57 protein-coding genes (2 of these 57 only partly in view) are annotated in these 54477 nt (G+C 68.2%); 32 read left to right on the top strand and 25 right to left on the bottom strand.

Translation table 11 applies throughout. The features are described from left to right. The 4 genes in view from ASE28_RS12800 to ASE28_RS12785 are tightly spaced (at most 43 nt apart) and all read right to left on the bottom strand, a layout consistent with a single transcriptional unit that may run on beyond the window. A protein-coding gene (locus ASE28_RS12800) for an ABC transporter substrate-binding protein (RefSeq protein ID WP_057267291.1) crosses the window boundary here: on the bottom strand, nucleotides 1–1001 show its 5' portion. The gene continues 190 nt to the left of window position 1, outside the view; 1001 of the gene's 1191 nt are visible here — the first part of the coding sequence; its start codon is at nucleotides 999–1001; its stop codon lies beyond the left edge, outside the window. 43 nt (nucleotides 1002–1044) lie between these two features. After that, entirely contained in the window at nucleotides 1045–2082 is a 1038-nt protein-coding gene (locus ASE28_RS12795) for a branched-chain amino acid ABC transporter permease (RefSeq protein ID WP_057266859.1), read from the bottom strand. Beyond that, a complete protein-coding gene (locus ASE28_RS12790; RefSeq protein WP_057266858.1) occupies nucleotides 2082–2963 on the bottom strand; it encodes a branched-chain amino acid ABC transporter permease in 882 nt (293 codons plus the stop codon). Before ASE28_RS12790 ends, ASE28_RS12795 begins: the two co-directional genes overlap by 1 nt. Next, the gene (locus ASE28_RS12785) at nucleotides 2960–3826 is read right to left on the bottom strand and encodes an ABC transporter ATP-binding protein (protein WP_057266857.1); all 867 of its coding nucleotides are present in this window, start codon (nucleotides 3824–3826) and stop codon (nucleotides 2960–2962) included. Before ASE28_RS12785 ends, ASE28_RS12790 begins: the two co-directional genes overlap by 4 nt. 150 nt (nucleotides 3827–3976) lie before the next feature. Between ASE28_RS12785 and ASE28_RS12780 the strand changes: the two genes are divergently transcribed. Further along, a complete protein-coding gene (locus ASE28_RS12780) occupies nucleotides 3977–4717 on the top strand; it encodes a TetR/AcrR family transcriptional regulator (protein ID WP_057266856.1) in 741 nt (246 codons plus the stop codon). Here ASE28_RS12780 and cueR read toward each other — a convergent pair. The 3 genes from cueR to ASE28_RS12765 all read right to left on the bottom strand — a co-directional run bounded on the left by cueR (nucleotide 4714) and on the right by ASE28_RS12765 (nucleotide 6586). Then, nucleotides 4714–5175 carry a Cu(I)-responsive transcriptional regulator gene (gene cueR, locus ASE28_RS12775; RefSeq protein WP_057266855.1) on the bottom strand — a complete coding sequence of 154 codons (462 nt, stop codon included), beginning with the start codon at nucleotides 5173–5175 and terminating at the stop codon, nucleotides 4714–4716. The two genes, ASE28_RS12780 and cueR, sit on opposite strands and share 4 nt — an antisense overlap. Beyond that, entirely contained in the window at nucleotides 5172–5390 is a 219-nt protein-coding gene (locus tag ASE28_RS12770; protein ID WP_057200418.1) for a heavy-metal-associated domain-containing protein, read from the bottom strand. Before ASE28_RS12770 ends, cueR begins: the two co-directional genes overlap by 4 nt. A gap of 107 nt (nucleotides 5391–5497) precedes the next feature. Continuing rightward, nucleotides 5498–6586 (bottom strand): flavodoxin family protein, encoded by a 1089-nt coding sequence (locus ASE28_RS12765; protein ID WP_057266854.1) that lies wholly within the window; start codon nucleotides 6584–6586, stop codon nucleotides 5498–5500. Nucleotides 6587–6695: 109 nt separating this feature from the next. Between ASE28_RS12765 and ASE28_RS12760 the strand changes: the two genes are divergently transcribed. From ASE28_RS12760 to ASE28_RS12750, 3 genes are all read left to right on the top strand, one after another. Further along, nucleotides 6696–8933, top strand: a complete 2238-nt coding sequence (locus ASE28_RS12760) for a cation-translocating P-type ATPase (RefSeq protein WP_057266853.1) — start codon at nucleotides 6696–6698, stop codon at nucleotides 8931–8933. A 149-nt stretch (nucleotides 8934–9082) separates the two neighbouring features. Continuing rightward, nucleotides 9083–10756, top strand: coding sequence for a methyl-accepting chemotaxis protein (locus tag ASE28_RS12755; RefSeq protein ID WP_057200415.1), 1674 nt, complete (start codon nucleotides 9083–9085; stop codon nucleotides 10754–10756). Between the two features lie 150 nt (nucleotides 10757–10906). After that, the gene (locus tag ASE28_RS12750; protein ID WP_057266852.1) at nucleotides 10907–11485 is read left to right on the top strand and encodes a hemerythrin domain-containing protein; all 579 of its coding nucleotides are present in this window, start codon (nucleotides 10907–10909) and stop codon (nucleotides 11483–11485) included. A 145-nt stretch (nucleotides 11486–11630) separates the two neighbouring features. Here ASE28_RS12750 and ASE28_RS12745 read toward each other — a convergent pair whose 3' ends face one another. Continuing rightward, nucleotides 11631–12761, bottom strand: a complete 1131-nt coding sequence (locus ASE28_RS12745) for an alkene reductase (RefSeq protein WP_057266851.1) — start codon at nucleotides 12759–12761, stop codon at nucleotides 11631–11633. Nucleotides 12762–12955: 194 nt separating this feature from the next. On the opposite strand from ASE28_RS12745, the gene ASE28_RS12740 reads away from it, so the two are divergent. After that, a complete protein-coding gene (locus tag ASE28_RS12740; protein ID WP_057267290.1) occupies nucleotides 12956–14176 on the top strand; it encodes a YbfB/YjiJ family MFS transporter in 1221 nt (406 codons plus the stop codon). Nucleotides 14177–14204: 28 nt separating this feature from the next. On the opposite strand, the gene gstA is transcribed toward ASE28_RS12740, so the two are convergent. Then, nucleotides 14205–14813, bottom strand: coding sequence for a glutathione transferase GstA (gene gstA, locus ASE28_RS12735; RefSeq protein WP_057200413.1), 609 nt, complete (start codon nucleotides 14811–14813; stop codon nucleotides 14205–14207). Between the two features lie 107 nt (nucleotides 14814–14920). After that, a complete protein-coding gene (locus ASE28_RS12730; RefSeq protein WP_057200412.1) occupies nucleotides 14921–15691 on the bottom strand; it encodes a class II aldolase/adducin family protein in 771 nt (256 codons plus the stop codon). 236 nt (nucleotides 15692–15927) lie between these two features. Between ASE28_RS12730 and ASE28_RS12725 the strand changes: the two genes are divergently transcribed. Further along, entirely contained in the window at nucleotides 15928–16797 is an 870-nt protein-coding gene (locus tag ASE28_RS12725; RefSeq protein ID WP_057266850.1) for an ABC transporter substrate-binding protein, read from the top strand. Between the two features lie 60 nt (nucleotides 16798–16857). Here the strand turns inward: ASE28_RS12725 and ASE28_RS12720 are convergent, their stop codons facing one another. Beyond that, complete coding sequence (locus ASE28_RS12720) at nucleotides 16858–18000, bottom strand: GlxA family transcriptional regulator (protein WP_057266849.1); 1143 nt, start codon at nucleotides 17998–18000, stop codon at nucleotides 16858–16860. Nucleotides 18001–18153: 153 nt separating this feature from the next. On the opposite strand from ASE28_RS12720, the gene ASE28_RS12715 reads away from it, so the two are divergent. From ASE28_RS12715 to ASE28_RS12695, 5 genes are read left to right on the top strand one after another with little or no spacing between them, the layout of a single operon-like run. Beyond that, complete coding sequence (locus ASE28_RS12715; RefSeq protein ID WP_057266848.1) at nucleotides 18154–18924, top strand: amino acid ABC transporter ATP-binding protein; 771 nt, start codon at nucleotides 18154–18156, stop codon at nucleotides 18922–18924. A 2-nt stretch (nucleotides 18925–18926) separates the two neighbouring features. Beyond that, a complete protein-coding gene (locus tag ASE28_RS12710; RefSeq protein ID WP_057266847.1) occupies nucleotides 18927–19586 on the top strand; it encodes an amino acid ABC transporter permease in 660 nt (219 codons plus the stop codon). Continuing rightward, nucleotides 19583–20269 carry an amino acid ABC transporter permease gene (locus tag ASE28_RS12705; RefSeq protein WP_057266846.1) on the top strand — a complete coding sequence of 229 codons (687 nt, stop codon included), beginning with the start codon at nucleotides 19583–19585 and terminating at the stop codon, nucleotides 20267–20269. Before ASE28_RS12710 ends, ASE28_RS12705 begins: the two co-directional genes overlap by 4 nt. A gap of 14 nt (nucleotides 20270–20283) precedes the next feature. Further along, nucleotides 20284–21687: an amidase gene (locus ASE28_RS12700; protein ID WP_235516113.1), complete on the top strand. Its 1404-nt coding sequence runs from the start codon at nucleotides 20284–20286 to the stop codon at nucleotides 21685–21687. 10 nt (nucleotides 21688–21697) lie between these two features. Beyond that, the gene (locus ASE28_RS12695; RefSeq protein ID WP_057266844.1) at nucleotides 21698–22579 is read left to right on the top strand and encodes an amino acid ABC transporter substrate-binding protein; all 882 of its coding nucleotides are present in this window, start codon (nucleotides 21698–21700) and stop codon (nucleotides 22577–22579) included. Nucleotides 22580–22631: 52 nt separating this feature from the next. Here ASE28_RS12695 and ASE28_RS12690 read toward each other — a convergent pair whose 3' ends face one another. The 6 genes from ASE28_RS12690 to ASE28_RS12665 all read right to left on the bottom strand — a co-directional run bounded on the left by ASE28_RS12690 (nucleotide 22632) and on the right by ASE28_RS12665 (nucleotide 28735). Then, on the bottom strand, nucleotides 22632–23864 hold the full coding sequence (locus ASE28_RS12690; RefSeq protein WP_057200403.1) for a GAF domain-containing sensor histidine kinase: 1233 nt from the start codon (nucleotides 23862–23864) through the stop codon (nucleotides 22632–22634). 127 nt (nucleotides 23865–23991) lie between these two features. After that, the gene (locus ASE28_RS12685) at nucleotides 23992–24450 is read right to left on the bottom strand and encodes a carboxymuconolactone decarboxylase family protein (RefSeq protein WP_057266843.1); all 459 of its coding nucleotides are present in this window, start codon (nucleotides 24448–24450) and stop codon (nucleotides 23992–23994) included. A 125-nt stretch (nucleotides 24451–24575) separates the two neighbouring features. Further along, complete coding sequence (locus ASE28_RS12680; protein ID WP_057266842.1) at nucleotides 24576–25475, bottom strand: RNA polymerase sigma-70 factor; 900 nt, start codon at nucleotides 25473–25475, stop codon at nucleotides 24576–24578. An 80-nt stretch (nucleotides 25476–25555) separates the two neighbouring features. Further along, entirely contained in the window at nucleotides 25556–26281 is a 726-nt protein-coding gene (locus tag ASE28_RS12675) for an aldolase (protein WP_057266841.1), read from the bottom strand. Between the two features lie 32 nt (nucleotides 26282–26313). Next, complete coding sequence (locus ASE28_RS12670) at nucleotides 26314–27549, bottom strand: diaminopropionate ammonia-lyase (RefSeq protein WP_057266840.1); 1236 nt, start codon at nucleotides 27547–27549, stop codon at nucleotides 26314–26316. Nucleotides 27550–27562: 13 nt separating this feature from the next. Further along, nucleotides 27563–28735, bottom strand: a complete 1173-nt coding sequence (locus tag ASE28_RS12665) for a M20 aminoacylase family protein (protein WP_057266839.1) — start codon at nucleotides 28733–28735, stop codon at nucleotides 27563–27565. Nucleotides 28736–28893: 158 nt separating this feature from the next. Between ASE28_RS12665 and ASE28_RS12660 the strand changes: the two genes are divergently transcribed. Further along, on the top strand, nucleotides 28894–29394 hold the full coding sequence (locus tag ASE28_RS12660; RefSeq protein ID WP_057266838.1) for an Lrp/AsnC family transcriptional regulator: 501 nt from the start codon (nucleotides 28894–28896) through the stop codon (nucleotides 29392–29394). Here the strand turns inward: ASE28_RS12660 and ASE28_RS12655 are convergent, their stop codons facing one another. Continuing rightward, a complete protein-coding gene (locus tag ASE28_RS12655) occupies nucleotides 29395–29655 on the bottom strand; it encodes a YkgJ family cysteine cluster protein (protein WP_057200397.1) in 261 nt (86 codons plus the stop codon). Nucleotides 29656–29678: 23 nt separating this feature from the next. Beyond that, nucleotides 29679–30269: an NADPH-dependent FMN reductase gene (locus ASE28_RS12650; RefSeq protein WP_057266837.1), complete on the bottom strand. Its 591-nt coding sequence runs from the start codon at nucleotides 30267–30269 to the stop codon at nucleotides 29679–29681. Between the two features lie 373 nt (nucleotides 30270–30642). Between ASE28_RS12650 and mnmG the strand changes: the two genes are divergently transcribed. The 14 genes from mnmG to ASE28_RS12580 all read left to right on the top strand — a co-directional run bounded on the left by mnmG (nucleotide 30643) and on the right by ASE28_RS12580 (nucleotide 43652). Beyond that, the gene (mnmG, locus tag ASE28_RS12645) at nucleotides 30643–32616 is read left to right on the top strand and encodes a tRNA uridine-5-carboxymethylaminomethyl(34) synthesis enzyme MnmG (protein ID WP_057266836.1); all 1974 of its coding nucleotides are present in this window, start codon (nucleotides 30643–30645) and stop codon (nucleotides 32614–32616) included. Continuing rightward, nucleotides 32594–33373, top strand: coding sequence for a hypothetical protein (locus ASE28_RS12640; protein ID WP_157421958.1), 780 nt, complete (start codon nucleotides 32594–32596; stop codon nucleotides 33371–33373). The genes mnmG and ASE28_RS12640 overlap by 23 nt, the downstream gene beginning before the upstream one ends. A gap of 96 nt (nucleotides 33374–33469) precedes the next feature. Beyond that, entirely contained in the window at nucleotides 33470–34147 is a 678-nt protein-coding gene (gene rsmG, locus ASE28_RS12635) for a 16S rRNA (guanine(527)-N(7))-methyltransferase RsmG (protein ID WP_057267289.1), read from the top strand. 122 nt (nucleotides 34148–34269) lie between these two features. Beyond that, a complete protein-coding gene (locus ASE28_RS12630) occupies nucleotides 34270–34884 on the top strand; it encodes a LysE family transporter (RefSeq protein ID WP_057200393.1) in 615 nt (204 codons plus the stop codon). 16 nt (nucleotides 34885–34900) lie between these two features. Beyond that, complete coding sequence (locus ASE28_RS12625; protein WP_057200392.1) at nucleotides 34901–35701, top strand: ParA family protein; 801 nt, start codon at nucleotides 34901–34903, stop codon at nucleotides 35699–35701. Nucleotides 35702–35736: 35 nt separating this feature from the next. Then, the gene (locus tag ASE28_RS12620; RefSeq protein ID WP_369818164.1) at nucleotides 35737–36306 is read left to right on the top strand and encodes an RBBP9/YdeN family alpha/beta hydrolase; all 570 of its coding nucleotides are present in this window, start codon (nucleotides 35737–35739) and stop codon (nucleotides 36304–36306) included. 6 nt (nucleotides 36307–36312) lie between these two features. Next, nucleotides 36313–36609: a cupin domain-containing protein gene (locus tag ASE28_RS12615; protein WP_057200391.1), complete on the top strand. Its 297-nt coding sequence runs from the start codon at nucleotides 36313–36315 to the stop codon at nucleotides 36607–36609. A gap of 57 nt (nucleotides 36610–36666) precedes the next feature. Then, a complete protein-coding gene (locus ASE28_RS12610; protein WP_057266834.1) occupies nucleotides 36667–37584 on the top strand; it encodes a ParB/RepB/Spo0J family partition protein in 918 nt (305 codons plus the stop codon). Nucleotides 37585–38007: 423 nt separating this feature from the next. Next, entirely contained in the window at nucleotides 38008–38760 is a 753-nt protein-coding gene (locus tag ASE28_RS12605) for a hypothetical protein (protein ID WP_057200389.1), read from the top strand. A gap of 321 nt (nucleotides 38761–39081) precedes the next feature. After that, nucleotides 39082–40626 (top strand): COG3014 family protein, encoded by a 1545-nt coding sequence (locus ASE28_RS12600; RefSeq protein ID WP_057266833.1) that lies wholly within the window; start codon nucleotides 39082–39084, stop codon nucleotides 40624–40626. Between the two features lie 31 nt (nucleotides 40627–40657). After that, entirely contained in the window at nucleotides 40658–41056 is a 399-nt protein-coding gene (locus ASE28_RS12595) for a YcfL family protein (RefSeq protein WP_057200387.1), read from the top strand. 29 nt (nucleotides 41057–41085) lie between these two features. Beyond that, nucleotides 41086–41703, top strand: a complete 618-nt coding sequence (gene lpoB / locus ASE28_RS12590; protein ID WP_057200386.1) for a penicillin-binding protein activator LpoB — start codon at nucleotides 41086–41088, stop codon at nucleotides 41701–41703. A 28-nt stretch (nucleotides 41704–41731) separates the two neighbouring features. After that, a complete protein-coding gene (locus ASE28_RS12585; protein WP_057200385.1) occupies nucleotides 41732–42667 on the top strand; it encodes a hypothetical protein in 936 nt (311 codons plus the stop codon). A gap of 34 nt (nucleotides 42668–42701) precedes the next feature. Then, complete coding sequence (locus ASE28_RS12580) at nucleotides 42702–43652, top strand: alpha/beta hydrolase (RefSeq protein ID WP_235516112.1); 951 nt, start codon at nucleotides 42702–42704, stop codon at nucleotides 43650–43652. A gap of 7 nt (nucleotides 43653–43659) precedes the next feature. Here the strand turns inward: ASE28_RS12580 and ASE28_RS12575 are convergent, their stop codons facing one another. From ASE28_RS12575 to ASE28_RS12565, 3 genes are all read right to left on the bottom strand, one after another. Continuing rightward, nucleotides 43660–45084, bottom strand: coding sequence for a hypothetical protein (locus ASE28_RS12575; protein ID WP_057266831.1), 1425 nt, complete (start codon nucleotides 45082–45084; stop codon nucleotides 43660–43662). 93 nt (nucleotides 45085–45177) lie between these two features. Then, nucleotides 45178–45810: a flavin reductase family protein gene (locus tag ASE28_RS12570; RefSeq protein ID WP_057266830.1), complete on the bottom strand. Its 633-nt coding sequence runs from the start codon at nucleotides 45808–45810 to the stop codon at nucleotides 45178–45180. A gap of 339 nt (nucleotides 45811–46149) precedes the next feature. Beyond that, nucleotides 46150–47157, bottom strand: coding sequence for a LacI family DNA-binding transcriptional regulator (locus ASE28_RS12565; RefSeq protein ID WP_200963939.1), 1008 nt, complete (start codon nucleotides 47155–47157; stop codon nucleotides 46150–46152). Between the two features lie 315 nt (nucleotides 47158–47472). On the opposite strand from ASE28_RS12565, the gene ASE28_RS12560 reads away from it, so the two are divergent. The 4 genes from ASE28_RS12560 (at nucleotide 47473) to ASE28_RS12545 (ending at nucleotide 51033) form a co-directional block, all read left to right on the top strand. Beyond that, nucleotides 47473–48480 (top strand): sugar ABC transporter substrate-binding protein, encoded by a 1008-nt coding sequence (locus tag ASE28_RS12560; protein ID WP_057266829.1) that lies wholly within the window; start codon nucleotides 47473–47475, stop codon nucleotides 48478–48480. A 145-nt stretch (nucleotides 48481–48625) separates the two neighbouring features. Next, nucleotides 48626–49585 carry an ABC transporter permease gene (locus tag ASE28_RS12555; RefSeq protein WP_057266828.1) on the top strand — a complete coding sequence of 320 codons (960 nt, stop codon included), beginning with the start codon at nucleotides 48626–48628 and terminating at the stop codon, nucleotides 49583–49585. Further along, nucleotides 49585–50376, top strand: coding sequence for an ATP-binding cassette domain-containing protein (locus tag ASE28_RS12550; RefSeq protein WP_057266827.1), 792 nt, complete (start codon nucleotides 49585–49587; stop codon nucleotides 50374–50376). The genes ASE28_RS12555 and ASE28_RS12550 overlap by 1 nt, the downstream gene beginning before the upstream one ends. Nucleotides 50377–50391: 15 nt before the next feature. After that, the gene (locus ASE28_RS12545; RefSeq protein ID WP_057200378.1) at nucleotides 50392–51033 is read left to right on the top strand and encodes a nucleoside/nucleotide kinase family protein; all 642 of its coding nucleotides are present in this window, start codon (nucleotides 50392–50394) and stop codon (nucleotides 51031–51033) included. Between the two features lie 21 nt (nucleotides 51034–51054). Here ASE28_RS12545 and ASE28_RS12540 read toward each other — a convergent pair whose 3' ends face one another. Next, nucleotides 51055–51972, bottom strand: coding sequence for a LysR substrate-binding domain-containing protein (locus tag ASE28_RS12540; RefSeq protein ID WP_057266826.1), 918 nt, complete (start codon nucleotides 51970–51972; stop codon nucleotides 51055–51057). 141 nt (nucleotides 51973–52113) lie between these two features. On the opposite strand from ASE28_RS12540, the gene ASE28_RS12535 reads away from it, so the two are divergent. Together ASE28_RS12535 and ASE28_RS12530 are read left to right on the top strand one after the other, a co-directional pair. Continuing rightward, nucleotides 52114–52521, top strand: coding sequence for a tautomerase family protein (locus ASE28_RS12535; protein WP_057200376.1), 408 nt, complete (start codon nucleotides 52114–52116; stop codon nucleotides 52519–52521). Nucleotides 52522–52537: 16 nt separating this feature from the next. Then, nucleotides 52538–52975, top strand: coding sequence for a hypothetical protein (locus ASE28_RS12530; protein WP_057200375.1), 438 nt, complete (start codon nucleotides 52538–52540; stop codon nucleotides 52973–52975). 45 nt (nucleotides 52976–53020) lie between these two features. Here ASE28_RS12530 and ASE28_RS12525 read toward each other — a convergent pair whose 3' ends face one another. Then, nucleotides 53021–53614 (bottom strand): DUF4124 domain-containing protein, encoded by a 594-nt coding sequence (locus ASE28_RS12525; protein WP_057266825.1) that lies wholly within the window; start codon nucleotides 53612–53614, stop codon nucleotides 53021–53023. Between the two features lie 141 nt (nucleotides 53615–53755). Next, nucleotides 53756–54477, bottom strand: partial view of a helix-turn-helix domain-containing protein gene (locus ASE28_RS12520; protein WP_057266824.1) — the 3' portion only. Its footprint extends 115 nt past the window's final position; 722 of the gene's 837 nt are visible here — the last part of the coding sequence; the start codon falls outside the window, past its right edge — the gene reads right to left on this strand; it ends in the stop codon at nucleotides 53756–53758.

The following is a 54477-nucleotide window of genomic DNA, read 5'->3' as shown; positions in this document are numbered from 1 at the left end:
AGGCAGCGCTTGGCCGATTCGGTGAACAGCATGGCGGCGAGAAAGCCCTGGATGTAGGCCGTGCTCTGGTACTCGGGGCGCAGCGCGCGGATCTTCTCCAGCATGGGCGCCTTCTCGGTATCGTAGTAGTAGCGGTAGGGCATCACGCCCATGAAGCCGTCGGCGGCCTCGCCCATCTTCATCACGGTGGAGCTGTCCATGGTCCAGAAGGTGCCCATCCACTTGCTGGTCATGCCCTGCTGCTTGCCCTGGGTGATGAACTCGGGGATGGGGGCCAGGATGTAGCCGTGGAAGATGGTGTAGTCGGGCGCTGCGCGGCGCAGCTTGATGACCTCGCCGGAGACGTCCACGCTGCCGGCGGGCGTCATGATCTTGACGGGCACGGACAAGCCGAGTGCCTTGGCAGCGGCTTCGCTCTTGTCGATGGGGTCGCGGCCGAATTCGGAGTCGGAGTACACGAAGGCCACCTTGGCACCGGGCTTTTCCTTGGCGATGTGCTTGAGCAGGATGCCGAACATCTCGGTGTAGTCAGGGCCGACGAGGAACTGGTTGGGGTACTTGGCCGGGTCGTTGAGTTCGGACGCGAAGGAGGCGCCGGCCATCAGTGTGCTGCCCGCGCGGTCGAGCTCGGGGTTGATGGTCTTGGCAAAGCCGGTGGAGTCGCCGTAGTAGAGATTCACCTTGTTCTGGCTGGTGATCTTCTTGTAGGCCGCCACCGAGACGTCGACCTTGTAGCCTGTGTCCTCGGGCACGTACTTGAGCTTGCGGCCCTTGATGCCGCCCGCGTCGTTGACCATCTTCACGTAGTCGCCGATGCCGGCATTGATGCCCACGCCCGCGAACGCGAACACGCCCGTGAGCGGGATGGAGCCGCCGATCACGATGTCTTCGCCGCTGGCCTGTGCGGTGGCGGTGAGCGGTGCGGCCAGCGTGGCGCCTGCGGCGAGCAGCAGGGTGCGGCGGCGCTGGGATGCGAGGGATGTGGTGGTGGTCGTGGGCATGGTGCTTGTCTCCTTCATGGTTTTATAGGCTGCAGCGGCTCTCTCAATTGCGGAACGGCCACAGATGGAAAAAGCGGCGAATGCGCCGCCACACTTCTGCGAGCCCCTGCGGCTCGAACACCAGAAATCCGATGATCAGCAGGCCGAAGATCACGGTGCGCACGGGCGACAGGAACACCGTGAGCTCGTTGCCGCCCGGCAGCAAATCAACCACCAGCTTGAGCAGCTCGGGCACCATGGTCATGAACACCGCGCCCAGGATGCCGCCCAGGATGGAGCCCATGCCGCCGACGATGATGGCCGCCAGGAAGAAAATGGACATGAGCAGCGGAAAGCTCTCGGGCGTGACCACGCGAAAGAAGTACGCCCACAGCCCGCCGGCCACGCCCGCGTAGAACGAGGACAGGCCGAACGACAGCAGCTTGTAGTGCAAGAGCGGTATGCCCAGCACCTCGGCCGAGATGTCGCGGTCGCGGATGGCGATGAAGGCGCGGCCCACGCGCGTGCGAAACAGGTTGGCCGCGCCCAGCAGCATGAGCACGGTGACCGGCACGATCACCCAGTACAGGCGGAACGAGGTATCGAGCGGCAGGCCGAAGAGTTTGGCCGGCGGCACGCTCAGGCCGCCGGTGCCGCCCGTGAACTTCCAGTTGGCGAAGATGAAGTGCGCGATGAACGATGCGGCGATGGTGGCGATGGCCAGGTACAGGCCCTTGACGCGCAGCGAGGGAATGCCCACGATGATGCCGCCCAGCATGGCCACGAAGCCGCCAGCCAGCAGGTTCAGGAGGAAGGGCGTGCCCGCGCGTGTCTCCAGAACGGCCACGGTGTAGGCCCCCAGGCCCATGAAGGCGGCCTGCCCCAGGCTCACCAGCCCCGTGTAGCCCGTGAGGATGTTCAGCCCCGTGGCGCTGGCGACGTTGATGCTGACCAGGCAGGCCAGGTAGAGCCAGTAGTCGCTGGCCATGAAGGGGAACAGCAGCAGCAGCGCGGCGGCCACGGCGAGCCAGACCTTCTGCGTGCGCGAGTCGAACAGCGCTGCGTCTGCAACGTAGGATTCCTTGAGGGTACCGATGCGCATCAGAGTCTCTCTATCTCGTGCGTGCCGAACAGTCCATAGGGCCGCACCAGCAGCACGGCCACGAGCACGATGAAGGTGGCCAGGAGCTTGTATTCGCCGCCCAGGTAGGCGCCGGCCAGGGCCTCGATGAGGCCGATGAGCACGCCGCCGATGAGGGCGCCGAGCGCGCTGTCGAGCCCGCCGACGATGACCACCACCAGCACCGACAGGCCGAACACGCCCATGCTCGACGAGATGCCGCCGATGGAGCCGACGATGATCCCGGAGACTGCGGCGATCATGGCCGAGACCACCCAGGCCAGCGAGAACACGCGCGGCACGTTGATGCCCACCGAGTAGGCGGCGGCCTGGTCGCTGGCCGTGGCGCGCAGGGCCACGCCGCCGCGCCAGAAGCGGAACACCAGCAGCACGGCCGCGATGAAGGCCACCGCGATCACCGCGCCCCAGAACACCTTGGGCGCGAGGAAGGCCTCGCCGATCATGATGGGCTTGGTCGGCATGAACTCGGGCAGGCGGCGCTGGTCGGCCGTCCAGATCATCTCCACCAGGCCCACGAGCACCGAAGCCAGGCCCACGGTGACCATGAACACGGAGATCGGCGGCTCGCCCAGCAGCGGGCGGATCATGGTGCGCTCGATCACCGCGCCCAAGAGGCCCGAGCCGAGCACCGCTGCAGGAATGGCCAGCCACAGCGGCAGCGCGAAGGTGGCGGCGAAGGTGAAGAACAGGTAGGCGCCGACCATGAGCATCTCGCCGATGGCGATGTTGACCACGCGCGTGGCCTTGTAGACCATCACGAAGGCCAGTGCCGCCAGCGCGTACAGGCCACCGCCGGAGATGCCGGTGAGGCTGATTTCGAACAGGTAGGCCCAGTCCATCATGCGACTCCCTGCAGCGGCGTCGCGGCCCCAGCATGCAGCCGGGCACGCAGGTCGCCCACGTCGCCCGAGCCCAGGTAGGCGCGGATGACCTCGGGGTTGGCCTGCACTTCGGCCGGCGTGCCTTGGGCGATGACCTGCCCGAAGTTGAGCACCACCACGTGGTCCGACAGGTCCATGACCATGCCCATGTCGTGCTCGACCATGAGCACGGTGACGCCCCATTCGGCGCGCACGTCGAGGATGAAGCGCGCCATGTCCTCGGTCTCCTCGCGGTTCATGCCGGCCACGGGCTCGTCGAGCATCAGGATCTCGGGCTGCATGGCCAGGGCGCGGGCCATCTCCACGCGCTTTTGCAGGCCGTAGGGCAGGGCCGATACGGGGGCGTGGCGGATGTGGTCGATCTCCAGGAAGTCGATGATGCGCTCCTCGATGTCGGCACGCAGCGCGGCCTCTTCACGGCGCGCGCGGCCCACGTAGAACAGCGCGTCGAGCACGTTGGTCTTGAGGTGCGCGTGGCGCCCGAGCTTGATGTTGTCGAGCACCGTCATGCCGCGAAACAGCGCGATGTTCTGGAAGCTGCGCCCCAGGCCCAGCCGGGCACGCTGCGGGGCCGGCACCCGCGTGATGTCCTGGCCCTTGAAGCGAATGGCGCCGCTGCCCGGGCGGTAGAAGCCCGAGATGGTGTTGAACAGCGAGGTCTTGCCCGCACCGTTGGGCCCGATGACGGCAGTGATGGAGCCGGCCTGCACGCCAAAGCCCACGCCGGTGAGCGCCTTGACCCCGCCAAAGGCCAGCGTGACGCCATCGACCTGCAGCAGGGGTGGCGCGCTGGCGGGGGGAATGCCGGGTGGGTGTGTCTCCATTGGCTTTCTAATGCGGGTTTGTGCTGACCAGAAAATGCCTGCAGGCCTGCAGAAATTTCCTACTTGTGCGTAAACTGTTTACTCACGAGTAGATTCTGGAAGGCCCTGCGCCAAACCAGCATCCGTACTTTCCCGAGGAACCAGCCTGCCATGCCCAGCCCCACCGTGTCGCCCCCCCGCAGTGCCGAGCGCCCGCCTGCGTCGCCCTGGGCGCCCGCGTCTCACCGCGAACAGCAGCGCGAGGCCAAGCGCAATGCCGTGCTGCAGGCCGCCGCGCAGCTGTTCAACGAACGCGGCTTTCATGCCACCTCGCTCGACGACATCGCCGCGCGGCTGAACGTCACCAAGCCCACGCTGTACTACTACGTGAAGAACAAGGACGAGATCCTGCTGCAGTGCGTGAGCAAGGGCCTGCAGATGATGCTCGAGGGCATCGATGCCTCGCGCGCGGCTGGCGGCAAGGCCGTCGACCAGCTCATGACCTGCATGCAGGTCTATGCGCGCATCGTCACAGAGGATTTCGGCAAGTGCCTGATCCGTGTGGGCGACGAGCAGCTGCCGCCCGAGAGCCGCGCCGAACTACGCCGCCACAAATCCGCCATCGACCGGGAGTTCCGACGCCTGGTGGCCGAGGGCGTGCAGGAGGGCTCGCTGGAGCCGTGCGATCCGAAGATGACGGCCTTCGTGATCGCCGGGGCGCTGAGCTGGATCGGCCGCTGGTACCAGCCCGGCGGCGAGTACACGGCCGAGCAGGTGGCCGAGCAGTGCATAGCGACGCTGTGCCAGGGGGTGTTGCGGCGCGCCGATGGCGCGGTGGTGGCCAAGGCGCCTGCCAAGCGGGTGCGCAAGGTGGCACCGGCTGCAGCAGCGGCACCGCGCAAGCGCGCCTAGTGCCTGGGGGGAGCTGGCTCCCCCGCCAGGTCATCCAGGATCGGGCAGTCCGGCCGCTCATCCCCATGGCAGCACGACACCAGCGTTTGCAGGCTGCGCTGCATGGCCTGCATGGCGGCGATGCGCTCGTTCAGGTCCTCGATGTGGGCCTGGGCGATGCGCTTGACCTGACTGCTGGCGCGGCTGCGGTCCTGCCACAGGGCGAGCAGGCCGGCGATCTCTTCCATCGAAAAGCCCAGGTCGCGTGCGCGGCGGATGAAGCGCAGGCCATGGACGTCGGCTGCGGTGTACTGGCGGTAGCCGCTGTCGGTGCGCGCCACGCCGGCCACCAGGCCCAGGGACTCGTAGTGGCGCACCATGCGTGCCGAGACACCGGCACGGCGCGCGGCCTCGCCGATGGACACGGGCCAGGCGAGCGCGCGGGGCGCGCCGCCGGCTGGCTGCACGGCGGCCTTCATGGCGCGACGCTGTAGCCTTCTTCGGCGATGGCTGCGGCCAGCGCTTCGCGCGCGGCGCTGCTGTGCTCGACATGCACATTGCCGCTGGCGCGGTCGATGCGCACGTTGGCGGCCGGGTCCACACCCTGCACGGCCTGGGTCACGGCGCGCTCGCAGTGGCCGCAGGTCATGCCCTGGACCTGGAAGTCATGGCTGGTGGTTGTGGATGGCTGCATGTGAAGACTCCTTGCTGGTTGGCTGATTGCATTGAACAGCCTGGAGCGTAAACCTTCACATGGTGGCAAGGTCAAGGCCTTGCTGCAAGACCTTGGGGAGGGGCGGCTTACTTCGGTCGGGCGCGGCGCACGCCGGCATCGGGGCGCGAGAGGGTGCCCGCGCGCAGTTCGCCCACCGCCACCGCCAGGGCCTGGGCGGCGCCGCGGATCTCGGCCTGCATGGCGGCATCCCGGTCCAGCACCTCGTGGCTTTGGGCGTAGCTTTCGTAGTAGCCGATGTAGCGGTCCAGGCGCGCGGCGGGGCCGGCGTCGATGAAGCCCATCCAGTCGAGCCAGTCCGACAGGCCGCGGCGCGTCATCTCGATGCCGGCCACGTCGCCATGCACGGCCAGGGCGTAGGCGCGGCCTTCGAGGTGCTTGGGGTAGCCCCAGCCGGCCAGCTCCAGCGCCTTGGCCTCGGCGGATTTCTTGCCGTGGGTGCTGGTCGGGTCGGGGTTGCCGCCGTCGGCACAGACCAGGCGGTCGATCATGAGCTTGAGCGGGCTGGGCGACTGGTACCAGTACACGGGGGTGATGATCATCACGCCGTGCGCAGCGGTCCAGCGCTCGTAGATCTCGTTCATCCAGTCGCCGGTCTGGCGCATGGCGTGGTTGGGGTAGCAGCTGCACGGGAAATGGCACAGCGGCATGGCCGTGGAGACACAGCCCTTGCAGGGGTGGATGTGGCGCCCGTAGTCGGAGGTGACGCGGCTCAGGTCGAGCAGGTCGATCTCGATGTGCTCGGCCGCCAGCACGTCGCGCGCCATGTTGAGCATGCGCCAGCTCTTGGAGATCTCGCCGGGGCAGGTGCCGTCGTTGCGCGCGGAGCCGCAGACCAGCAGCACGCGCGAGGGGCTGGCCGGGTCGGCCCAGCGCGCACGCGCCGCGTCGATGCGCTCCTTGGCCTCCAGCCAGTCGACCGACAGGTCGTAGTCCGGGTCGGCATAGCCGGGGCCGGCCTTGCGCGTGCGCGGCGCCTTGCGGTTGTCGTCGTAGTTGCGCCAGGCGATGGCCTCGATGCGGTCCAGGGCGTCGCCGGCCTCATCCGCAAAGCGCGGGTCCTGGTAGTCGAGCAGGAAGCGTTCGCGGAATTCGGCGCGGTCCAGCGGCTTGGGGGCCTGGCCGGTGCGCGCCCGTGGTGGTGTAGGGCTTGTCATGCACAAAATTCGACCACCGCCGGCAATGCCACCGTATCGGACAAGGCGCCGACTTGATCTGCGGCAAGGGCTTGACCTTGACACCATGGCAAGCTGTAAGGTACCCCTCATGACCAACGACACCACCCCTGACCGGGCCCTTGAGGCCTTGCAACATTTCGACCTGGGCATCGGCGGCATGACCTGCGCCAGCTGCGTGGGCCGCGTGGAGCGTGCGCTGCGCAAGGTGCCGGGGGTGCAGGATGCCTCGGTCAACCTGGCCACGGAGTCCGCCCGCATCGGCGTGGCGGCGCCCGCCGGCAGCGATGCCGCTGCGCTGCAGGCGCAACTGCGCCGCGCCGTGCGCAATGCGGGCTACGAGCCGTTGGCGAAGGACCACGCCGATGCAGCCGAGGACCTGTCGCCCTGGGCCGGCTTTCTGCCGGTGGGCGTGGGCCTGGCGCTGTCGGCACCGCTGGTGCTGCCCATGGTGGCCGATCTCTTCGGCCAGGACTGGATGCTGCCCGCCTGGCTGCAGTTCGCACTGGCCACGCCGGTGCAGTTCATCCTGGGGGCGCGCTTCTACAAAGCGGGCTGGCATGCACTGAAGGTGCTGACGGGCAACATGGATCTGCTGGTGGCGCTGGGCACCAGCGCGGGCTGGGGCCTGTCGGTGTGGCTATGGCTTACTGCACATGCTGGCCATGCGCCGCACCTGTATTTCGAGGCCTCGGCCGTGGTGGTCACGCTGGTGCTGCTGGGCAAGTGGCTGGAGGCGCGCGCCAAGCGCCAGACCACCACCGCCATCCGCGCGCTGCACGCGCTGCGGCCCGACGTGGTGCACCTGCTGGGCAAGGGCGGCGAGGTGGATGTGCCCGTGGCCGAGGTGCTGGTGGGTGACCGCCTGGTGGTGCGCCCGGGCGAGCGCATCCCGGTGGACGGCACGGTACACGAAGGCCACACCCAGGTGGACGAATCCATGCTGACCGGTGAACCCCTGCCCGTGGCGCGCGACGTGGGCGCGCCGCTCACGGGTGGTTCGATCAATGGCGACGGGCGCATCGTGATGGCGGTGGCGGCCGTGGGCGCCGAGACGGTGCTGGCCCACATCATCCGCCTGGTGGAGGATGCGCAGGCCGCCAAGGCGCCGCTGCAGCGGCTGGTGGACAAGGTGTCGGCCGTGTTCGTGCCGGTGGTGCTGGCGATCGCGCTGGCCACCCTGCTGGGCTGGCTGTGGAGCGGTGCGGGCATGGAGGCAGCGCTGATCCACGCCGTGGCGGTGCTGGTGATCGCCTGCCCCTGTGCGCTGGGCCTGGCCACGCCGGCGGCCATCATGGCGGGCACGGGCGTGGCCGCCAAGCACGGCATTTTGATCAAGGATGCGCAGGCGCTGGAGCGTGCGCACCAGGTGGACACGGTGGCCTTCGACAAGACCGGCACGCTGACCGTGGGCCAGCCGCGGCTGACCGCCTTCGAGGTGGTGCCGGGCCTAGTCGAAGGCGCGGTGCTGGCGGCGGTCGCGGCGGTGCAGAGCGGCAGCGAGCACCCGCTGGCGCGCGCCGTGGTGCGCGCGGCGCAGGAGCGCCAGCTGGCCCTGCAGGCCCCAGATGCCGTGCGCGCCGTGCCGGGCCGTGGCACCGAAGGCGAAGTGCAGGGCGCCAGCTACCTCGTGGGCAGCCTGCGCTGGATGCAGGAGCTGGAGGTGGACCTGGGATCGCTGGCCGGCCGTGCCACCGATCTGCAGGCCGAGGGCGCTACCGTCTCTGCGGTGGCCGAGCGCACGGCCCAGGGCCTGGCCTTGCGCGCGCTGCTGGCCTTTGGCGACGAGCCCAAGCCGGGCGCGCGCGAGGCGCTGGCGGCCCTGAAGGCCCGGGGCATCCGCACGGTGATGGTGTCGGGCGACAACCGGGGCGCGGCCGAGGCCATGGGGCGCCGCCTGGGTCTCGACCCGGCGGCGGGCGAGGTCATGGCCGAGGTGCTGCCGGGTGACAAGGCCGTGCGGGTGGCCGCATTGCAACAGGGCGGCCATGTGGTGGCCATGGTGGGCGATGGCGTGAACGACGCGCCGGCCCTGGCCGCTGCCGACGTGGGCATGGCCATGGGCAATGGCACCGACGTGGCCATGCATGCGGCGGGCATCACGCTGATGCGCGGCGACCCCTTGCTGGTGGCGGCAGCGCTCGACATTTCGCACCGCACAGTGATGAAGATCCGCCAGAACCTGTTCTGGGCCTTTGCCTACAACGTGGCCGGCATCCCCTTGGCGGCGCTGGGTTACCTGAGCCCGGTGGTGGCCGGGGCCGCTATGGCGCTCAGCTCGGTGAGCGTGATGGCGAATGCCCTTTTGCTCAAGCGCTGGCGCATGTGATAAACACGTATGGCGCATGGTCACACTTGTCTGGCAAACTGCAACGTTTTGTTGCAGCCCGGCGGACACGGGGGTGGGGAAGGCCCTGCGTCGCAGACGCCTTCCTTGCAGTTCGGCACGGGCACACACATCCATAAGGACGACAGATCATGAATCTCTTCGCGCTCATGCGGCAGTTCACCATTCGATTCCGCATGCTCGGGGCCATTGCCGTGGTGCTGGGCCTGCTGGGCCTTCTCGGGGGTGCCGGCATGCTGGGCATGTTCCGCATCGCTGATCTCAGCGAGGACTTCATGGCCCACTCGTTCACTTCGGTGGGCTACATGGCCGAGTTGCGCGGCGAAATGGGCACCATCCGCCAGCTCGAGAAGGACATGATCATCGGTTACGAAAAGCCCGAGGTCGTGAAGGTGGCACAGGCCAAGTGGCTGGCCAGCCAGGAGAAGGCCAAGAAGATCGCCACCAAGTTCCTCGACGGCCCCGAGGACAGCGACAACCCCGTGGTGCGCGACATCATCAAGCGCCTGGACAGCTACCGCGAGCAGTTCGCCCATGTGGCGCGCCAGCTGGAGGCGGGTGGCTACGACACGGCCACCATCGCCAACCGCATGAGCGGCAAGGCCGTGTCCGAGTTCGACCAGGCCGACAAGCTCATGGTGCAGCTCGATGAGGTGCTGCGCGCCGATGTGGCCAAGGCGGTGGAGCAGCAGAGCAGCGTCACTGCGCAGACCAAGTTGCTGTTCGCGCTGGCCGTGCTGATCACGGTGGTGGTGGTGGTGCCGCTCACGCTGTTGAACATGCAGTCCATCTGCAACCCACTGGCCGAAGCCCGCCGCATGGCGCAGGCGATTGCCGGTGGCGACCTGTCGCAACCCATCAACCCGCAGGGCAAGGACGAGGTGGCCGATCTGCAGCGCGCGCTGCGCGACATGCAGCAGGGCCTGGGCGCGCTGGTGGCGCAGGTGCGCGACGCCAGCGGCAACATCGCCACGGCCAGCCAGGAGATCGCCACGGGCAACCAGGACCTGTCGCAGCGCACGGAGCAGACGGCCAGCAACGCGCAGGAGGCCGTGGCCTCGCTGTCGCAACTGACCTCCACCGTGCAGCAGACGGCATCGTCCTCGCAGATGGCCAATCAGCTGGCGGCATCGGCCTCCAACACCGCCACGCGCGGTGGTTCGGTGGTGCAGCAGGCCGTGGCCAGCATGCAGGAGATCTCGGCATCGAGCCGCAAGATCGGCGACATCATCGGCCTGATCGACTCCATCGCCTTCCAGACCAACATCCTGGCGCTGAATGCCGCCGTGGAAGCCGCCCGTGCGGGCGAGCAGGGCCGCGGCTTTGCCGTGGTGGCCAGCGAAGTGCGCAGCCTGGCCCAGCGCTCGGCCGCTGCGGCCAGCGACATCAAGGCGCTGATCAGCAACAGCGTGACCGCCGTGGACGGCGGCGTGCGCCATGTGGAAGACGCGGGCACGGCGATGAAGGAGATCGTGGCCAGCGTGCAGCGCGTGGGCGACATCATCGGCGAGATCACGGCGGCGGCCACCGAGCAATCGGCCGGCATCGGCCAGGTGAACCAGTCGGTGGGCGAGATCGACCGCATGACGCAGCAGAACGCGGCGCTGGTGGAAGAGTCCGCCGCCGCTGCCGAGTCGCTGCGCGAGCAGGCGGCGCGCCTGTCGGAAGTGGTGCAGCAGTTCCAGCTCGACGAGTCGATGGCCCACAGCGGCCATGGCGGCCACAGCGGCGGCCCCGTGGCCCAGCCCCAGCAGCATGCATCGCTGCGTGCGCCCACGGGCTCGCGCCAGTTGCTGGCTCGCTGACGCCACGCCGTCTTCGGCCCCAGGGCAAGGCCCCGCACGCTTCGGCGAGCGGGGCTTTTTTCATGGGGCGTTCATTGACCTGCGTCAGTTCGGCTTGGGCACAGGCATGGCACCCTTGGAATCTGTTCAATACCCTTTGGGAGCAAGGCCATGCCTCATGCCAGTGTGCGGACCATCCGCGACGAGCACGCTTCGCTGGCAGCGGTGCTGCGCTCGCTGCAGCTGATGCTGGAGCGGGGGCCGACCGATGCGCCGGCCGCGTTCTTCGACGTGATGCGCGCGATGCTTTTCTATATTGATGAATTCCCAGAGAGGCAGCACCACCCCAAGGAATCGCAGTGGCTGTTTCCGCGCGTGGCCGAGCGTGCGCCCGAGGCGGCTGCCGCCATCGCACAGCTCGAGCGCGAGCATGTGGGCGGAGAGGCCGCGGTGAGCGAACTGCAACACCTGCTGTTGGCCTGGGAACTGTTGGGTGACACGCGGCGCAGCGCGTTCGAAGAGGCTCTGCAGCGCTATGTGGCCTTCTACCTGGAGCACATGCGGATCGAAGAGACCGTGGTGCTTCCCGCAGCCCACGCGCACCTGGATGCGCAGGACTGGGCGGCCGTGGATGCGGCGTTTGCCAGCAACATCAATCCCCTGGCGCAGGGCCCGGTCCGCGACGGGGCCTATGACCGCTTGTTCACCCGCATCGTGATGCGGGCCCCCAGTCCGATAGGGCTGGGGTAGCCCCCCTGAGCCGCTTCGCGTCATCCCCCCAAAGGGGGGACGCCCCCGGTGCGGCGGGGCGGCCCTTGCACGGGGGCACTGGCGTGTACAGCGCGCATTGCATGCGCTGCTGAGGCAGGCACCGCCCGAGATCTGACAACGCTTGTTACGCTGCTGTCTCAGCGAGCGTCGGGTAGTCGGTATAGCCCTTCTCGCCGCCGCCGTAGAAGGTGCTCTGGTCCCAGGCGTTGAGCGGGGCCTTGGTGCGCAGGCGCTCGACCAGGTCGGGGTTGGCGATGTAGAGCTTGCCGAAGGCCACGATGTCGGCCGTGCCGTCGGCCACCACTTTCTCGGCCAGGCCGGCGTCGTAGGCGTTGTTGACCATCCAGGCACCCTTGCCGCCGGCTTCGCGGTAGGCCGTCTTGAGGGCGGCGTAGTCGAAGGGGCGGTCCGGCAGTTCGCGCGGGCCGCCGGTAGCGCCTTCGATCACGTGGATGTAGGCCAGGCGCAGCTGGGCGAGCTGGCGGATCACGTAGTCGAACAGGGGCTGCGGGTCTTCGTCCACGATATCGTTGGCCGGCGTGACGGGCGACAGGCGGATGCCGACCTTGCCGCCACCCACGGCATCCACGGCGGCGCGCGTGGCCTCGAGCAGCAGGCGGGCGCGGTTCTCGATGCTGCCGCCGTAGTCGTCGGTGCGCTGGTTGGCGCCGGTCTTGAGGAACTGATCGAGCAGGTAGCCGTTGGCGCCATGGATCTCCACGCCGTCGAAGCCGGCGGTCTCCACCGCGTTGCGGGCGGCGGCCGCGTAGCTGTGCACGATGCCGGGCAGCTCGGATGCGTCGAGCGCGCGCGGCTGCGAGGTGGGGGCGAAGCTGCCCTTGCCGGTGGCGCGGTCGATCAGGTAGGTCTTGGACTTGGCGATGAGGGCCGAGGGCGCCACGGGTGCGCCGCCATCGGGTTGCAGGTCGTTGTGCGAGATGCGGCCCACGTGCCACAGCTGGGTCACGATCTTGCCGCCGGCCTTGTGCACGGCGGTGGTGACCTTCTTCCAGGCATCGAGCTGCTCGGTGCCGTACAGGCCCGGCACGTCGGCATAGCCCTGGCCCTGGTGGCTGATGGCCGTGGCCTCGGTGATCAGCAGGCCGGCGCTGGCGCGCTGCGCGTAGTAGGTGGCCGTGATCTCGGCCGGCACGGCATTGGGTGCGCGGTTGCGCGTGAGCGGTGCCATGGCGATGCGGTTGGCCAGGTGGATGTCACCGACCTGGAGGGGATCGAAAAGAGAGGCTGTGGACATGGAGCGGAGCTTTCGTTCGTGCGGAGGTCGCAAGGACCGGAAATGACGGACAAGCGTATTCGCAATCGGCAAAGGCTGCAGTGGGCTGGCGCAACACAGGGCAAGGGATTTGTGTTACCGCAAGGCCTGGGAGGCTGCGCATGGAGAACAGCGGGCGACAGCACCGTGGACCCTTGCCCGGCACAATGGCCGCCATGAGCCATGACCCGCCCGCGCCTTCCTCCGCCCTGCTGCGCAATGGCCTGTGGCTGGCCGTGGCCCTGTCGATGGGGGCGGCTGTCTCGCTCGGTATCACGCGCTTTGCCTACGCGCTGCTGCTGCCGCCGATGCGCGAGGACCTCTCCTGGTCCTACACGCTGGCCGGGGCCATGAACACCGTGAATGCGCTGGGCTACCTGCTGGGCGCCCTGGCCACGCCGATGTTGCTGCGCCGCTTTTCGCCCGGCACCTTGCTTGTGGCGGGGTCGGTGCTGGCCACCGTGTTCATGGGGCTGTGCGGCTTTTTCGTGGATGCCGTGCCGCTGCTGGTGCAGCGCCTGCTGGCCGGGGTGGCGAGTGCGCTGGTCTTCGTCTGCGGCGGCCTGCTCGCGGCGCGGCTGGGCGCGCAGCAGCCCGGGCGCAGCGGCCTGCTGCTGGGCCTGTACTACGGCGGCACGGGCTGGGGCATCAGCCTGTCGGCGGTGCTGGTGCCGGCGGTGCTGGCCACTGCACCGGGCCCGCACCCCTGGGCCTGGGCGTGGTGGGCACTGGCCCTGGCCTGCGTGGCAGCCACGCTGGTGCTGCTGTGGCCGGCGCGGGCGCTGCAGGCCCTGGCCGCACCGGCCGCTGCCGCAGCTTCCTCGCAGCCGGCAACCGGTGGCATGCGCTGGGCGGCCTTTGCGCCGGCGCTGCTGGGCTATGGCCTGTTCGGTTTGGGCTATATCGGCTATATGACCTTCGTGGTGGCGCTGCTGCGTGAGCAGGGCGCCAGCGGCACGGCCGTGACCTGGTTCTATGCGCTGCTGGGGCTGGCGGTGGTGCTGTCCTCGCGCATCTGGGCGGGCCTCCTGGACCGCAGCCGGGGAGGGCAGGCGCTGGCCCTGCTCAACGGCCTGCTGGGCGTGGCCACGGTGCTGCCGGCGCTGACCTCGGCGTGGCCCGTGGTGCTGGCCTCGGGCCTGCTGTTCGGCGCGGTGTTCCTGTCGGTGGTGGCCTCCACCACGGCGCTGGTGCGGCACAACCTGCCGCAGGCGCTGTGGGCCAGCGGCATCAGCGCCTTCACCATCGTCTTCGCGGCCGGCCAGATCGTCGGGCCCACGGTGGTCGGCTGGATCGCCGATGGCCCCGGCGGGCTGGCGCGCGGGCTGGTGTTCTCGGCCTGCGCGCTGTGGATCGGCGCGGCCGTGGCGTCGCGGCAGAAACCGCTGGAGGCATGACGCGCCAGCGGCGGCCGCTCGGCGCTGCTTACTTGAGCAGGCCTTCGGCCTTCATGGCTTCCTGCACGGCAGGGCGGGCGGCCACGCGGTCGCGGTAGGCGGCCAGGTGGGTGAAGGCCGAGATGTCCACGTTGGTGGGCTTGGCCCAGTTGGTCACGGTGAACAGGTAGCCGTCGGCGACGGTGAACTGTTCGCCCATCAGGTACTGCTTGTCGGCCAGCTGGCCGTCCACCCACTGCAGGCGCTGCAGCAGCTTGTCGCGCGCGATGGTCTTGTATTCCTCGGGCGTGGCGGGGTTGAACAGGGGGCTGAAGCCCTTGTGGATCTCGGTGCCGATGAAGGTCAGCCATTCCTGCAGGCGGTAGCGCTGCAGCGAGCCGTTCTGGGGGGCCAGCATCTTCAGCGGCACCTGGTCGGCGATGTACTGCAGGATGGCCGGGCCTTCGCGCAGGCGCGTGCCGTCGTCCAGCTCCAGCAGGGGTACGTAGCCCAGCGGATTGATGGTGTAGTAGTCGGTGCCGTCCTGCAGCTTGTGGCTCTTGGTGCTGGCCAGCACGGGCGTGAACGCCAGGCCCGCTTCATGCAATGCGATGTGCGGAGACAGGGAGCAGGCGCCAGGAGAGTAGTAGAGTTTCATTGTGGGTCCTCTGGGTTGGATACGGCGGGAACCCCCGATCCTATGCGCTGCTCCCGCTTTTTGCATGACCCGGGCGGTAAAGCCGCCCGGATTGCCCGGGGCAAGTGTCAGCTGTCGTAACCAGGCGCGTCGCGCTGCGCCTTGCGCAACAGCGAGGGCCAGACAAAGGCACCGCCCAGGCCACCGGTCTGCACGCGCATGGCCTGGGCCACGCCACTCACGATCTGCGGGTCCACCGGGTTGAGCTCGCCGCCGGCCTGGGCGTCGATCTGGATGCGGCAGGTGTTCTCGAAGGTGTACATCGACAGGAAGGCGTCGGCAATCGACTTGCCCACCGTGAGCAGCCCGTGGTTGCGCAGCATGAGGAAGTTGGCCTCGCCCAGGTCGGCCTGCAGGCGCGGCTTTTCCTCGTCGCGAAAGGCCACGCCCTCGTAGCCGTGGTAGGCCAGCGAGGCGAGCACGAAGGTGCTCTGCTGGCTGATGGGCAGCACGCCGCATTTCTGCGCGCTCACCGCCACGCCCGCGCGGGTGTGGGTGTGCAGCACGCACTGGGCATCGTGCCGGGCCTCGTGCACGGCGCTGTGGATCACGAAGCCGGCCGGGTTCACGGGGAAGGGCGAGTCGTGCAGCTTGTTGCACTGCATGTCGACCTTGATCAGGCTCGATGCCGTGATCTCGTCGAACATCAGTCCGTAGGGGTTGATCAGGAACTGGTGCTCGGGGCCCGACACCGACTCGGGCAGCTTGGCGCTGATGTGGGTGAACACCAGGTCGCTCCAGCCGTACAGTGCCACCAGGCGGTAGCAGGCGGCCAGGTCGCAGCGCAGCTGCCATTCTTCGGGGCTGACGCTTTCTTGCAGGGAGGGGATGGCGATCATGGGGTGTGTCTCCTGGAGTTGTGGGTATCGGAAGGCCCACTGTAGGCCGCCTGCAGCCCTCGGACTGTCCGGCAGGCTACACAACGGAGCTGTTTCCTGGGGCATTCCCGCGATGTCGCGGGCATTCCATTTCGCCGTGCGCACCTCCAATCGCCACGCGGCAGGCGTCCCTACAGTCGGTTCACCCCATCGCCCGATGGGAGGGAACCACCACCGGACTTCTGGAGATCACCACCATGCCAACACTCAAAATCGCGAGGCTGCTGGCCTCGTTCGCGGCCGCCACCTGTCTGTCCGCCCTGGGGCTTTCGGCCCATGCCCTGGAGACCGTGGACAAGGGCGCCTTCACCATCGCCTTCTCGGGCGACATGCCGGGCACGGGCTACCAGGACGGCCGGATGGTGGGCTACGACGGCGAAATCCTGCAGCGCGTCGCCGAGGCGTTGCAGCTCAAGGTCAAGCCGGCGCTGATGGAGTGGTCGGGCACCATCGCCTCGGTGCAATCGAAGCGCGTGGACGTGATGGCCGGCACCATGGGCTGGACGGAACAGCGCTCGAAGATCATGGCGCTGAGCGACCCCATCCACTACTTCAAGAACGGCATCACGCAGTCCGACAAGACCGACTGGAGCAAGTTGAAGGACCTGGAGGGCAAGAAGGTCGGCACGATCACGGGCTTCTCGTTCATCCCCGAGCTGCGCAAGATCAGTGGCCTGCAGCTGGCGCTGTACGACACCTCGGACGCGGCCGTGCGCGACCTGCTGGCCGGGCGCATCGACGCGGTGATCGGCGACCCGCCGGTGATGCAGTACGCGATCTCGCAGAACCCGCAGTGGAAGATCAAGTTCAACGCCTTCAGCGATGCCTCGCCCGACTACCCGCTGCTCACCGGCCTGGGGCAGGTGGTATTCGGCCTGAACAAGGACAACCCCGAGCTTCTCAAGGCGGTCAACACCGAGATCGCCAAACTCTGGCAGACCTGCGAGCTGCGCAAGATCGGCAAGACCTACGGCCTGATGCAGGACGTCTGGTACATCCCGGTGGGCCAGAACGCCCGGGCCGGCGTGGACCGCCCGGCCGACTGGAAGCTGCCTTCCTGCAAGTGATTTGCTGACATCCTGGCGAGCCGCATGCATGCCCCTGGGCAGGCATGCGGCTTTCTTGCTTCAGGCCTCCACGGTGCCAGCCTGCAGCGCCTTGCGCATGCGCCCCGGCGGCATGCCGTACAGCTGCTGGAAGTGCCGGATGAAGTGCGAGGCATCGGAAAAGCCGCACTCGTAGGCGATGGTGATCACCGGCAGGTCGGTGCTGGTGAGCATCCAGCGCGCGTACTTGAGGCGCGCGTTGCGGTAGAACTCCGACGGCGTGGTGCGTGTCTCGGCCAGGAAGACGCGCTCGAGCTGGCGGCTGCTCGAATCCACCAGCCGCGCGATGACCGCGATCTCCAGCGGCGTGCCGATGTTCTTTTCCATCAGCACGATGGCTTGGCGCAGCTTGTCGTGGTCGGCCGTGCCGTAGCCCAGCGCATGGCGGCGCGCCACGTGGGTGCTGCTGGCGGCGGGGTTCACCGTCATCTGGTGGATGACCTTGGCCGCGCGGTCGGGCCCGCAATGCAGGCGCACCAGCTCGGCCGTGAGTTCCACGATGGAGATGCCGCCCGCGCAGCTGATGCGGTCGCCGTCGAACACGTAGTGGCAGTCCGTGCGGTAGTCCAGGGCCGGGAAGGCGGCCTTCCAGTCCTCCACATGGTAGGGGTGCACGCAGGCCTGGCGCCCGGCCATGAGCCCCGCGTGCGCCAGCGCGAAGGTGCCGGTGCAGATGCCGATCAGCGGCTTGCCCAGCGAGGCAGCGAAGTGCAGGAAGGCCTGGTAGCGCGGGCTCGCGGTGGGGATGGCGGGCAGCAGCCCGCCGATGACGGCGATGTAGTCGTAGTCGCATTCGGACGAGAGCGATTCCTGCACCGGCACGGCCACGCCGCAGCTGGCCTGCACCGATTGCCCCGGCACGCCGAGGATGGTCCACGAGCAGCGGATCTGCCGGCTCTGGTCGCCCACGTCGGCCGCGTGGCGCAGGCCATCGCACAGCCCGGCCAGCGACAGCAGCGGGAACTGCGGCCACAGCAGGATGCCCACGCGCAGCTCGGTGGCTGACGCGTGGGCGGGCCGCTTGCGCGTGGCGGCCGCCCGGGGTGAGGCGTCGAGCCGGCCGATCAGTGCACCAATGTCGCCTGCGTTCTGTGCACTGGCCTGGTGCGCGGCTGCACCAATCTCGTCAGAGAGGGCATCGGGGGGCACTTTGGGTGGGGGCATCGGGTTTTCCCTGCATGTCGCATACGTTCAATATAGCGGCGACCGCCTGCAATGAACAGAGGGTCGGTATTCCTAGCATGGAGGCACTGGGTATCGAGGGGTGCGGCTGCAAGGACCGTGCCGCGGCACCCGCAGTTTTGTCTGGAGAACCATGTGAACCATCCCCTGCTTCAAGTCAGCGGCCTCAGGAAGAGCTACGGCCCGGCCGAAGTGCTCAAGGGCATTTCCTTCGACCTGCAAAAGGGTGAGACGCTGTCGCTGATCGGGCCCAGCGGCTCGGGCAAGTCCACCTGCCTGCGCTGCCTGAACTTCCTGGAAAAGCCCCAGGCCGGCGAGGTGCTGCTCGAGTCGAAGCGCATCGGCCAGTTGCCTGACCGCAAGGGGGGCTGGCGCTTCATGACCGACACCGAACTGGCGCCACAGCGCCGCGAGATCGGCATGGTGTTCCAGCTGTTCTACCTGTGGCCGCACCTCACCGTGCGTGAGAACGTGGCGCTGGCCTCCATCAAGGCCGCCGGCATGCGGCGCGACGAGGCCCATGCGCTGGCCGAGGAGATGCTCGACAAGGTGCACCTGCGCCATAAGGCCGATGCCTACCCCGAGCAGCTCTCGGGCGGGCAGCAGCAGCGCGTGGCGATTGCGCGCACGCTGGCACAGAAGCCCAAGCTGATCCTCTTCGATGAGCCGACCTCGGCGCTGGACCCGGAGCTGGTGGGCGAGGTGCTGGGCGTCATCCGCGAGCTGGCCGAGGAGGGCCGCTCGATGATCCTGGTGACGCACGAGATCCGCTTTGCGCGCGATGTGGCGGACCGCGTGATCTTCATGGACGGTGGCCACATCGTCGAGGAGGGCCCTGCGGCGCAGGTGATCGACCAGCCGCGCAGGGAGCGCACGCGCAGCTTCCTCGGCCAGGTGGGGGCTTGAGCATGCCGGGCACCGACACCCTCACCCTCATCGTTGCCACGCTGGCGCGCGGTGCGCTCACGGCCGCGCAGGTGGCCCTGGGCGCGGGCCTGCTGGCGGCCAGCCTGGGCCTGCTGCTGGCGCTGGCCGTGGTCTTCGTGCGCAACCGCCTGCTGCAGCTGGGCATTGCAGCCTATGTGGAATGGATGCGCAATGTGCCGGCATTGGCGCACCTGTTCGTGCTGTACTTCGGACTGGCTTCGGTGGGCGTGCGGCTGTCGCCGCTGACGGCCGCGGTGGTGGGCCTGGGCCTGGTGGGCGCGGCCGTGCTGTGCGACGTGTTCGCGGCGGGCCTGCGCTGCCTGCATGCCGGCCAGCGCGAGGCGGCCCTGGCCGTGGGGCTGACCCCGGCCCAGGCGCTGCGCAGCGTGCTGCTGCCGCAGATGCTGCGCGTGACGCTGCCCTCGCTGGGCAACTACGCGAGCCAGCTGGTCAAGGACACGTCCATCGCCTCGGCCATCGCGGCGCCCGAGGTGATGTTTTACGCGCGCAACCTGGTCACCTCGACCTTCGAGACGCCGCTGATCTACCTGACCGCCATGCTGCTGTATGCGGCCATGGTGCTGCCCATCAGCTGGGCCTTTGCGCGGCTGGAACGCCGCACGGCAGGGGGTGCGCGATGAACGCCTTTCTCGCGCCCTATGCCGAGTACCTGGCCGAGTGGTGGCCGCGCCTGCTGGAGGCAGCCCAGGTCACGGCCGAGCTCTCGGCCATCGGCTTTGCCATTGCGCTGGTCCTGGGCGCCTTGCTGGTGTGGATGCTGCGCAGCGGCGTGGCGGTGCTGCGCCACGGGGCCAACGGCTTCATCCAACTGCTGCGTGCGGTGCCGCTGCTGGCGTTGCTGCTGGCCATCTACTTCGCGCTGCCGGCGGCCGGCATCACGCTGCCGGGCTACTGGGCGGGGGCCATCGGCCTGGGGGTGCATGGCGCGGCCTATGTGGCCGAGGTCTTGCGCGGCGGGCTCCAATCCGTGCATGGCGGGCAGCGCGAGGCGGGGCTGGCCGCAGGGCTCACGCCGCGTCAGGTGTTCCTGCATGTCACGCTGCCGCAGGCGCTGCGGGTGATGCTGCCGCCGTTGCTCAACAGCTACGTGGCGTTGCTCAAGGACAGCTCGTTGTGTGCGCTGATCGCCACCAACGAGCTGATGCTCACGGCCAAGGCCCTGTCCAGCGAGTATTTCCTGCCGCTGCACATCTTCATCCTGGTGGGGCTGCTGTATTTCGCCATCGCCTTTCCCCTGTCCATGCTGTCGCGGCTTCTGGAGCGCCGCCTGGCCCATGGGCGCCGCACGGTGGGGGCGGCATGAATACCAAGAATTCCATGGCATCCATGACCTATGCGCCGCTGGAGCAACTGGCCCAGGCCATCGCCTGCGGAGAACTGTCGAGCGAGGCGCTGCTCGAATCCCAACTTGCGCGCATCGCGCAGCACGGCGGCCGCCTGCATGCCTTCACCGACGTCTATGCCGACGAGGCCCGTGCCGCCGCGCGCGGGCTTGACCAGATGGCGCGCGCGGGCATCCGCCTGGGCCCGCTGCACGGCGTGACGGTGGCCGTGAAGGACTTGTTCGAGGTCGAGGGCAAGCCGATTGCGGCGGGCTCCAAGGCGCGGCCGCCTCGCACCTCCACCGCCAGCGCGGCCGTGGTGGAACGCCTGCGTGCGGCCGGCGCGGTGGTGATCGGCAAGACGCACACCGTGGAGTTCGCCTTTGGCGGCTGGGGCACCAATGCGGCCGTGGGCACGCCCTGGAACCCCTGGGACCTGCGCACCCACCGCACGCCCGGCGGCAGCAGCAGCGGTTCGGCCGTGGCGCTGGCGGCGGGCCTGTGCACGGCCAGCATCGGCACGGACACGGGCGGGTCGGTGCGTATCCCTGCGGGGCTGTGCGGGGTGGTGGGCCTGAAAACCACGCGCGGGCTGATCAGCCGCCACGGGCTCATCGAGCTGTGCCCCACGCACGACACCGTGGGCCCGCTCACGCGCACGGTGCGCGACAGCGCCATTTTGCTGGACGTGCTCTCGGGCCCCGACCCGCGCGATGCCGTGTCGCTGCCGGTGCCTGCACGCGCGGTGCTGCCGCAGCTCGATGCCGCACGCGGTGTGGCCGGCATGCGCATGTGGGTGCTGCCCGAGGCCGAGCGCGTGGACGTGGACCCCGATGTGCTGGCCGCCTGCGACGAAGCCGTGCGCGTGCTGGAGGGCCTGGGCCTGCAGCGCGTGGAGCGCACGCTGCCGCAGAGCCTGGCCGAATCCATGCGCGTGGCAGGCAGCCTGATGAGCGCCGAGGGTTATGCGAACCTGGGCACGCTGTTCGAGCAGGAGGGGCTGGAGTTCGACCCGCATGTGCGCCGGCGCATCCTGCTGGGGCGCGACATCGGGGCAGCGCAGTACCTGCATCTGCTCAGGCTGCGCGAGCAGGCCAAGGCCGAGATGCTGGCCGCGATGGACGGGATCGATGTCTGCGCCTTCCCGACCAATGCCATCGCCGCGATCCCGCTCACCGAGGTGGACGAACTGGCCACGCCGCTGTCGCGCTTCGGCCGCTTCGTGAACCTGCTGGACCTGTGCGCGCTGGCCGTGCCGGCGGGCTTCACGTGCCAGGGGCTGCCGGTGTCGCTGCAGTTCATTGCGCGGCCCTTCGACGAGGCCACGGCCTTGCGCGTGGGCCATGCCTTCGAGCAGGCGACGCGCTGGTACCTGGCGGTGCCGCCGGGGCTGGGCTAGGGAGTGAGCCATGTATGCACGTGTTCTCGCGAAGTCCCTGTCGGTCCTGATCGTGCTGGCCCTGCTGGGCCCTCTGGCCCATGCCCAGGGCACGGGCGGCGCACTGGCCCGCATCGCGCGCAGCGGCACGGTGCACGTGGGCTATATCCCCACGCCCGGCACCTTTGCCTTTCGCGATGCGGCGGGCAATACCGTGGGCTATTCGATCGCCGTGTGCAACAAGGTCATGGAGGCGCTGCGCAAACAGCTGGGCCTGCCGGACCTGCGCGTGGCGTTCCGCCCGCTGGAGGCGGCGCAGCGCATCCCGCTGCTTGCGGCCGGCCGCATCGACATCGAGTGCGGGGGCAACACCAACACCGTGGGCCGGCAAAAGGAGGTGGACTTTTCGCACACGCTGTTCACCACGGGTGTGCGCTTTCTCGCGCGGCAGTCGGTGCAGTTCGACGGGGTGCCCAGCCTGTGGCGGCGGCGCATTGCCGTGAGCCGGGGCACGACGGCGCAGGAGACGCTGCAGCGCGTGGAGCGTGAGCAGGAGATCGCCGTGACCCTGGTGGCCACCGACGCCGAGGGCGTGCGCCTGGTGGAGCGGGGCCAGGTCGATGCCTTCGCGCAGGACGATGTGCTGCTCTACGGCCTCATCGCATCATCGCCGCTGCGCGAGGAGCTGCATGTGACCGGCCGCCACCTCACCGTGGAGCCCTATGCCTTCATGCTGCCCAAGGACGACCTGCCATTGCGCGAGGTGGTGGACCGCACGGTGCTGGGCCTCATGCACTCGGGCGAGCTGGCGGCGCTGTACCGCCAGTGGTTCGACACGGCCACGCTGCGCATCCCAATGAGCGCGCACATGCGCGAGAACATCCGCTACCCCAACAAGTACGGCATTCCCTGAGTCCCGTGCCGGTGTTGCTCGCGTCGGGCCGCCGCAGCGGCCGCTCGGGCGCTCAGCTGCGGTGGCGCGGCAGGCGCACGGCGACCTCGGTGCCCTGGCCGGCTGCGCTGTGCAGCGCGACGCGGCCCTGGTTCTGCTCGACCAGGGTGCGCACGATCCACAGGCCCAGGCCCGCGCCGTCCTGCCCGGCCACGCCGGCGCTGCCCTGCCAGCCGCGCTCGAAGGCGCAGGACTGCTCGGCCTCGCCCATGCCGGGACCATCGTCGGTGACCCGGATGACGATGCTGTCGGCGGTCTCCGTCGCGCTGAGGGAGACGGTGCTGCCCGCCGGGCAGTACTTGAGGCAGTTGCCGATCAGGTTGCACAGCACGCGCAGCAGCTGGGCGTAGTCCACGAAGACCTCGCCGGTCTGCCCGGGCACCAGGTGCAGGTGGATGCCGGCGCGCTCGGCCACCATGCCCATGGCGTCTGCCGCATCGGCCAGCAGCCGGGTCGGTGCGATGGTCTCGCACAAGGTGCGTTCGCGGCTGTCGACGGCATGGGTGGAGAGCAGGTCGTCCACCAGGCGTTTCATGGAGGTGATGGCGCCTTCGATGCGGCGGATGGCCGGCAGCGAGGGGGCATGGCCGGCGCGGGCGAGCACGGTGGTGTTCAGGCCCATCACCTGCAGCGGCGAGCGCAGGTCGTGCGCGACCACGGCGAGCAGCTCTTCGTTGGCCTTGGCCAGCGCATGGGCGCGTTCGGCATTGGCCTCGGACTCCTTGAGCGCGCTGCGCAGCTGGATCTCGCGCGCGGCGGCCTTGGCGAGCTGTACCAGGGTCTCGATCTCGGTCTCGGTCCAGGTGCGTGGCTGGTTGTCGATGACGCAGAAGCTGCCGATGGGCTGGCCATCGACGATGAGGGGCACGCCGACGTAGGCGCGCACGTCCAGGCTGTCGACGATGGGCACGGCACGCCACAGCGGGTCGGCGTGGGTGTCTCCGATCACCAGCGGATCGGTGCTGGCGATGGCGTAGTGGCAGAAGGTGCGGCCATGCACCTCGCGGGCAGAGGCCAGCTCTTGCGGAAAGCCGTGGGCGCTCTTGTAGAAGTCGCGCTCGGCGTCGACGATGGAAAGGAAGCTCGCGGGCGCGCCCACGAGGTTCACGGCCAGGCGGCTCATGGCGTCGAAGGCCTCCTCGGCCGGGCTGTCCAGCAGCGCCACGCTATGGACGGCGGCCAGCCGGCGGGGATCGGAGACCAGGGGGTCCAGTTGGGCCACCAGCTCCTGCGGGGCGATCGGCATGCCGGTCCTTTGCGCCAGGGGGCTCGCTGGGGTCCGAGGCAGGGCGCGCATCAGGATCCGGGCCGCACCACACCGGCCGGCCCCGTATTGTCGCCGACCTGGGTTCAGGGCGGGAAAACGCGCGCGTTCAGCCCGCCTGGACCGGGATGGGCGCGCGCATGCCTGCGTTGATCAGGTTCCAGGCGTTGATGACGCCGATGGCAAAGCCCAGCTCGGCGATTTCGGTGTCGTTGAACTGTGCCTTGAGCAGGGCGAACTCTGCGTCGCTGGCGTCGCTGTGCGGCGTGGCGGTGATGATCTCGGCCCAGCGCAAGGCGGTGCGCTCGCGCTCGCTGAAGAAGGGCGCTTCGCGCCAGCCGGCCACGGCGTTGAGGTGGCGCGCCTCCATGCCGTCCTTGACCAGATAGGTCCAGTGCATGTCCATGCAGTAGGCGCAGCCGTTGATCTGCGAGACGCGCAGGAAGACGAGTTCGGCCAGGCGGGCGCCGATGCTGCCCTTCTTGATGGTCTCGGACAGGTTCACGAGGCCCATGAAGGCCTTGTTGGCGAGCTGGTGGTAGGGCAGGCGGGCTGTGTGCTGGGACATGGTGGAAACTCCTGGTGGTGGTGATGAAGGGTGGAAACTGGAAGGCGCCGGGCCTTTCGTTGGCTTCCATACACTTCAAGACGCGTGGGCATGTGCCCTTGTGACAGCCGATCGCAAAAAAGTTTTCAGCCGAGTGTGAGCGGGATGCCCGCGAGCTTGTCCGGGTTGCGGATCGCGTAGATGGCGACGATGCGCTCGCCGTCGGTCACGATGGCCTGGGCCGATTCGAGCCGGCCGTCGATGTAGCGCAGCAGGCCCGGCTCGCCATTGATCAGCACCGGGCGGTAGACCACCTGCTCGGCCATGCGCCGCCACTGGGCCCAGAACAGGTTGGCGATGCGGAAGGCGCCCACCAGCGGGTGCAGGAAGGACTGCACCTTGCCACCGCCGTCACCGATGAGCATCGCGTCTTCGGACAGCAGGGCCTGTATGGCATCGCGCTGGCCGCTGTGGGCGGCGGCGATGAAGCGTTCGAGCAGCTGGTGGTGCACGCCCCGGGGCACCTCGAAGCGGGTGCGCGCCTGCTGCACGCGCTCGCTGGCGCGGTGCACCATCTGCCGACAGGTGGCCTCGGTCTTGCCCAGCTGGGCGGCGATCTCGGGGTAGTCGTAGTCGAACACCTGGCGCAGCAGAAAGGCGGCACGCTCCTCGGGCCCTAGGCGTTCGAGCACGTAAAGGAAGGCGACCGAGAGTTCGCCCGCCAGCTCGGCCGCGGCCTCGGGCGTGTGCTCGTCGAGCTGCTCCACCAGCGGCTCGGGCAGCCACCAGCCGACATAGGCCTCGCGCTCAGCCTTGGCGGCACGCAGCCGGTCGATGGACAGGCGCGTGACCACGGTGACCAGCCAGGCCTCGGCCGACTGCAGGGTGCTGGTGTCCGCGTGGCTCCAGCGCAGCCAGGCGTCCTGCAGGGCGTCCTCGGCATCGGCACGCACGCCCAGCATGCGGTAGGCAATGCCGAACAGGCGCGGGCGCAGGGCGGTGAAGGTGTCATCGGCCTGGTAGGCCGGGGGCAGGGTGGTGGTCATGGCGCATCTCCAAGCGTAGTCTGGTCGATAACCAGACGCGCCAGGGGTCCGCTGTGTGACAGCCCGGAACCGCAAAATGCTCAGAGCGTCCTGCGCAGCGCCTCGAAGAACAGCTCGGACTGCAGGCGCTCGCCCATGGACTGCTCGCTGACGTGCTGCGCCAGCGCGGCGCTCGCCGGGGCCAGGGGGCGGCCGGTGGACTGCGCCAGCACCTGGGCCATGCAGGCGCGCTCCAGGTAGTACAGGTCGTCGTAGGCGTAGTCGATGCGGTCGCCGCAGACGACCACGCCGTGGTTGCCGAGGAAGCCGATGTCCGCCGCCTGCAGCACGCCGGCGATGCGTTCGCCTTCGCGCACGTCGAGTGCGAAGCCGTTGTAGTGCGGGTCCACGGCCGTGCGGCCATGGAAGCGCATGGCGTTCTGCGAGAGCGTGGTGTCCAGGCAGCGGTCGGTGGTGAGCGTGAGCGCCGTGGCGTAGGGCATGTGGGTGTGCAGCACGCAGGCCTTCTTGCAGATGCGGTGGATCGCGGCATGGATGAACATGGCCGTGGGTTCCACCTCGTGGCGGCCAGCCAGGCGCTGGCCCTGTTCGTCGATGAGCACGATGTCCTCGGCCTGCACCTCGCTCCACATCAGGCCGCGCGGATTGAGCAGGAAGCGGCCCGAGCCATCGGGCAGTTCGACGCTGAAATGGTTGCACACGCCTTCGGACAGGCCGTGGTGGGCGGCGGCACGAAGGGCCAGGGCCAGGTCGTCGCGCAGGCGGCGCACCTCGGGTGCGTCGAAATCAAGGGCGGAAGGGGTCATCGGGGTTCCTGGGGTCGTGGGTTCATCCATTGTCATCCGTGCGACGGGCGTGCCATCCATGCAAGCTGGGCCTGCAGCACGCTGGCAGGGCTGCGGCCGGTGATGGCTTCGTAGACGCCCGGGGCGGTAGCGCCTTCGGTGCTGATCAGCAGCACGCGGGAGTCGGCGCCGAGGCCGGCCTGGGCGGCCAGCTCCGGGTTGGCCATGAGCGCGACCAGCCCGGCCAGGCTGGCGGCGCCCGATTCGCCGCTGAGCACGGGCATGTCGCCGGCGGCGCCACTGGCCAGGGTGCGCATGGCCTCCTCGGCCTGGGCGTCGCCCACCGTCATGAACAGGTCCACCGCAGGCTGCAGAAAGCGCCAGGCCAGGGGCGAGGTCTCGCCGCAGGCCAGGCCCGCCATCACCGAGTCCACGCTGCCCGTGGCGCGTGCCGGCCGGCCAGCGATGGCGCTCTGCAGCAGGCAGTCGGCCTGTTCGGGCTCCACGGCGATGAAGGCCGGGCGCCGGGCGCCGTAGCGCTCCCAGAAATGGCCGACGACGCCCGCGGTCAGGCCGCCCACGCCACCCTGCAGCAGCACATGGGTGAAGGGGCTGGCGCCATCGGTGCGCGTGGGGATCTGCTCGAGCAGCTCCTCGACCAGGATGCCGTAGCCCTGCATCACGTCGCGCGGAATCTCTTCGTAGCCGTCGTACGAGGTGTCGGAGACCACCCACCAGCCGTGGGCGCGGGCCAGGCGCTCGGCCTCCTGCACGGAATCGTCGTAGTTGCCGGTGACGCGCACGATCTCGGCGCCCAGGTCGCGGATGGGCTGCTCGCGCTCGGCGCTGACGTGGGCGTGCAGCACGATGACGCAGCGGCAGCCGATGCTCTGCGCCGCAGCGGCCAGGGCCCGGCCGTGGTTGCCGTCGGTGGCGCTGATGACCGTGAAACCGGCAAGGGCCGGCGCATGCCGGCCGGCGAGCAGGTCGGCGGGTGCCCAGGCTTCAGCGGGCCACTGGCGCCGCACCAGGCGCAGCAGCGCCACGGGCGCACCCAGTGCCTTGAAGCTGGCGAGCGGCGAGCGCACCGATTCGTCCTTCACATGGATCTGACCGAGCCCCAGTTGCCGCGCCAGGTGGGGCAGGGCGTGCAGCGGGGTGCTGCCAAGGCGCAGTTGCGTCCAGCCAGAGAGCCACTGGCGGCTTTCGTGGCCCTGGGCGAGGTTCATCACACGCTGCAGGTCAGGGTCGTAGGGGCGGCGTGTGGCCTGGGGGTTGGTGAACAGCATGGGATTCTCGGGTTCAGGAAATGGGCAGGCGCACGCGGGCGATTTCTGCGAAGTAGCGCGCGCCTACAGGCAACACGGTATCGTTGAAGTCGTAGCCGGCGTTGTGCAAGGGCACGCCACCGCGGCTGCCGGCCTCGCCGTTGCCGATGAACATGAACGCCCCGGGGACCACCTGCAGGAAGGCCCCGAAGTCTTCCGAGATCATCATCGGTGTGACATTGCGGTCCAGGCGCTCGGCACCGATGACGGCCTCTGCGGCGGCACTGGCCACCTCCACGCAGGCCGGCCAGTTCACGGTGGGTGCGAACTCGTGTGTGTAGCTGAAGCGGCAGGTGGCGCCGTGGGCCGCGCAGATGCCTTCGCAGATCTCGCGCATGCGTTTTTCCAGGAGTGCCTGGACCGCCGGCGAATAGCTGCGCGTGTCGCCCTGGATGGTGACGTGGGTGGGCAGGGCGTTGCGGATGCCGTCGGTGGTGAATTCGGTGCATGAGATGACGGCGGGCTGGCTCGGGTCCACCGAGCGGGCCACCACGGTCTGCAGGGCGAGCACGATCTCGGCGCCGATGACCAGCGGGTCCACCGCCATGTGCGGGCGCGCCGCGTGGCCACCGCGACCGGTGATCGCTATGGTGAAGTTGTCCTCGCTGGCCATGATGCCGCCGCTGCGGATGGCCATGTGGCCGGCCGGCATGCCCGGGATGTTGTGTGCGCCATAGATCTCGTCGACCGGAAAGCGCTCGAACAGCCCGTCGGCCATCATCGCGGCGGCTCCCCGGCCATGTTCCTCGGCCGGTTGGAAGATGAAGCGCACCGTGCCGTGGAAGTCGCGCCGCTCGGCCAATAGCTGGGCGGCACCCAGCACCATGGCCATATGGCCGTCGTGCCCGCAGGCATGCATGCAGCCTGGGTGGCTGGAGGCATGGGCCCGGCCGGGGGCGGCCTCGGCCATTGCCAGGGCATCCATATCGGCGCGCAGGCCGATGGTGGGGCCGCCGCTGCCCACGCTGAGGTTGGCCACCACCCCGGTGCCGCCGATGCCTCGATGGACGTCGAGGCCCAATGCCGAGAGGATGCGCGCCACGTAGTCGGCCGTCTGCACCTCGTTGAATCCGGTCTCGGGGTGGCGGTGCAGGTGGTGGCGCCAGCGCACGAGCTGCTGGTCGAAGTCGGCGGCGGGGGTGGTCATGGCAATGCGCTCCCAGATGTCGGATGGTTCCTACGCATTGTTGGGGTGGGTGCCCGGTTGAAACCACCGCAATACGGCGTTCAATGACGTATCTGTCTCACCATTTGGAGAAGCGTGATGCATTTGTCCCATCGTCCTTTGGTATCGTGGGCGGGCCCATGAACCTTGACCGCCTGGACATCCAGATCCTCAACCTGCTGCAGGAAGACGCCTCGCAGCCGCTGCGCGTGCTGGCCCGCAAGGTCAACAGCTCGCCGGCCACCTGCCAGCGGCGCATTGCCATCCTGCGCGCGGCGGGCATCCTGCTCAAGCAGGTCGCGGTGGTGAACCGGCAGCGCGTGGGGCTCGCGCTCACGGTGTTCGTGTCGGTGGAGCTGGACAAGCAGAACGATGCGCTGCTGCGCAACTTCGAGGCCAAGATGGCGGCGCAGGACGATGTGATGGCCTGCTACGAGGTCTCGGGTGAGTTCGACTTTCTGCTGATCATCAACTCCGCGTCGATGGAGCGCTACCACGCGTTTACGCGCGAGGTGTTTTCGTCGAACAACAATGTGCGCAACTTCAAGAGCACCTTCGCGATGAACTGCTCCAAGTTCGAAACCCGGGTGGCGCTGGATGTGCCGCCCGAGGCCGACAAGGACGACGACGAGGAAGACTGATCAGGCCGAGGGGCGGGTAAGGTCTTCGAGCCGGGTCAGGAAGGCCATGGCCGCTGGCGTGCTGTCGGCGCACATCTCGGCCGAGGGCTGCAGGCCGCTGCAGACGGCAGGGCGTGCAGGGTGCCCAAAAATGAGGCAGCGCGCGTCGTCCCCGAGCTGGATGCAGCGCACACCCGCCGGCTTGCCCTGGGGCATGCCGGGGATGGGCGAGCTGATGGACGGGGCGGTGCAGCAGGCGCCGCAGCCGGATCGGCACTGCATCAGATCGCTATAGATTTTATAGCTTAAGCGGCGTTCAGGCGGGCGGAGGCCCACAGCACCTGGTCGACCACGGCACGCACGCGCTCGCGGTGGGCCGGCTGCACCAAGGCACCCGCCTCGTCGAAAGCCGTGCTGGCCTGGCCCAGGGCAAAGGCCTTGGGTGCGAGCCAGCATTCCAGGTTGATCAGCAACGGTGCCAGGTGGCTTTGCGAGCGCAGGCCGCCCAAGCCGCCGTTGGACGCGCTGAGCATGCCCACCACCTTGCCGCGAAAGGACTTGGTGCCGTCCTGCCACTCGGGGTTGCCGTTCACGGGGCTCGATGCCCAGTCGATGGTGTTCTTGAGCAGGGCGGTGTAGCTGCCGTTGTACTCGGGCGAGCAGACGATCCATGCCGGGTGCGCCCACAGCACCTGTTTGAGCCGCACCACGTCGGCCGGCGTGCCTTGCGCCTCCAGGTCGGCGTTGTACATGGGGATGTCGAAGTCCGACAGCTCCAGCAGCGTGACCTCGGCACCCGCATCGCGGGCGATCGCGGCGGTCGCGTGGGCCAGGCGGCGGTTGAACGATTGCTGGCGCGTGCTGCCGGCGAAGACGAGGAGGGAGTTCTTATGCATGGCTGGATTGGAGCACAGGGCGGGGGCAGGATTCCTGCAAGCGCGCCGGAGTGCTCCCGCCGTGGCGCAACTTGGAAGCTGCACAGTGAAGGGTTCCACGTGAAACATCGCTGTGCAGCTGTCCGTGTGGACCGCTGCCATCCGTACCCGCTAATCGCCCACCAGTCGGGTAGGGCGGCGGACGATAGGGCTGCCCGCAGACAGGGCTGGCGCAAAGTGGGAAAATCCCGGGTTGCCCGCCCGGGCAGGGTGCAGGCTTGCACCCCCGCACTCGGGCGGGGCCGGTACATACGGCAGGCCCAGGCGGGGCCTGCCCACAGGTGTCGTACCGGGTTTTTTGATTATCGGGCCCGACAGGCCCCGGAGCGCTCCCATGTTGTACCCCCAGGAATTTGATGTGATCGTCGTCGGCGGTGGCCATGCCGGCACCGAGGCCGCGCTGGCGGCTGCCCGCATGGGCAGCAAGACGCTGCTGCTCACGCACAACATCGAGACGCTGGGGCAGATGAGCTGCAACCCCAGCATAGGCGGCATCGGCAAAGGCCACCTGGTCAAGGAGGTGGACGCGCTGGGCGGCGCCATGGCGTTGGCCACGGACGAGGGCGGCATCCAGTTCCGCATCCTCAACAGTTCCAAGGGCCCGGCCGTGCGCGCTACCCGTGCGCAGGCCGACCGCATTCTGTACAAGGCCGCCATCCGCCGCATGCTGGAGAACCAGCCCAACCTGTGGCTGTTCCAGCAGGCGGTGGACGATCTGATGGTGGAGGGCGACCGCGTGGTGGGCGCCGTCACGCAGGTGGGCATCCGCTTCCGTTCGCGCACGGTGGTGCTCACGGCTGGGACCTTCCTCGATGGCAAGATCCATGTGGGCCTGAACAACTACGCCGCCGGCCGGGCAGGGGACCCACCCGCCGTGTCGCTGTCGGCACGCCTCAAGGAGCTCAAGCTGCCCCAGGGGCGCTTGAAAACCGGCACGCCGCCGCGCCTGGATGGGCGCAGCATCGACTTTTCCAAGTGCGCGGAGCAGCCCGGCGACGGCATGCCGGGCGGCGTGAACGAGCGCACGGTGCCGGTGTTCAGCTTCATGGGCAATGCGGCCATGCACCCGCGCCAGATGCCGTGCTGGGTGACGCACACCAACGAGCGCACGCACGACATCATCCGCAGCGGCTTCGACCGCAGCCCCATGTTCACCGGCAAGATCGAGGGCGTGGGCCCGCGCTACTGCCCGAGCGTGGAAGACAAGATCAACCGCTTTGCCGACAAGGACAGTCACCAGATCTTTCTGGAACCCGAAGGCCTGACCACGCACGAGTTTTACCCCAACGGCATCAGCACCAGCCTGCCGTTCGACATCCAGTACGAGCTGGTGCGCAGCATGCCGGGACTGGAAAACGTACACATCCTGCGCCCGGGATACGCCATCGAGTACGACTACTTCGATCCGCGCTCGCTCAAAAGCAGCTTCGAGACGCGCCAGATCCAGGGCCTGTTCTTTGCGGGCCAGATCAACGGAACCACGGGCTATGAAGAGGCCGCAGCCCAGGGCCTGTTCGCCGGTGTGAACGCCGCGCTGCAGTGCCGGGGCGACGCGCCCTGGCTGCCGGGCCGCGACGAAGCCTACCTGGGTGTGCTGGTGGACGACCTGATCACCAAGGGCGTGAACGAGCCCTACCGCATGTTCACCAGCCGGGCCGAGTTCCGCCTGCAGCTGCGCGAGGACAACGCGGACCTGCGCCTGACCGAGATGGGCCGCAAGCTGGGCCTGGTGGGCGATGCCCGCTGGGATGCTTTCAGCCGCAAGCGCGACGCTGTTTCACGTGAAACAGAGCGCCTCAAGGCCACTTGGGTGAACCCACGCAGCCTGCCTGCGGCCGAGTCTGAGCGGGTGTTGGGCAAGAGCATCGAGCACGAATACAACCTGTTTGAGCTGCTGCGTCGGCCCGATGTGGGCTACGAGGCATTGGTGGGCATGGACGGTGGCAAGTACGCCGCCATCGACGTTTCACGTGAAACACTGGGCCCGCTGGCCGAGCCGGTGATCGAGCAATTGGAGATTGCCGCCAAGTATTCCGGCTACATCGACCGGCAGAAGGACGAAGTGGAGCGTGCCGCCCACTACGAGAACCTCAAGCTGCCGGACGACCTGGATTACATGCTGGTGTCGGCGCTCTCCATCGAGGCGCGCCAGATTTTGACCCGCCACCGCCCCGAAACGCTGGGCCTGGCCTCGCGCATCTCGGGCATCACGCCTGCTACGATTTCGCTGCTCATGGTGCATCTCAAGAAGGGCGCCTTCCGTGGTATTGCCGGCGCACGTGCCCATGCAGAAACCACAGCGCACTGAGCGGCCCGTGGCCGGCAAAGGCAGGGCAGGGCTGCGCGCGCGCCAGCGCGGAGAGTTGTTGATGGTGCGTGCCATCGCCGTGGTGGCCGTTTTGGTACTGCTGCTTGCCATTCCGCTGTGGATGAAGCACCAGCGCGACAAGCGCGCCGAGGCGCAAGCCGGCAAGGAAAGCGCTGTGCTGTCGCGAGGTGCGCCTGTTCCGGCCCGCCCGGCTCAGGGGGGCGCTTCCGGTGCGGTGCCCATGGTAGCCGCGCCAGCGGTTGCCACCTCGGGCATCGGCCATGGCCTCACCTTTGCGGTGGTGGTGGACGATGCCACGGTGCCCGCCGAGATCGCTCGCCTGGGCTGCGCAGGGGAGCCCCGCGCGACGGACCGGCCCTTGAAGGACGACCACCCCTGCAACCACCAGCAGGGCGACACCTCGTGCCGCGTGGTGCTGCCCGTGCTGTGCATCCAGCCCGGCACAGCCACCAAACCTGCGGGTGCTGCGGATGCCACCTATGCCGGTTGGACCGGTGGCATGCTGGCACCGACCCAGCCCGTGATGGGCGCGATCCTGACCTCCGCAGCCCTGGCGTCGGCCCGGTGCGAAAAGGAGTTGGGCAGCGGCTGGCGCATGGCCAATGTGCAGGATGGACTGAACAGTGGCGGCCTGCAGGGCATGCGCACCACGAATACGACCCTGGGCCAGGGCACCCGCTACTGGGTGCAGACCAAGGACCAGCCAGCCAACTGCTGGAACAGCGCCGGCTCCTGATGACCGCAGTGGTTGGGTAGTTTCACGTGGAACCACCGAGCGAAGCCACGCAACCCGACGCACAGCCTACTGAACAACGGACACCGAGAGATGGTCATGAACACCCCTTCCGCCACCACGGCGGCCTTCCGCCCCACGCTGCTGTCTGCCGCCGAGCAACTGGGCGTACCGCTCACCGATGCGCAGGCCGATGCCCTGCTGTGCTACCTGGACCTGATCCAGAAATGGACCAAGGTCTACAACCTCACGGCTGTGCGCGACCCCAAGGAGATGCTGACCCACCACCTGCTCGACAGTCTGGCGGCGGTACCGCCGCTGCGCCGCGCGTTGGCGCAAGCGGCCTTGCCGCCAGGGCAGGGTGCCCGCCTGCTCGACGTAGGTGCCGGTGCCGGCCTGCCGGGCGTGGTGATCGCCGTCTGCTGCCCTGAAGTGGATGTGAGCTGCGTGGACACGGTGGCCAAGAAGGCCGCCTTCATCCAGCAGGTGGCGGTGTCGCTCAAGCTCCCCAACCTGCGTGGCGTGCATGCCCGGGTCGAGAGCCTGGACGGCCCCTTCGACGTGGTGACCAGCCGGGCCTTCGCCTCGCTGGTGGATTTCACTACCTGGTCGCGCCAGGCACTGGGCGCGCAGAGCGTGTGGCTGGCCATGAAGGGCAAGCACCCCACGGAGGAAATTGCGGCCCTGCCCGCCAGCGTGCAGGTGTTTCACGTGGAACAGCTCACCGTGCCGGGCCTGGAGGCCGAGCGCTGCATCGTCTGGATGCGCCCGGCGTGACCCGCTGTTGGTAAAAAGGGCGGGGCTGCGCGCACGGGTCGCGTAAACTCGCCGCTCGCTGGTCGTTTGTTGCAGCCGCAGTATTCGCCCACTCGCGGCTCGTCTTTCCCCTGGGGGTTCTCATGTTTGGCATTGCGGATTACGGCGCCTTCGTGGCTGCCATCGTGCTGTTCCTGGCGATCCCCGGTCCGGGCAATCTGGCCTTGATCACCTCCACCAGCAAGGGCGGTATCCGCGGTGGCCTGGCTGCCACCATGGGGGTGATCGCCGGCGACCAGGTGCTGATGTGGATGGCGGTGGCCGGCGTGGCCGCCCTGCTGTCCACCTACCCCACCGCCTTCCATGCCGTGCAGTGGCTCGGTGCCGCCTACCTGGCCTGGCTGGGTTTCAAGATGCTCACGGCCAAGCCCGGTGCCCAGCCCATCCTGAACATCGAGCCGCGCCACTACTTCAAGCAGGCCGCGCTGATCACCTTGCTCAACCCCAAGGCCATCGTGTTCTACATGGCGTTCTTCCCGCTGTTCGTGGACCCAGCCCGCCACCAAGGCCTGCTCACCTTCGGCGTGATGGCGGCCACCGTGGCGGCGCTCACCTTTGCCTATGGCCTCATCGCCGTGCTGCTGACCCACCACCTGGCGGAGCGCATGCGCGCCAACCCCACCATCGGCCGCGTGCTCGAAAAAGTCGCCGGCGTGTTCCTGATCGGCTTCGGCATCAAGCTGGCCATTTCGAAGTAAACAAGGCATCCACCCCATGGCCCAGATTTTTTGCATCGCGAACCAGAAGGGTGGCGTCGGCAAGACCACCACCACCGTCAACCTGGCGGCCGGCCTGGCGAAGATCGGCCAGCGTGTGCTGATGGTAGACCTGGACCCGCAGGGCAATGCCACCATGGGTTCGAACCTGGACAAGCGCAAGCTCGACCTCACGGTGTACGACGTGCTGCTCGAATCCGCCTCGGTGCGCGAGGCGGCGGTGCTCTCCGAGAAATGCGGCTACCATGTGCTGGGCGCCAACCGCGAACTGGCCGGCGCCGAGGTCGAGCTGGTGGCATTGGAGCATCGCGAAAAGCGCCTCAAGGCCGCGCTGGCCGAAGTGGATGCGGACTACGACTTCGTGCTCATCGACTGCCCGCCCTCGCTTTCCATGCTCACCTTGAACGGCCTGTGCTCGGCCCATGGCGTGGTCGTGCCCATGCAATGCGAGTACTTCGCGCTCGAAGGCCTGACCGACCTGGTCAACACCATCAAGCAGGTGCACGCCAACCTCAATGCCGACCTGCAGATCATCGGCCTGCTGCGCGTGATGTTCGACCCGCGCATCACCTTGCAGCAACAGGTGAGCGAGCAGCTCAAGGACCACTTCGGCGACAAGGTGTTCAACACGGTGATCCCGCGCAACGTGCGCCTGGCCGAAGCCCCGAGCTACGGCCTGCCTGGCGTGGTGTTCGACCCGCTGGCCAAGGGCAGCCAGGCCTTCATCGAGTTCGCGCAGGAGATGGTCGAGCGTGTGCAGAGCATGAAGGCGCTGGGCAAGAAGCCCGCCGTTGTCTGATCGAGCATCTGCCTGCTTGCTATCAAATTCATAGTATGAATGTGACCCCCGATAACGTCCTCGTGCTGCCCGGCTGGCAGAGCTCCGGCCCCGACCACTGGCAGAGCCGCTGGGAGGCGCTGCATGGCTTTGCGCGCGTGGAGCAGCACGACTGGATGCGCCCGCTGCGCGGTGACTGGACGGCGCGGCTCGAAGAAACCATCGTCGATGCCCCCGGCTCCGTGGTGCTGGTGGCGCACAGCCTGGGCTGCATCCTCACCGCCTGGTGGGCTGCGCACTCGTCCCACACGCACCGCGTAAAGGGTGCGCTGCTGGTGGCGCCGGGCGACGTGGAGCGCGAGGACATCGCCGGCTACCTGCCGGGCTGGTCGCCGATTGCGCGCCAGCCCCTGCCGTTCCCTGCCGTGCTGGTGGGTAGCCGCAACGACCCGTACTGCAGCTTCGAGCGGGCTGAGGGCCTGGCCCAGGCCTGGGGCGCGCGTTTCATCGACTACGGCGAGCGCGGGCACATCAATGCCGGGTCGGGCCTGGCGGACTGGCCCGAGGGGCTTGCCCTGCTGGCCGGCCTGCAATCGCCCGCCGTACCACCGCAGCCCATCACGTGACCCGCCATGTCCAAAACCAATCTCCTTGAGACAGCCCGGTCGTTTCCGAACGCCTGGTCGTCGCGCGTCATCGGCCGGGCCGCCAACGCCAACGTCAAGGTGCTGCGCATGGACGACGGTGCCTACCCCGACGAGTCGCACGACTTCGACGAGGCCCTGCTCGTGATCGAGGGCTGCATGCGCCTGGATCTGCAGGGCCAGGTCACCGAGGTGCAAGCCGGCGAGGTCTTCATCGTGCCCGCCGGCGTGCCGCATGCGGTGGCGCCGGGCAGCCATGGCACGCTGGTGATCATCGACCAGTGATGGCGGCGCCGCGCCGTCCCTGATTCCCAGAACATAGAAAAAGAAAGCTCTCTCACCATGGTCACCAAAAAACCCAAGGGCCTCGGACGCGGCCTTGAAGCCCTGCTGGGCCCCAAGGTAAGCGAAGCCTCCGAGCAGGCCCTGGCGGCCGATGCCGGCCTGCCCAACACGCTGATGCTGGCCGAGATGGTGCCCGGCATGTACCAGCCGCGCACGCGCATGGACGAGGGCGCGCTGTACGAGCTGGCCGAGAGCATCAAGGTGCAGGGCATCATGCAGCCCATCCTGGTGCGGCGCCTGGCCGATGGCGAGAACGCCGGCAAGTACGAAATCATCGCCGGCGAGCGGCGCTTCCGTGCCGCGCGCCTGGCGGGCCTGGACCGCGTGCCGGTGCTGGTGCGCGACGTCCCCAACGAGGCCGCCGCCGCGATGGCGCTGATCGAGAACATCCAGCGCGAAGACCTGAACCCGCTCGAAGAGGCCCATGGTCTGCAGCGCCTGGTCAAGGAGTTCGGCCTCACGCACGAGCTGGCCGCCCAGGCTGTGGGCCGCTCGCGCAGCGCCGCGAGCAACCTGCTGCGCCTGTTGAACCTGGCCGAGCCGGTGCAGACCATGCTCATGGCCGGCGACATCGACATGGGCCATGCGCGCGCGCTGCTGTCGCTGGACCGTGCGGCGCAGATCACGGCCGGCAACCAGATCGCGGCCAAGAAGCTCTCGGTGCGCGAGGCCGAGGCCCTGGTCAAGAAGATCGGTGCCGAGTTCAGCCTCATGCCGCAAAAGCCCCAGAAGGAAAAATCGCGCGACCTGCGGCGCGTGGAAGAAGAGCTGTCCGACCTGCTCATGGCCGAGGTCGAGGTGCGCGTGAAAAAGCGCGTGAAGCGGGCAGGGCGTGTGGAAGACATGGGTGAGCTGGCGATCCAGTTCGGCTCCATCGAAGAACTCAACGGCCTGATCGAGCGCCTGCGCGGCTGAGAAAACTCTTCTGGCGTCGTTCCTGCGTCTGGTCGTACACCCGTACCGCCTGCGACGCAGCGCCTGGCCAGAACCGCTTCGCTGAGTTTTGTTGTCCGCTCTGGGCGGTGCCTGTTCAGGGCGCACGGAGCCCTCTGGCACGGGGCCACGTGACAAAGTGCACACAATCGTGCCGCGGCGGCTTGCACAGGCGTGTTGCGGTGCGCCATGCCGGCCTACACTGCGCTCCATTCCATCCCGGGGCATGTGCACCGGGGGAGTTCTGGAGAGCCCCATGTCCCGCGCACACCGCCCGCCGTTCCCTGCCGTCCTGGCCACAGGATGGTGCCTGCCGGGCGTGGCCATTTGCGCCATTTGCGCGCAGACTGTGCGCCTGGTCGTCTCCGGCACCGCCCATTCCCAGCAAGGCCTTTTCGGCCTGTAATGTATATGCCACTGCGCCTGCTGCCCTGGCCCCTTCCCGCGCTGCTGGCGTGGGCGGGAGCATGGCTGCTGTACCTCAGCCTGCAGCGGGCCGTGCCCCCCATGGCGGCGCTGGTGGCCGCCTGCCTGCTGGGCACGGCTGCGAGCCTGCTGGGTGCCAGCTGGTGGCGCCGCGCGCTGATTGCGCTGGGCTTTCCGCTGTCGCTGGCGATCACCGGCCTGGCCAGCCTGCCGGCCTGGGCCTGGCTGGTGCCGCTGGCCCTGCTGCTGGCGGTCTACCCCCTCAATGCCTGGCGTGACGCGCCCATCTTCCCCACGCCGCGCCATGCGCTGCAGGCGCTGGCGGTACAGGTTTCCCTGGCGCCGGGCGCCCGGGTGCTTGACGCCGGCTGCGGCCTGGGCGATGGCCTCATCGCGCTGCGCCACGCCTATCCCGATGCACGCATGGAGGGCCTGGAATGGAGTTGGCCACTGCGCCTGGCCTGCGCGCTGCGCTGCCCCTGGGCCAAGGTGCGCCGTGGCGACATGTGGCAGGCCGACTGGAGCGGCTACCAGATGGTCTACCTGTTCCAGCGCCCCGAGAGCATGGCCCGCGCCGCCGCCAAGGCCCAGGCCGAGATGGCGCCCGGCTCCTGGCTGGTGAGCCTGGAGTTCGCCGTGCCCGGCCTGCTGCCCCGTGCCCAGCTGCGTGCACCGGGCGGTCGGGTGGTGTGGATCTACCGCCTGCCCTTGCTGACTGAAAAGGGGGCCTGAAATGCACCGCTACAACTGTTTTCCCCAGCCCTTGTCGGTTACAGAAAAGATACATCCTTTTGCTACATTGCGCCCTGGCTTCAGAGCACACAAGAACCAAGAAATTCACAGCCACAAGGGGCTTGCAGCCGCAACCGCGAGGACCAGCGCCAGGAGGGAGCGCGAGGTCCTGCACAGCTTTCCTTGTCCGGTCGACAACCTCCATCGCAATCAGCATGCCGCGTTCGGCACCCCCATGGGTGTCTGCCGCCGCGTTGCTGTAGCAGGGGCGCGTCGCCGGGGTTTTCTGGTGAACACCCGAATCATTTGCAAGGAGTATTCATGACCATTCGACCCCAATTGCGTCCCCGCCTTCTGTGGGTGCTGGCGCTCAGCGCCGCCCTCACGGGCTGCGCGACGATGCAGAGCCATGACAAGCTCGCCAGCGACGTGCAGGGCGCCGGCCGCAGCGGTGGCATTCCCGCCGCCATCGCACAGCTCGAATCCACGGCCAAGACCGAGGACGAGAAGACCGCGCTGCTCTTCAACATGGAGCGCGGCGAGCTGCTGCGCATGGACCGCCGCTACGCGGACAGCACGAACGCCTTCCTGCTGGCCGACGTGAAGGTCAAGGAATGGGAAGACACGGCCAAGAGCAACCCGCAAAAGCTCATGGGCACCGTGGGCGCGGCGCTGATCAGCGAGCGCCTGAAGGCCTATGAAGGCCAGGACTACGAGAAGGTCTGGCTGACCACGCGACTGGCCCTGAACCGCGTGGCCGTGGGCGACGTGGAGAACGCCCGCGTGGACATCAAGCGCACCCATGAGCGCGAAGCCATCATTGCCGAGTTCCGCTCCAAGGAAACCGTGGCGGCCGAGCAGGAAGCCAAGTCCAAGGGCGCCACCTCGGGCGGCAAGGAGCTCAACGGCTACCCCGTCGAGACCTTCAACGACCCTGAAGTGCTGGCCCTGAAGAACGGCTACCAGAACGCCCTGAGCCACTACCTGGCCGGCTTCCTGTACGAGATGCTCAATGAGCCGGGCCTGGCCGCGCCAGGCTACCGCAAGGCCATCGAGCTCAAGCCCGAGACCGGCGTGCTCGAAGAAGGCCTGCGCGGCCTGGACAGCCGCACCAGCTTCACCTGGAAGCGCCGCCAGCGCATGACCGACGTGCTGTTCGTGGTCGAGGCCGGCGACGCCCCTGCGCGCAAGCCCCGCGCCTTCACCCTGCCGGTGCCCGTGGGCAGCCGCTGGACCACGGTGAGCGTTTCCTACCCTGTGATCGAGCCCTCGCGCGACACGCCGCTGACCAACCTGTCGGCCGCCGGCACGGACTTCAAGCTCGAAAAAGTGGTTGACGTGAACGTGATGGCACGCCGCGCCCTGAAGGACGAAATGCCCGGCATGGTGCTGCGCGGCTTCACCCGCGCCGTCGCCAAGGGCGTGCTGCAGGACCAGTTGCAAAAGAAGGGCGGCCTGCTGGGCGGCATCGTGGGTGCCGTGGCAGCCTCGGCCACCGAACAGGCTGACGACCGCATGTGGCGCATGCTGCCCGGCCGTGTATACGTGGCCCGTGGCTACCTGCCACCCGGAGAGCACACCATCACCATCAACGGCCGCGCACTGCCGCAGCCCGTGAAGATCGACGGCCAATACGCCCTGGTGCCCCTGCGCCTGTACGAGAACAGCGTGATCATGGGCGACGTGGCATCGGTCGGCCAGCTGGCCGCAACGGCCTCTACTGCCGCCGTGGCACCAGCGGTCGACGTGCCTTCCTCGTCCACCAAGACGATCTCCACGACGACGACCACCAAGACAACCACCACCAACCGCACGCGGCCTGCGGCCAAGCCCGCGGCAGCGCCCGTGACCCCGGCCAAGAACTGAACCGAAGACCGTTTTCCAAGGAGCCTTACCCATGACTATCCGCACCCACCTGACCGCCATCGGCGTCGCCGTGATGGCACTGACCGGCGCTGCGGCCCACGCCCAGCTGCACGACCCTGCGACCCCCATCGCCGTGGCCTCCAAGGTGGCGTTGCGCGGCGAAGCCAACAGCATCGCCGTGCGCGAGATGCGCATCGTGCGCACCAACGAGATCCTGGTGGTGCAGGCCGATATGGCCAACATGGGCCGCACCGACCGCACCGTGTTCTACCGCTTCAAGTGGCTGGACCAGGTGGGCAACCAGGTGGGTGACGGAGAGTCTTGGAAGCAGATGAGTGTGCTGGGCCTGGGCCAGCAGACCGTCAAGAGCGTAGCCCCCACCAGCGCCGCAGTCGACCTGCGCCTGGAAATGAACGTAGAACCGCGCTGAACACCGCAGCGCCGACCGGAGAAAACACCATGCAACGCAACAGCAGCATCCAGCGCACCGCGCTCGTCCTGGCCTTCGCGGCCAGCACTCTGGCCCTCTCGGCCTGCCAGAACCTGTCCTCGCCCACCGTGCGCTTTGACCGCCAGGTCAACTACGGCGACGCCAAGGCCGTGGAACTGGTGACCAACGAGTTCGGCTCCACCGACCTGCAGATGATCGCCGAGAAGATGACCGGTGGCCTGCTCGAAACGGGCATCTTCCAGGGCCGCCCCACGGTGACCATCTCCACCGTGAAGAACAAGACCAGCGAGTACATCGACACCACCAACGTGATGAACTCGATCCAGACCTCGCTGGTCAAGTCCGGCAAGGTGCGCTTCGTGCGCTCCATCAACGAGATGCAGCAGGGCGTGGACGAGCTGCAGCGCCAGAACCAGAGCGGCCTGTACAAGCAGGGCACCACCGCCAAGGTCGGCCAGATGACGGCCGCCAAGTACAGCATGGAAGGCGAGCTGACCAGCATCGTCAAGCAGAGCAACTCCACCAAGGACGTGTACTACAAGTTCACGCTCAAGCTGTTCGACGTGCAGGAAGGCACCGTGGAATGGCAGGACGAAAAAGAAATCCGCAAGACCAGCAAGCGCTGATCGACCACGGCACTGAAAGGACTTCACCATGCAACGCAGAACCACCCTCGCGGCCGCACTGTCCGTGCTGGCCGTCACCGCCTTGACCTGGAGCGCTGGCGCCCAGGCCCAGAACGCCGCCCCCAAGATCGCCGTGACCGACCTGGCCTATGCCCAGCAGGTCTCGGAATACTTCGTGGCCGGCGCCTACCAGCGCAGTGCCCAGATGAGCGCCGGTGGCAGCGCCAGCCACGGCATGTACGGCGGCTCGGGCAGCCACTCCATGCAGGCCTCCGAGCAGGCCAGCGGCACCTACGTGGCCGGCCGCTACAGCTACATCGAGCAGCGCGAGCTGGGTGGCTACACCAACGACATCAAGGGCGCCCTCCTGCAGGGCACCTACTTCCGCCTGGTGCAGGGCAAGGGCTTTGATGCCGGCAAGCCGCAGAACAGCAAGGCCGAGCAGGTGCTCAACCAGGTGCAGACCGGCAAGATGGCCGCACCCCAGGCGCAGAACCAGGTGGCCAACGTGACCGCCCGCATCAAGAAGGGCGAATTCGCCGGTGCCGACTACGTGCTCTTCGGCGTGGTCTCCAGCATCAACTTCACCGATGCGCTCTCGCCCCTGCAGGGCACGAGCAGCGCCACGCGCCAGTATGGCCTGCAGCTCCTGGCCGACTTCTCGCTGATCAACACCCGCACCTACGAGATCAAGGCCGCCTTCTCCGCGCAGGGCGAAGGCAACGACACCAAGATCCTGTCCAACCGCGGCGACATCGCTCCGCCCAACCGGGCCAAGGTGATCAGCGAAACCTCGCGCAGCCTGGCGCAGAGCGTGTACGAACAGCTGGCCGGCCAGCTGGGCTACACCGACGCCCATCTGGCGCGCGGCGTGCGCCCACCACCACCGCCCGTGGTCTACCAGGGCGGCGGCCAGCCCATGCCCGTGCCCCAGCAGCCCGACCAGGTGCTGATCCTCAAGTGAGCTTGGCGGGTTCCCTGCAACCATGATGGGCCGCATGCGTCCCGCCCTGAAGGCCAGCCTCGCGCTGGCCTTTTTCGTGGCCTGCTGCGCGGCGCCGCCGGGGCCGCAGGCGGCTGCGGATGCCGCCGCCTTCGCGCCCTACCCACTGCCCGGGGCGGGAGAGGCGCGCGTGCAAGCCCTGCTGCGGCCCGCGCGCACCGCGCCGCTGCGCTACCGCGTGATCGTGGTGCCCGGCTCGGGCTGCACCGGCATGGGGCCGCTGGCCGACCGCTACTTTGCCGGCCTGCTGCATGCCGAGGTGCTGGTGCTGCACAAGCCGGGCGTGGCACCCGGTGCGCGCACGGCGGCCGGTGCCTGCGCTGCCGATTTCGTGCAGACCGACCGCCTGTCTGCCTGGCGCGACCATGCCCGCGCAGCGCTGCGTGCCGACGCCCGGGAGCGCCAGGCGCAGGGTCTGCCCTCTTTGCCGCATTTGCTGGTCGGCATCTCTGAAGGTGCCGAACTGCTGCCCACCCTCGCGCCCGAGGTGCCCCACCTGGCAGGTCTGGTGCTGCTGTCTTCCAGCGGGCTCGACCCGCGCGAAGCGGGTTCCCTGCAGGCGCAGCGTCTGGGTGCCGCAGCCGACTGGGAGGCCTTGGGCCGCCAGCAGGCCGGCGGCCAGCCCGACAGCACGCTGGCGCAGGGCCGCAGCCTGGGCTACTGGCGCGACCTGTGGCGCTGGCCGCTGGCCCGGCCCCTGCACGAGGGGCCCTGGCCCGTGCTGCAGGTGTGGGGCGGTGCCGATGCGCTGGTGCCGCCGGCCGCTTTCGAGCAAGGTGCTCGGCTGGCTGTGGGCCGTACGGCGCCCTGGTGTGCACGGGAAATTCCGGGTGCCGACCATGGGCTGCAGAGCCCGGGCCGCGACGGCGTGCAGCAGCTGTGGGCCTGGCTCGAGCAGTGGGCGCGCGACCCGCAACAGGGCCTGTGCACGCCCCTGTCGCGCTGACGGAATCTCAGGGCACGGTGTAGATCAGCTGGAACTTGCCGTTGTTCAGCATGTCCGCCAGGCTGGTGCCGTAGCCCAGGAAAAACTGCGTGCCGCGCAGGCCGCTCACGTTGACCAGCTCCAGGATGGGCACGGTCTGGGCAGCGGTCAGCGTGCCCTGCCATGCCGGTGCGGGCGTCGAGGCGCCGTTGAACAGCGTCCAGCCCTGCGGCGACAGCACCGCCAGGCCCACGCCCGGCACGGCGGCCACCACATAGACCACACCGCCCTGGCCCACGTCGCCCGATGCGGGCTGCACGCGCCCGGTCAGCCGCAGCGACTGCACCGTGCCTTCGGTCGTGCCTGAAAAGCTGGCTGGTGTGGTGGGCCCGGTGCCCGCTGCCGGCGGTACGCGCCCGCTGTCGGCGCTGAAGCCCGCGCGCGCGGCGATGGGCGACAGGTCCACCGCCTCGAACGCCGTGTGCGGCACGGTCTGCACCTGGGAGATGGTCGCGTCCTGCCACAGGCGGCTCGGGTCGCCCGTGATGTACATGTCCGAGCCGCCGTCGGCGATGTACATGCCATAGCGCTTGAGCGCGTTGAGGATGGCCTTGGCCTGCGCCGTGTAGCTGTCCGGCACCACATAGTCGGCGCGCAGGCGGAACAGCTGGCCCATGGGCGGCTTGGCGGCCGAGGCATCGCCGTTGCGCGTGAGGTGGCGCGCCGGCCAGGTATAGCTTGTGCGGATCTTGCTGCTCTGGATGGTGAAGCGCAGCGCGTGCTGTATCTCGCCGGTGCTGGCCTCGTCGGCGCGCAGCAGCAGCGGGAAAATCGGAAAGCCCGCCGCGTCGGACGAGGTCCAGCCCGCAGGGCGCAGCGCGTTCGAGCGCAGGTCGAAGGCCGCGCTGCTGTAGATGTCCCAGCCGCCATCGGGCCGGGCATAGCTCAGGTAGCTCTCCCACAGCGTGCAGGTGTCGGTGTCCACGCTGAGGATGTGGTGGTCGTTGTAGACCGCCTTGTTGCTGCTGATGCCGCCTTCCACCTTGGGCTGCAGCGGGAAGGGCAGGCGTGCGGGGCTGGCGAGGCCTGTGCAGGGCCGCGCCAGGCTGCCGTCGGCGCGCGCGCAATCGCTCTCGTCGGGGGCTCCGTCGGCATCGAAGTAGACCGCGGGCCAGGTGATCTGGCTGCCGCGCACCACGTTGTACGGAATGCCCCAGTACTCGGTGCTGGCCATGTCCTCGCTCTGGCCCAGGTCCAGGTGCAGGCGGCGCGCACTCGGGCTGATGGTCTGCAGGAAGGCCGCCGACTGCGGGTGCACCGGCAACTGGTCGATGCGCGTGTTGAACACATGGTCGGCCGGCAGCACGGGGCAGGGCCCCACGGTGGGCGCGGCCACGGCGGCGCTGGCCAGCAGCGCCAGCGAGGCCAGCAGGGCGAGGGAAGGGCGGGGCATGGCGGTCTCCTGAGATCTCGCATGGATGCTGCCACGCCTGGTTTCCTGCCGCTCGCCCTCAGTTGTAACCGCTGGCAACCGGGCGGAACTGGCTCAGCGGGGGCGGTACATCTTGAACAGCTGTTCCGGGCCCACCGTGAAGTAGTCGGCCGGGCCCCCTGCGCGCAAAATGTGGCCTGCTGCGGCCGTGTCGTAGACACCGTCCTTGAGCAGCGCCTTGTCGATGTGGATGGCCACCACCTCGCCCAGCACCAGCCAGGTCGGCACCTGGGTTCCGTCGAGACCCTGCAATTGCAGGATCTGCGTGCGCCGGCATTCGAAGGCCACAGGGCTCTCGGCCACGCGCGGCGGCGCCACCTGGGTGCTGGCCTGCGGCGTGAGCCCTGCCAGCTGGAACTCGTCGACCTCGGGCGGCACCGCCGCGCAGCTCTGGTTCATGGCCTCGGCCAGGCTGCGCGTGGCCAGGTTCCAGACGAATTCACCCGTGTCCTCGACATTGCGCACCGTGTCCTTGTAGCCGATGCTCGCAAAGCCCACGATGGGCGGCACGTAGTTGAAGGCGTTGAAGAAGCTGTAGGGCGCCAGGTTCAGCGCACCAGCGGCGCTCTGCGTCGAAATCCAGCCGATAGGGCGCGGCCCGACGATGGCGTTAAACGGGTCGTGCGGCAGGCCATGGCCGTTGCGCGGCTCGTAGCTGTGGATGGAAGAGGGGGCGGGTGTGGCCATGGGGCAGGGCAGAGTGGGAGGGGCGGAACCGCCACCATACGTGAAGCGCGTCGAGTGTGCACGGCCGGGGTTGATGGCGGGCAGGGAGAACAGTCGGCAGATCGTTGGGGCTATACGGCAGCATGAGAGAAATTTGCATTTTCGATAGCGGCCGGGCCACCTGTTGACTCGCGTTCGTCCCTTCGCGCCGCGCTGGACTGTAATCACCAGGAGCTGCCGAACTACTTCGCCCGCACCTTGCGCGTGCCCATACTGCAGCGCTCGGGCCAAGCCATGGTCCAGCCTCGGGCTCTGCTGTGCTGGGCGACTATTTCAATGTTCCCAGGGGCATCAACCGTGTCACCTGGAGCCAGGCACTCCCGCAGAGTCGCGCAGCCGCAGCGTGGGCGCGAGCCGCACGGTCTGGCGGCGCGCGCCAGGGTCCGCAATGCGCCGGGCCAGCAGGCGGACAGCCCGGGTGCCGAGCTCTTCCACCGGCTGCGCCATGACCGTCAGGCGTGGAGAAAAGACGTCAGCCCAGTCGAAGTCGTCAAAGCCAACCAGCGAAATGTCGTCGGGAACGCTCAGCCCCGCAGAGCGCAAGGCCTGCATGGCGCCAATCGTCATCAGGTTGTTGCCGGTCATCAGGGCGGTGGGGCGCTGGTCCAGTGACAGCAGGTGGTGGACGGCCGCGCAGGCCGGCCCAGACCGCGACTCGCCGCTCTGGACCAGGGCGGGGTCGAAAGCAATGCCTGCCGCCGCCAGCGCGCGGCAGTAGCCTTCGAGCCGTTCCGTCGTCGTGGACAGACCCGGTGCACCCGACACCAATGCAATGCGCCTGTGGCCCAGCCCGATGAGGTGCTCCACCAGGGTCTGGGCCGCATCGCGGCTCTCCACGCCAATCTGATCGAACGTGGTCCCCACGAACCGGTCGACCAGGACGGTGGGCACACCCTTGTCGCGCAGGTAGTCGAGTGCGCGGTGCTGCGGCTCGGCGCAGGGCGCAATCACGATGCCGTCGACACGCCTCTCATGCAAGGCCTGCACCACCTTCAACTCGTAGTCCGCATCCTCGTGGGTGTCGGCCAGCAGCATCATCAGGCCTCTTTTTGCGCACTCTGCCTCGATGGCACGCACCACGGCTGCGAAGTAGTGGTTGGACAGTACCGAAATGGCGACCCCCACCGTCCTGGTCGGGGCTCCGGCCAGGGCACGCGCCAGGTGGTTTGGCGAGTAGCCGACCCGGTCGATGGCGTCCAGCACGGCCCGCTCGGTATCGGGGTGCACCTTGCGCGTCTTGTTGATGACGTGCGAGACCGTTGAAGTCGATACCCCTGCGGCCGCCGCGACGGTTTCCATCGTGATCATCATTTCTCCGTTGAGCTCCAACTTCCATCGCCCGTGCTGCCACGCTGTGCTGTGGTGGACAGGCCAGAGGCTTCTTCATCGTATCGCACCCATTCCGGTATTTCTGCACTGAATTGCCGCTGTCCTGCTCCATGCACAGGGGCAGCAGAAGGCCGTGACAAACAGATACCGGAAGCCTGCGGATGCTATGGATTTCCCTAGGTAGCAAGCGCTTGCGCAAGCGCTTGCGCATTACGATAATCGCACACAGCAGGTGTACAGGCAAGGGCCTGCGCATCGCTGAATTGGCACCCGACCACATCCTGGAGACATCCGATGAACTTGAAGCACGCCACCCTGATCGCAACCCTGTTGGCCTCCTCTGGCACGGCGATGGCCGATACGCCGGTCATCGGGCTGATCACCAAGACCGAGACCAACCCCTTCTTCGTGAAGATGAAGGAAGGTGCCGCCGAGGTCGCCAAGGCCAAGGGAGCCAAACTGCTGAGCGGCGCCGGCAAGGCCGATGGCGACAACGCCGGCCAGATCACCGCGATGGAGAACATGATTGGCGCAGGTGCCAAGACCATACTCATCACGCCCAACGACTCCAAGGCCATCCTGCCCGCGATCAAGAAGGCGCGCGACAAAGGGGTGATGGTCATCGCGCTGGACAGCCCGACCGACCCTGCCGATGGCACCGACGCGCTCTTCGCCACCGACAACTACAAGGCCGGCGTGCTGATTGGCCAGTACGCCAAGGCCGCCCTCGCCGCCGGTGCGCAGGGCAAGCCGGTGAAGATCGCAACGCTCGATCTCTTGCCTGGCCACCCCGTCGGTGCGCAGCGGCACAACGGGTTCCTGCAGGGCTTCGGCTTGGCCAGCTACGAGGCAAAGAACAACGAACTGGCCAAGCCCGCAGAGGTGGTGTGCATGGCCGACAGCTTCGGTGACCGCAGCAAGGCCCAGACAGCGATGGAGAACTGCCTGCAGAAGAACCCCGACATCAACCTGGTCTACACCATCAACGAGCCGGCAGCCGCTGGCGCATTCAATGCGCTGCAGAAGGCCGGCAAGGAAAAGGGCGTGATGATCGTCTCCGTGGACGGTGGCTGTGACGGCATCCGGGATGTGGCGGCTGGCAAGATCGCCGCCACCTCGCAGCAGTACCCCCTGAAAATGGCGGCCATGGGGGTGGAGGCCGGCATCGAGTACGCCAAGAGCGGCAAGAAAGTCAGCGGCTACACCGACACCGGCGTAACCTTGATCGCCGGCAAAGCCGTTGCGGGCGTCGACAGCAAGGACGTGAAGACCGGCGCCGACCTCTGCTGGGGCAAGAAGTAGCCATTTGCGCACCAGGCGGCTGCGCGGGGCCGGGTCCCGCCGCGGCGCCTGGCATGCTTGGGCAACACCGCGCCTGTCGGCGCTGCTGCAGCGTTCGGGTTGATGAGAGGCGCCGTGTGCCTGCCTTCAGCCCCCCATCCAGAGGATCATCACGTTGAAAGACAAACTGCCCCCCCTCGGCCAGCTCGGGCCCTTCATCGCGTTGCTGATCGCCTGCACCATCTTCGGCGCCACCACCGACCGCTTTCTCAGTGCCGACAACTTTTCGCTGATCCTGCAGCAGGTCATGGTCGTCGGCGTCATCGCCATTGGCCAGACGTTGATCATCCTGACCGCCGGCATCGACCTGTCGTGCGGCATGATCATGGCGCTGGGCAGCATCGTGATGACCAAGGTGGCCGCCGACTTCGGGCTGCCGCCGTTCCTCGCAGTGCTGGCCGGCATTGCCGTGACGACCTTGTTCGCCCTGCTCAACGGCTTGCTCGTCACGCGCCTGAAGCTGCCGCCGTTCATCGTCACGCTGGGCGTCTTCAACATCGCCTTTGCGATCACGCAGCTGTATTCGGGGGCGCAGACGGTCACCGAGGTGCCTGGGGCCATGACCTGGCTGGGCAGTACCTTCGCCCTCGGCGGCACCAACATCGCGTACGGCACGGTGTTGATGGTGCTGCTGTACCTGGGCGTATGGTTCTGGCTGCGCGAGACGGCGTCGGGCCGGCATGTCTACGCGGTGGGCAACAACCCGGAGGCGACGCGGCTGGTCGGCATTCCGCCAGAGCGCATCATCCTGGGCGTTTATGCCCTGTCCGGGGTGTTCTATGGCATCGCCTCGCTGCTGGCCGTGGCCCGCACCGGCGTGGGCGATCCGAACGCCGGACAGACCGAGGCGCTGGACGCCATCACGGCCGTCGTGCTGGGCGGCACCAGCCTGTTCGGCGGCCGCGGGGTGGTGCTCGGTTCGCTGATCGGTGCCGTGGTGGTGGGGGTGCTGCGCAATGGCCTGACGCTGATGGGCGTGTCGTCGGTGTACCAGATGCTGATCACCGGCATCCTCGTGATCCTGGCGGTCACGGTCGATCAACTGTCGCGCAAAGGAGGCCGCTGATGGCTGCGCAACCCCCCATCGTCATGCGCGCCACGGGCCTGGTCAAGCGCTACGGCCAGGTCACGGCCCTGGACGGCGCCGACTTCGAGCTGCGTGCCGGCGAAATCCTCGCCTTGATCGGCGACAACGGTGCCGGCAAGTCCTCCCTGATCAAGTGCCTGTCGGGCGCGACCATTCCCGATGCCGGCGTGATCGAGCTCGACGGCAAGCCGGTGCAGTTCAAGGGTCCGGTCGATGCGCGCCGCGAAGGCATCGAAACCGTATACCAGGACCTGGCCGTTGCCCCCGCGATGACGATTGCCGAAAACCTCTTCCTGGGCCGCGAACTGCGCCGTGCAGGCTTCCTGGGCAATGTGCTGCGCATGCTCGACAAGAAGCGGATGCTGGAAGAAAGCATTGCGCGCATGAACGACCTGAAGGTCGGTATCCGCTCGATGACGCAGGCGGTCGAAACCCTGTCCGGCGGGCAGCGGCAATGCGTGGCCGTGGCGCGCGCGGCAGCCTTTGCCGAGCATGTGGTGATCCTCGACGAGCCGACCGCAGCGCTGGGCGTCAAGGAAGGCAACATGGTGCTGGAGCTGATCCGCCGCGTGCGCGACAGGGGCCTTGCGGTGGTGCTGATCTCGCACAACATGCCCCATGTTTTCGAGATCGCCGACCGCATCCACGTCGCGCGCCTGGGCAGGCGAGGTGCCGTGCTCAACCCCAAGGCGGTGACCATGAGCGACACGGTCTCGGTCATGACCGGTGCATTGCCTGCGGAAAAGATCCCGGCCGAATGGCGGGCCTGAAGAATCCATGAACGCATGACGATCCGCACACTTCCCTCCGTCCCGCCCTGCCACCTGGCGCGTGCGCATCAACTCCTCCAGGACGGCCAACGCAAGCTGCTCGGGCTGGTCGGGCCACCAGGCGCCGGAAAATCCCTGCTGGCCATGGCCTTGCAGCAGGCTTTCGCCGATGTCTCGCAGGTGGTTCCCATGGATGGATACCACCTGGCCAATGTGGAGCTTCAACGGCTGGGCCGTGCGGATCGCAAAGGGGCTCCCGACACCTTCGACAGCGCAGGCTATGCCGCCATGCTGCGGCGCCTGCGGGCGCAGCAGCCCGGCGAAGTCGTCTATGCACCGGAGTTCCGGCGCGAGATCGAAGAGCCCATCGCAGGCGCCATCGCCGTGGCGCCGCAGACCCGGCTGGTCATTACCGAAGGCAACTACCTGCTGCTCGACAGCGGCCATTGGGCAGGCGTTGCCGGGCTGCTGGACGAAGTCTGGTACGTCGATGTCGACGACGGCCTGCGCACCCGCCGCCTGACCCAGCGCCATGAAGAGTATGGCCGCAGCCGCGAGGATGCGCTGGCATGGGTCAGCCGCACCGATGAGCCCAACGCGCGCCTGATCGAGGCCACCAGGCCCCGCGCCCACAGGCTGTTTCGCTGGGATGACTGACGCCTGGGCCCGGCGTCGCCCTCAAGCCTGCATGGTGAAGGGCAGGGCCATCGTGTGTGCCTGCGCCCCCAGCCAGGCGCAGAACACATCGAGCCGCGGGTGCGCGGCCCCCGTGCGCCGCAGCGCCAGGTAGTCGTAGCCCGATACGGCGAAACCCAGCGGCGCCACCAGCCGGCCAGCCTGCACGTCGTCCATCACCAGGTGCCAGGGCGCCACGGCGATGCCCAGGCCGCGCACGGCCGCCTCCAGCGTGAAATAGTAGTGCTCGTACACCGGGCCCTGGGCGGTGGCCGCTGCGGGCAGCGCCGTGCCCGCCGATGCGGCCCACATTGCCCAGGCGTTGCGCCGCGAGCGTGTGTGCAGCAGGGGCTGGCCATCCAGATCGGCAGGCGTGCGCGGCATGCCGGTGCGCGCGGCCAGCGCCGGGGCCAGCACCGGCCCCAGGCGCTCGGCGAACAGGGGCAGGGTGGTGGCGCTATCGCGGGGCATGCCCGCGTCCTCGGCGGTGATGAGCAGGTCGCAGCCCTCGCGCGCCGCATCGGTGCCCGTGTCGGTGGTGCGCAGCCGCACCTCGATGCCCGGGTGCTGCGCGTGGAAGTCGAACAGCCGCGGGATCAGCCACTTGACGGTGAAGGTGCTGAAGCAGGCCACGTCGAGCGGGCCGTGGTGGGCGTCGCCCAGGGCGCGCACCGTGTCCTCGATCTGCTGGAAGGCGTGGGTCAGCACCGGCTGCAGCGTGCGCGCCGCGGCCGTCGGCGTGGGCCGGGCCTTGGTCCCGTCGAACAGAGCCAGGCCCAGGTGGTCTTCGAGCTGGCGCACCTGGCGGCTGATGGCGCCGGGCGATACCGACAGCTCCTCGGCTGCAGCCGTCATGCGGCCCAGGCGGGCGGCGGCTTCGAAGGCGCGCAGGGCAGCGAGCGGGGGCAGGCGGTGTTTCATGGCTATGTGATTTGGATGCACATAGGACCGGAGCATAAATCGCTTTTCGGCCGAGGCGGCAGTCGCAACAATTTCGGCTCATCCGACGCAGGCACCCTAGCGCGCGCCGGGCTCATTGTTGATTTTCAGGAACATACCGGCATGCCTTTCATCCACACCCATCTGCCCCAAGCCACCCCAGCCACCGAGCGCGAGGCCATCGTCCAGGCCATCCACCAGGCGCTGGTCGAGGGCATCGGCATGCCCGAGGACGAGCTGTTCAACATGGTCACCGGCTATGCGCCGGGGCAGTTCGCCTTCAGCCGCAGCTTTAATGGCGTGACGCGGTCGGACGCGGTGGTCGTTGTCGAGATCACCCTGCGGCGCGGGCGCAGCGATGCGATGAAGCGCGCGCTGTATGCTGCGATCGCGCACAACCTGCAGGCCATGGCGCACGTGGCCCCGGCCGACGTGTTCATCTTCATGCACGAGAACGATTATTCGGACTGGTCCGTGGGACATGGGCGCTTTGCCATGGCGCTGGTGCAGCAGGTCGGAGCGCCGGGCTGAACACACGGGAATTTTTTTGAACACGACAAACTACCGCTGGCTGGTCATCGCGTCCGTGGTGTTCCCCATACTGGCCGAGGTCACTGAGCGGCTCCTGCTGCCTGAGCTGGTGCCCCAGGGCTTGAGGGACGCTTTCCAGAACTACCTGGAGGAAGACCAGGAGCCGACCATCACGTTGGCGCTGGTCTCGGGGGCGCTGACGGCCCTGGTCGCCATGCTTGCCAGTATCTATGGCCTGCTGCGGTTTCGCCCCTGGGCGCCCGGCTTTGCGTTGTGGTCGGGCCTGGCGATGTGTGTCCTCTTGGTGTTCGGTGGGCCCGTGGTGCTGTCGGGCCTCGCCCACGGATCCTTTGCGTTGGGAAGTGCCCTGTGGGGCGCTGTGATCGCCGTGCCGTACTGTGCGCCGGACATCCGGGCGGCTTTCTGGCCCGAGGGGCTGGCTGCAAAACGATAGGCTGCGAAGTCGCCGCGCAGCGGTGCGCAGGCAGGGACGCTGAACCTACTTCTTGCTCAGCTCCCGGAGTTCCTTCTCCAGCGCGTCCACATTGGCCTGCAGCTCACGCGCGCGCAGCTCGCAGGCGGCGGCTGCGGCCTGCATTTCCGCGGTGATGGCCTGCTCGGAGACGGCCACGGCGGTGTTGGTGCGCGCCTGGGTGCGGCGGGCGGCCCGGTCGCGCTGCTCGGCCGCACAGCGCTGCCGGTGGGTCTGCAGTGCACCGCGCGCTTCGCGGACCAGGCGTTGCTCCAGATCGGTCTTTCGGCGCCAGGTTTCGCCAAAGGCGCCTTCCTTGCGGGGGGGCGGCGCCGTGGCAGCCGCCGGTGTGGCAGGGGCGGATGCGGCACCTGCCGCGGGGGCCGCTGCCGATGCACCCGAGGCCGGGCTGGCCGCAGGGGCTGCGGCGCCGGCAGCGGGCGCGGCGCTGCCTATGCCGCTGCTCGACAGCCGCACCTCGACCTTCTCGCCCTTGCCGCTGCCCGCGCAAGGCGCGTCCTGGAAGGACACCTTGCCATCGGGCCCCGTGCATTTGTTGATGGCCCAGACCGGGGCCGCCAGCGCCAGACAGGCGGTGGCAATGAACAGCTGTCGAACCATGCTTCCCTCTCCCCCGAAACCTTGTGTTGCAGGTTGCCAGTATCGCCGCACCGGGCTTGCTCCATCGCTACTGCTGTTTGAGCGGTTGCCGAAAGTAACCTGGCGGTTGCCACGAACGCGTGGCGCACGGTGGCTGGCAACTTAAGCGGAAGGCGCATAGGCATCGTTCCTGCCGATGAACCAGCTCGGCGGCTGCCCCATGGCTGCCTTGAACATGGCAGAGAACGCGCTTTCGCTGGCATAGCCGCTGGAGGCGGCCACCTGGCCCACCGATTCACCGCGCGCCAGGCGGGGCAGGGCATGGGCCAGCACCGCCTGCTTGCGCCATTGCGCAAAGCCCATGCCGAACTGCGCGTGGAACAACCGGGCCAGGGTGCGTTCGCTGGCGCCGCTGTCGGTGGCCCAATCGTGCAGCGTGGCGTGGCGGCCGGGCGCCTCCAGCACGGCGGTGCACAGGGCGCGCAGGCGCTTGTCGCTGTCGGGCCCGGGCAGGGGCACGCCCAGGGCCAGGCTTTCAGCGTCGCCGATTTCGCCCAGCACCAGCGCGGTCAGGGCTGCCTCGCGCGCGGGGCCGGGCGGCGTTCCGCCCACCGGGTCCAGCGCCGACACCAGTTCGCGCAGCAGCGGCGTCACGGCCATCACACGGCAGACCGCACCATCGGCGGGCACCACGCTGGGGTCGATGTACAGGGTGCGGAACGCAGCCGCCTCCAGCACGGCGATGGCGTGCAGCGCGCCAGGGGCGATCCAGACCGCGCGCGAGGGCGGCACGATGTAGGCAGTCGGTGCGACCGGGGCCACCACGCTCACCTGGATCACGCCGCTGGCGCAGTAGGCCAGTTGCCCCCAGGCGTGGCGGTGCG

It is taken from the genome of Acidovorax sp. Root219 (assembly GCF_001428665.1).
In the GTDB taxonomy this organism is placed as follows: Bacteria; Pseudomonadota; Gammaproteobacteria; order Burkholderiales; family Burkholderiaceae_C; genus Acidovorax.
Note: the sequence above shows the minus strand (reverse complement) of the source record. Positions and strands in the feature narration are given on the sequence as shown.

Coding starts and splice junctions, on each gene's coding strand:
- ASE28_RS12795 (WP_057266859.1), bottom strand. CDS start 2,082: ATGCGCATCGGTACCCTCAAGGAATCCTACGTTGCAGACGCAGCGCTG.
- ASE28_RS12790 (WP_057266858.1), bottom strand. CDS start 2,963: ATGATGGACTGGGCCTACCTGTTCGAAATCAGCCTCACCGGCATCTCC.
- ASE28_RS12785 (WP_057266857.1), bottom strand. CDS start 3,826: ATGGAGACACACCCACCCGGCATTCCCCCCGCCAGCGCGCCACCCCTG.
- ASE28_RS12780 (WP_057266856.1), top strand. CDS start 3,977: ATGCCCAGCCCCACCGTGTCGCCCCCCCGCAGTGCCGAGCGCCCGCCT.
- cueR (WP_057266855.1), bottom strand. CDS start 5,175: ATGAAGGCCGCCGTGCAGCCAGCCGGCGGCGCGCCCCGCGCGCTCGCC.
- ASE28_RS12770 (WP_057200418.1), bottom strand. CDS start 5,390: ATGCAGCCATCCACAACCACCAGCCATGACTTCCAGGTCCAGGGCATG.
- ASE28_RS12765 (WP_057266854.1), bottom strand. CDS start 6,586: ATGACAAGCCCTACACCACCACGGGCGCGCACCGGCCAGGCCCCCAAG.
- ASE28_RS12760 (WP_057266853.1), top strand. CDS start 6,696: ATGACCAACGACACCACCCCTGACCGGGCCCTTGAGGCCTTGCAACAT.
- ASE28_RS12755 (WP_057200415.1), top strand. CDS start 9,083: ATGAATCTCTTCGCGCTCATGCGGCAGTTCACCATTCGATTCCGCATG.
- ASE28_RS12750 (WP_057266852.1), top strand. CDS start 10,907: ATGCCTCATGCCAGTGTGCGGACCATCCGCGACGAGCACGCTTCGCTG.
- ASE28_RS12745 (WP_057266851.1), bottom strand. CDS start 12,761: ATGTCCACAGCCTCTCTTTTCGATCCCCTCCAGGTCGGTGACATCCAC.
- ASE28_RS12740 (WP_057267290.1), top strand. CDS start 12,956: ATGAGCCATGACCCGCCCGCGCCTTCCTCCGCCCTGCTGCGCAATGGC.
- gstA (WP_057200413.1), bottom strand. CDS start 14,813: ATGAAACTCTACTACTCTCCTGGCGCCTGCTCCCTGTCTCCGCACATC.
- ASE28_RS12730 (WP_057200412.1), bottom strand. CDS start 15,691: ATGATCGCCATCCCCTCCCTGCAAGAAAGCGTCAGCCCCGAAGAATGG.
- ASE28_RS12725 (WP_057266850.1), top strand. CDS start 15,928: ATGCCAACACTCAAAATCGCGAGGCTGCTGGCCTCGTTCGCGGCCGCC.
- ASE28_RS12720 (WP_057266849.1), bottom strand. CDS start 18,000: ATGCCCCCACCCAAAGTGCCCCCCGATGCCCTCTCTGACGAGATTGGT.
- ASE28_RS12710 (WP_057266847.1), top strand. CDS start 18,927: ATGCCGGGCACCGACACCCTCACCCTCATCGTTGCCACGCTGGCGCGC.
- ASE28_RS12705 (WP_057266846.1), top strand. CDS start 19,583: ATGAACGCCTTTCTCGCGCCCTATGCCGAGTACCTGGCCGAGTGGTGG.
- ASE28_RS12700 (WP_235516113.1), top strand. CDS start 20,284: ATGGCATCCATGACCTATGCGCCGCTGGAGCAACTGGCCCAGGCCATC.
- ASE28_RS12695 (WP_057266844.1), top strand. CDS start 21,698: ATGTATGCACGTGTTCTCGCGAAGTCCCTGTCGGTCCTGATCGTGCTG.
- ASE28_RS12690 (WP_057200403.1), bottom strand. CDS start 23,864: ATGCCGATCGCCCCGCAGGAGCTGGTGGCCCAACTGGACCCCCTGGTC.
- ASE28_RS12685 (WP_057266843.1), bottom strand. CDS start 24,450: ATGTCCCAGCACACAGCCCGCCTGCCCTACCACCAGCTCGCCAACAAG.
- ASE28_RS12680 (WP_057266842.1), bottom strand. CDS start 25,475: ATGACCACCACCCTGCCCCCGGCCTACCAGGCCGATGACACCTTCACC.
- ASE28_RS12675 (WP_057266841.1), bottom strand. CDS start 26,281: ATGACCCCTTCCGCCCTTGATTTCGACGCACCCGAGGTGCGCCGCCTG.
- ASE28_RS12670 (WP_057266840.1), bottom strand. CDS start 27,549: ATGCTGTTCACCAACCCCCAGGCCACACGCCGCCCCTACGACCCTGAC.
- ASE28_RS12665 (WP_057266839.1), bottom strand. CDS start 28,735: ATGACCACCCCCGCCGCCGACTTCGACCAGCAGCTCGTGCGCTGGCGC.
- ASE28_RS12660 (WP_057266838.1), top strand. CDS start 28,894: ATGAACCTTGACCGCCTGGACATCCAGATCCTCAACCTGCTGCAGGAA.
- ASE28_RS12655 (WP_057200397.1), bottom strand. CDS start 29,655: ATGCAGTGCCGATCCGGCTGCGGCGCCTGCTGCACCGCCCCGTCCATC.
- ASE28_RS12650 (WP_057266837.1), bottom strand. CDS start 30,269: ATGCATAAGAACTCCCTCCTCGTCTTCGCCGGCAGCACGCGCCAGCAA.
- mnmG (WP_057266836.1), top strand. CDS start 30,643: ATGTTGTACCCCCAGGAATTTGATGTGATCGTCGTCGGCGGTGGCCAT.
- ASE28_RS12640 (WP_157421958.1), top strand. CDS start 32,594: ATGCAGAAACCACAGCGCACTGAGCGGCCCGTGGCCGGCAAAGGCAGG.
- rsmG (WP_057267289.1), top strand. CDS start 33,470: ATGAACACCCCTTCCGCCACCACGGCGGCCTTCCGCCCCACGCTGCTG.
- ASE28_RS12630 (WP_057200393.1), top strand. CDS start 34,270: ATGTTTGGCATTGCGGATTACGGCGCCTTCGTGGCTGCCATCGTGCTG.
- ASE28_RS12625 (WP_057200392.1), top strand. CDS start 34,901: ATGGCCCAGATTTTTTGCATCGCGAACCAGAAGGGTGGCGTCGGCAAG.
- ASE28_RS12620 (WP_369818164.1), top strand. CDS start 35,737: ATGAATGTGACCCCCGATAACGTCCTCGTGCTGCCCGGCTGGCAGAGC.
- ASE28_RS12615 (WP_057200391.1), top strand. CDS start 36,313: ATGTCCAAAACCAATCTCCTTGAGACAGCCCGGTCGTTTCCGAACGCC.
- ASE28_RS12610 (WP_057266834.1), top strand. CDS start 36,667: ATGGTCACCAAAAAACCCAAGGGCCTCGGACGCGGCCTTGAAGCCCTG.
- ASE28_RS12605 (WP_057200389.1), top strand. CDS start 38,008: ATGTATATGCCACTGCGCCTGCTGCCCTGGCCCCTTCCCGCGCTGCTG.
- ASE28_RS12600 (WP_057266833.1), top strand. CDS start 39,082: ATGACCATTCGACCCCAATTGCGTCCCCGCCTTCTGTGGGTGCTGGCG.
- ASE28_RS12595 (WP_057200387.1), top strand. CDS start 40,658: ATGACTATCCGCACCCACCTGACCGCCATCGGCGTCGCCGTGATGGCA.
- lpoB (WP_057200386.1), top strand. CDS start 41,086: ATGCAACGCAACAGCAGCATCCAGCGCACCGCGCTCGTCCTGGCCTTC.
- ASE28_RS12585 (WP_057200385.1), top strand. CDS start 41,732: ATGCAACGCAGAACCACCCTCGCGGCCGCACTGTCCGTGCTGGCCGTC.
- ASE28_RS12580 (WP_235516112.1), top strand. CDS start 42,702: ATGCGTCCCGCCCTGAAGGCCAGCCTCGCGCTGGCCTTTTTCGTGGCC.
- ASE28_RS12575 (WP_057266831.1), bottom strand. CDS start 45,084: ATGCCCCGCCCTTCCCTCGCCCTGCTGGCCTCGCTGGCGCTGCTGGCC.
- ASE28_RS12570 (WP_057266830.1), bottom strand. CDS start 45,810: ATGGCCACACCCGCCCCCTCTTCCATCCACAGCTACGAGCCGCGCAAC.
- ASE28_RS12565 (WP_200963939.1), bottom strand. CDS start 47,157: ATGATCACGATGGAAACCGTCGCGGCGGCCGCAGGGGTATCGACTTCA.
- ASE28_RS12560 (WP_057266829.1), top strand. CDS start 47,473: ATGAACTTGAAGCACGCCACCCTGATCGCAACCCTGTTGGCCTCCTCT.
- ASE28_RS12550 (WP_057266827.1), top strand. CDS start 49,585: ATGGCTGCGCAACCCCCCATCGTCATGCGCGCCACGGGCCTGGTCAAG.
- ASE28_RS12545 (WP_057200378.1), top strand. CDS start 50,392: ATGACGATCCGCACACTTCCCTCCGTCCCGCCCTGCCACCTGGCGCGT.
- ASE28_RS12540 (WP_057266826.1), bottom strand. CDS start 51,972: ATGAAACACCGCCTGCCCCCGCTCGCTGCCCTGCGCGCCTTCGAAGCC.
- ASE28_RS12535 (WP_057200376.1), top strand. CDS start 52,114: ATGCCTTTCATCCACACCCATCTGCCCCAAGCCACCCCAGCCACCGAG.
- ASE28_RS12525 (WP_057266825.1), bottom strand. CDS start 53,614: ATGGTTCGACAGCTGTTCATTGCCACCGCCTGTCTGGCGCTGGCGGCC.